Below are 55,355 nucleotides of genomic sequence, written 5' to 3' on the forward strand. Positions count from 1 at the left end.
GAAGCTGAGCAGCTCATAAGTGAATTTTCTAGACTTATAGATAAATGCGAGCAGTACCGCCAAGATGACAAGGATACAATGAAAAACTACTATGATGCCAAGACTAGTGTTGAGGCCTTGGTCGACATCATAGATGACGTCTACGATGATAAGAAGGAGGCTCAGGCCGGGGTAGGAAACTACATAGGCCAGCTCTTTTCGGCGAAGCTTGAGAGCACACTAAAGTGTAGCGGCAATAGTATCTCTGATAAGGTGGACAATCTCCTTGTCCGGTGGCAACAGGCTATCCCCTCTGCTTTAATAGGAAAGTCTAACATAAACGGGTCGTGCATTAATCCTGGCGAGTTTAACGGTTTTGATTCCAGGGCAGCATTTGTCAGTGGTTTAGCCGGCCTTGGTAGCTTGGGTGCAATGGCCCTCTATGTCTCAACCATAGCGAGCAACCTCGGTGCGTACATTCTCGTCGCCAAGGTGGCGGGTATTCTCGTCTCTCTTGGACTCGTGGGATCAGTTACGACAGTGACCTCTTTCGTAGCAGCTATTGGGGGCCCCATTACTATTGGCATCGCCCTTGCCGCCCTCATCGGGCTTGCCGTCTACAGCCTGTTTGGTGGCTCCTGGCAAAAGGTCTTGGCTAAAAAGGTTTCCACTGCGATCCGTAAGAGCAACGCGTGGGAGGATATGGAGAGCTCGGTTAATAAATTTTGGGATAGCACTAAGGTTGCAATTGCCGCCGGAGTCAAAGAATTGCGGACTCAAACCGAGGTTCACATTAATGAACTCATGGATGATGCCAAGACCGAGTACAATGTGGAATCCCTAGATTCTTGCATTGAATTCTTGCATACTATAGGCAGTAGCCTTGCGAAAGACTGCTCGTCAAAGACGGTTGGCTGAACTACACAGGGCAGGCGGCAATTTCGTCGCCTGCCTCCTCCTTTTTAAGATGACGACGGGGGATCTGCTGTGACGGATCGCTACACTTCGGACAAGCACATCAACGCTGGCGTCAGCAATTTAAAAAGAGAGATCTGGTTTGTGGGAAAATGGAAAATTATTCGAGATCCTACCATTCTTTAAGGAATTTCTTTCATCGTCTTTTCAAAGCGCACTCGTTTCACAAAGGACGTGGCAATTGTTTTTCCGGAAGTTAGATGTGGCATGTATTTGAGTTTTGCCAGACAAAAACTCAAGCGTAATAACATGTGAGTATTGTATGAGCATTTTTGACTTCTTCGATCACTGCAAAGAGATTATTGACGACTGCATAGACTGGTTTGACAGCCCAAGTGACAGCAAAGGTAGTATTCAAGTTGACAGGTCGACGAAAATTTCTGCAAATAAAGGAGTTAGAACCAGGAGGCGAAAGGCTGTCATCGTTGAGCTGCTACGTCGTCATACGCTCAATGCTTACACGAAGATTGAGTCAATAATACAAAATGACGAGCAAGAGTTGGGGAAAATACAGATAACGTCAAGTGCTGACAATGTATATTGTATACAGTTCTGCGCTGCAAGGAATGCCATCGGCCTCTTGGAGGCAATGCTCAATGAGAGTAATGAATTGGATCCGATTTTGGAAATGTCCTGCCCTGTTGATAAAAAACCAAACTCCCACGACATCATTATAAAGTTAGGATCGCTAGACATAGGTAAAATTCTTAAGAAGGCAGATCAAGATTTTGGCCCGATGGCTGGCATGGATGTGGATGATAAATATATAGAGGATGACGATCCTTTTATGCAGCGACTGAGGAGAGTATAATTGTCTGTTCTGTTGAGGGGTACTTTTTTGCGATTTGTGTCGATTTAATTTGGGGATAAAGACGATGGCGCTATGCTCGCCACCTTGAGAGCCGCGTTGGCTGTCATGCCACATGACCGTTGGCAGGCCCGCCACAGAAGTGTTGGCGGTCTGTTGGCTGATGCGCCACAGACCTACTGGTGACTGTTGGCAGGAGCCAACAAAGGCGCTGTCGCTCCCCGGATTTTATGTAAAATAATACAATATTTTCAACATGTTATGCTTTCCTGTTGGCATGGCATTCAGGAGCGCTCATGACTCATCGTTAGTCATATCAGATGCTTGAGAAAGGCGCGTTTTCGGACGTTTGATGCTCTATTCAAGTGATCCTTCGCAGACCCCCGACCTCTTGACTAAAATTCCAACGATCCCCTTTCCACTTTTTGAGACAAGATATCTATTTGTTTTTATTTGATAAATTTTAATAAATTCCGACTGTTTTAAGGGGGGGATCGCTTGAAAGGTAATCAAACGGTCGAGAGTAGGGAGCCGGTTTGCGCCTCGCGGGGCTCGGCGGAATTTTTCGGGGTCGAGTTTGGCATCCATGCGAGGGAATCAGATACAATTCCAGACAAGAATTATTGGACGACACCCCACCGGAAAAAAGATTTTTGAGCGACATCCCGGCCTTACATTGGTCTTCAATTTTCCCCTCTGATTTTGACTTGATTCGCTGGCTCGCACCTATAGATGTTTTGGTCACGCACGAAGCCCCGGAAAACCATCGCCATGGCTTCCGCGAGATCGGAAATTTGGCGCGGGAAATTGGTGCGCGTCTACTGGTGCATGGGCATCACCACGAAGGGGCACGGGAAAGTAAAATCGAAGGAGAAATCCGAGTCATTGGGCTCGGACTTCGAGAGACATTTTTGATGAAATTTTAGGGCAGGCTGGAAAGTATTTTTTTGGCGAAAACCAAACTCATTTTTGCGGTTGCTGACGTTGGAAAGTATTCTGCTCAGCAGCATCCTGGCGCTGGATGGCCGCCGCGATCCTGGCCGACTCGGAGCGCAAGTATTCCGACAACGACTTGCCTCGCTTTTTAGCGCGGGCGCGGATTATGTCCATCACACTCTTCTTACATCGAAACTGGATATACTCAATACCCGCTTTCAGGTCACGGTTTCGCATCGCTATTTGCCGTTCATTCGCAGTGAAATCACCCATCGCAATTTCCTCCAAGCAAATAAGGATATCGTGACATGATACACCTATCAACCGTTACATGTCACCGTTTTGAATAGTGTTACATGGAACGGTTAGGTGTATTCTTTTGTATTACATGTAACTATATAAAATTATTAATAAAATGCATTTGTGTTCGTTTGTATTACAAAAATAAATCAAATGATTTCAGGTAATAGCGCCACGAAGTGGTGCGTAGGTGTGGGGTCCCCAGGCAATCGCCGGGGGACAAAAAATCGGATTTCGTCCTGGCGGGCGTGGCCCCAGCCCCTTCCCGCCAGACCTAGTCCTCAAACCTCAGAGGATCATTCGAAGTTTATTGAGCCAAGACGGCTCATGTTGTATGTTCTTTTCCGTATTCTCGTTCCCGGCGGAAGCGCTCTCCTCCATTGCCTGGGGCGGGGTGGCTGAACGAGACGCTTCGTTGCCTGCCCTTTCAATATTCGATCATGTGCACTCTCGCAAACCGATCCCAATCACTTTGATTCCGCCGTCAATTTTTTGCTACATCGGTCCTCGCGTGGTGATGGCTGTGAAATTGATCCATCGCGCACCGACCACCGCGCTAAATCGCCAAAAAATTGTGAATCCCTGCGCGGGTGCTCTTTGAGCCTCATGCGAGAGCAGAACTCCAGAGGAACGAGGCAAAAAGCAAATAAAAAATATAACGCCGTGATGTTGTCACTTAGTATTATTTCGATGCGGTGTGACATCAAATAACTCTTGCCAGGAGAAGCCTCTGGCTAATCGTTGTCTGTTTGAGTGCTCAACGCTTTTCAGCATCGCAGATGGAATCACCCGTGAGGATCAAATGAGCGGCAAGATGGGCGTGACGTGCTCAACGCTTTTCAGCATCGAAGATGGAATCACACGTGTGGGGGTGCGACTATACGCCTCTCCATCTGGAGTGCTCAACGCTTTTCAGCATCGAAGATGGAATCACATTTTGAACACCAGACGCTTACCATGCTTGCCGAGTGCTCAACGCTTTTCAGCATCGAAGATGGAATCACTGGCCGAAGACTCGGTGGACCTGATCGATACGAGGTGCTCAACGCTTTTCAGCATCGAAGATGGAATCACGTCTGGCCAACAGCACACCACGTCCCACATAACCGGTGCTCAACGCTTTTCAGCATTGAAGATGGAATCACGACGAAACACAGTCTGACTACAGCGGGTTTCATATGTGCTCAACGCTTTTCAGCATCGAAGATGGAATCACTCCAAAACGATTTCCTATGCGAATGGCATCACGCATGTGCTCAACGCTTTTCAGCATCGAAGATGGAATCACTTTCTCGTTGCGGGCGAGGAGGTGCGCTATATCAGGTGCTCAACGCTTTTCAGCATCGAAGATGGAATCACACGCCGCGCCGGCCGTCTCGAAGATCACCGGGACCGGTGCTCAACGCTTTTCAGCATCGAAGATGGAATCACATCGAGGTGAACCAGGAGGCCAAGCAGATCATTGTGTGCTCAACGCTTTTCAGCATCGAAGATGGAATCACAGCCGTTGGCCGTAGCGCTGTAAAAGGAGATTGTGTGCTCAACGCTTTTCAGCATCGAAGATGGAATCACCGCATAGGGGCCGCCAGCCTCGCCGGACCATTGCCAGTGCTCAACGCTTTTCAGCATCGAAGATGGAATCACACGGCGCGGCAGGAGTAGACGCCGTCGGCGGCCATGTGCTCAACGCTTTTCAGCATCGAAGATGGAATCACAGTCGATGGGCGTGCCGAGCGGCGGACGATACGAGTGCTCAACGCTTTTCAGCATCGAAGATGGAATCACCGCGTCTCGTGGTCATCCTGGCAGGACTTGAGGTGTGCTCAACGCTTTTCAGCATCGAAGATGGAATCACATTTAGTAAAAAATTGTCAAAGATCACGGGATGCCTTAACCGTCGTTTCAAGCATCCATCGCCATCGCGCATCAGGAGGAAGGGGAGAATGGTAATGGGCCAAGAAACATCGCCATCCATTTAAAATCATTCATCTTTGCTAACGACAAGCTCCCCCTTTTGCGTATTCCAGTAATATGCCCAAAAAAACAACCGAGTATCCTCGTAAATCGCCATGGCCCCTCGCCGCCAGCCCGGTGCTTGCTAAAACACCTCGAAAGTCGGTGGCGGCTCCCAACCCTCTTTACCGCCGCTTCCGCCAGCCACCACTCGCATGGCGCAAGCCGGGCAAATCTCTACGATGAGAAGATCATCCTCATCCTTCATGAGCTTCGTCAGCTCCAACCGAAGCTCTTCTTTCTGCCTATTGCTCAATCGGCATCGAAAAACCGACAGTTGGATCCGATCCCCAAACCCCTTGACAGTCTTGGCCACCTTGGCCAGACGCTTGGGGTCCCGGACATCATAGCAGACCAAATGCCATCGCTTTTCACTCAAGACAGCTCTCCTCACCGCAAGCGAAGCCGGGCAAAAAGACCAGGACTGCCCGTCCATTCCTTTTCCAATAGCCGAGCCTCCAGTTCAATGGTACGTCCGTATGTCAACGAATACTTCAAAATGGGATGCTTTCAGGTCTCAGCCTTGCGAGCCTCATAGGTCGTTATCGCCTTGCGTCGGCCTTGATCGGACAACCAGACTTTTTCCCGCGTGATGTCAAAGTCTTCCCGAACCCAATGATTGCGGTTCACCGATCCGATAAGCGGAATGTCCCACAGGAGTGATCGGAACAAATCCATGATGTCCATGGCCAAGGGGTAGGCCGCAGAACGTGGCGTATGCATGAATCCAAAGGCCGGTTCCAGGCCGGCCGCCAACAGCCCGGCCACGCAATCGCGGTACAACAAGGCGTAGCCAAAGGAGAGCAACGCGTTGAAAGGGTCCTTGGGCGGCCGGCGAGTACGGCCCGTAAAGTGCAACAATTCGCCCTTCCGGGAAGATATCAGGGCCGCCAATCCCTGAAAGTAGGTCTGGGCGGCCAGCGCCTCGTCTCCTCGCAAATGATTCACGGCCCACTCAGGCGTGTCTTGTTGATCCGCCCTCTGCCGGGACCTTTTCAGCGCCAAGGCCAGATCATGGAGATGCGCGCCGAGTCTCGTCTTGCGCTCCGGTGAGGTACGGGAGGAGCGACCCAGATAGCGCAGTTGATTGGCAATCTTGGCCTGGACAAGCCCACTGGCCAGGCGAAGACGTACCTGCGGATCACTGAGCGCCTCGTATTGACGGTGGCGCCGCTTCACCTGGCCGGCTCCGGGACTAAGCGCCCCGATGTAGGCTCCCCCATAACTCAGCCAGTGCACGTCCACGTCCCGAGCGGCGCAGTAGGCTAGGCATTGGGCCGTAATCTGGACGTTGCCATGTAAAATTAGTCCCTCCACGTCCCGGCCCGGAATCGACTTTTCCGAACCGTCCGGAGATCGACAGACAATGCGATCCCCGTCCCGGGAAAGACCGGCTCCCTGTTCGGTTACATGGATTACCCGCCGTTCAGCCGCCGGCGGAAACAGCCGAAGCGGTGTTTTGGCCCGGGCCAGGAAACGGTCCTCCTCGGGTAGGCAAGCCGGGGCCAGGGAACAATGCCGGCACTTGCCCTCGGGCACGTCCACGGGAGGACGGGCAAGCCCCTCGCGCAACTCCCGGGCCCGCCGTACGGCCCCCCCCACCTCCCGACTGGCCTCTACAGCATCCAAAGGGAAGTTCACGCTGACGTTGTCGCCATGATAACGAAGCCTGGCCTCGGCCACCGCCTCTCCAGCATGCTCGGAGGCGAGCAAGGCATAGGCCAAAACTTGCAAACGATCGGCGGGCCAGGCCTCGCCCTTGTTCGACCGCCCCTTCTTGTGCTCGACCACGACCAGGCCCCCGTCCTCCCGACGCATGCAGTCGGCCGTACCCCGCAACCCCAGCGTCTCGCTGGACATTTCCATGCGCCAAGTCTTGGGGCCTGGATCGATGGTCTCGTGCAGGCGCCGCCCCGAGACGACCTTCGCATCCGCCAGACGGATTTCCTCCACCTCCTCCAGATGGAAGAGGCGTTCGCAGTAGGCCAGGGCATGCAGCGCCATAACCCGCACCAGTGGCTGATCTTCATGCCGTTCGGCCTGAAAATGGGAGGCAAAGGGGCTACGCTCCTCTCCAGCATCCGGCGGAGCCGATCGGCCTGGAGGTTGTTGCTTGCTCATGGGTAAACCACCGGGACCCAGGCTTCGGCCGGAATGGTCGAGGACCGGGGCGACGGTCCCATGAGCAGGGACCGCGTTTGCGTCATATCCAGCCGGTGGATGGTCACGGTCAGCCGGGTGGCGAAGTCACGCGGACCATCCGACTCTTCTCCGAGGATGGGCGTCAACCACAGGGCTTGCGGCATGGCTGCCGGATCAATCTCCTCGATTCGGTCGGGCAGCAGGTTGTTGTCGCCACAAAACGGCAGGCCGTAACCTGGTCGGCCGTGTTCTAGTCCCTGCCGGATATTAGCCGGCAGGTCGGCCGGCGTATCCTTGACGGCGATGACGGCGTCCAGGCCGATGAGCAGTTCCCGCCGCACCGGGGTGACGTTGTGTTTGCGGGGCCAGCAGAGCTGGACCACTTCCGGGGCTGTATTTTTGCCGATGGGGTAATTGTGGAGTTGCTGGAACATCGAGCCTCGCTCGGGCAGGCTGACCGCTCCCAGGGCCAGGGTCAGCCTGGGCAGGCCCGGCCGAATGGTCGTGGCCACGCTTTTGCCATCATCGGCGCGCATATCGACCCCGGCCAGGTTGAGCAGTAGCCCGTAAGCTGCCGACGGCGTGATAAACCCCGCCGTGGGCCGGAAGCTCCCGGCCGTGAATTGGCGATAGGCGGCGAACTTCGCCTGCAGGCGCAGGGCCATCATGCCGGGCCGCCCGTCATCCAGGCCTTGGCCTGTTCGGCCACGACCTCCAGGAGTTGTTGTGGCGAGCGTTCCAGGGTGACTCCCTTGTCTTTGAGGGCCTTCACTTGGGCCTCAGGCATGTCCTTGACGACCTTGCCGCCCAGGTAAAATTCCTGTCCCGGGTAGTCCGCCTGGACGATGCCCTCAGTAATTTCTGGTAGGACGTGAAGGCCGTCGTCGATGTCGAAGCCGTAAGTGTCATAGCCGGCCACAAGCCTGGGGGTGAGGCGGACCACCAGACTGGCCGGAGCCATCTCGAAGTAGCTACGGGCCTGCTTGCCTGCCACGTCGTTGAGTTCGCCGATGCTTTTCAGCAGGGTCACGGTCCAGTCCGGCCTAGACTTGCAGTCGGCCAGGGCCAAGGCAAACGGATATTGGAAGGCGGTGTGGACCACTTCCCGATGAAGCAAAGCCGAGGATTCGGCGTTCCGTTTAGATTTGACCGTTTTGTCCGTGGCATCCAGCGGGGACTGGGTAAAGATGGCATCGTGCCGATAGGGCTCCAGCCCAAGGGCTAGGTTCATGCGCAGCACCGAATCACGCTTGTAGGAAAAGGCCTTGGGGTCGCGTTTTTTGTTCCTGAGTTCTTCCTCGATTTTCTTGCGATCGGTGCTTCCGGCCGCGACCAGCCAACCCATGAAGTAGTCGTCGGCAAAGACCTCGGCATCGGGATAGTCCTTGTAGGCCACTGCGGGCTGTTCCTCGTCGTGTACCCGGGAGCGATTGATTGGCAGTCCCTTGGCCCGCATGGTCTCGCGCAGGGCGTTGCGCATGGCCTCGGGGGAGATAATCGGGTATTCGTGACGGCCGATGGTCAGCTTTTGGATGACCGAACGATTAAGCTGGGATTCCCCGCCATAGTTGGACGAGGGCGCGGCATAGGTGAGCACTGTGGCGAACAGGTTCATGGCTATCTCCTCGATGCTTGACTAGTTGTCGACGTTGCCGGGGGATGGGGGCCTCATTCGTCCTCGGCCGATGAATCCACCTCGGCCCCGGCCTCCTCGGTCCGACCGCCGGGCACGTAGGAGGCCGCCGAAAGGGCTAGCATGGCCAGGGTCTTGACCGTTTCCCAGTCGTCAAGGAGGCGGCGCGAGACCAGCACGTAATCGGCTTCGGGGAGGAAGTGGGGTACGGCGCAGATGTTGCCCACGAAATATTCCACGAAATCCTGGCCGTTGCGGCCGCGTATGGCCAGGAAGGTGTCGGCGCAGATCTTTTCCTTGGCTTCGCGGTAATTCTTCGGGTAGATCACATGGCCTTGCTCGTTTGTGTTGTCCTTGAACTGGGAATAACGTAGACCGCATTTTTCCTCGACACGTTGGTTCACCCAATTGCGAATCATCTGGTAGACCTTGAGGCTGAACACGTCATCTGGTGGCATGGTTCCTCCTTTGACTGCGGCATCCTGCCTTCTGTCTTCGAAATAACGTTTAACATCGGCGCCGAAGAAGTGAATCCAGCGCGGCGTATTGGGACCGGAAATAAATACCGGGTAGGGATATTCGTTAAAGAAGCGTTGCGCATCGGCGTGCCACCGTCTTGCGACCAACAAGTTGGCAAGACGCATCTGCTTATAGACGGGATTGGCCACTTTTCCCCGAAGCTTTTCATATTGTCCGAGCAGGCCGCTTCTTGGCCGAATGCTCTCCACGGAACGGGCTTTGACACTGTTGCCCACCTTCTCCAGATGGTGAATCTCCAATCCGCAGACAAGGCTGTCGTCTAGGCTCTTGCCGATCCTGCCCTGGGCAAGCTGGAAAAGGTACTCCAGGCCGCCTTCCGCTGGCAGATCGATAAGCGCATCCTTGGGGCGCATGCCGACCGTGGCCGGGTTGAGCTTACGAAGGTAATTACGATGCTGGTCCACGAAATCGTCAATATTGGCCGGTTCGGGCAAGGCCAGAACGAAACCAGTGTGGGTTGATTCGATGGTCCCCCCCTTGGTCTTGAGAAGACGCGGCACGGAGATGGGACAGACCAGGGTCCAGAAGTGCAACAAAAGTTTGTCGTTACCACGGACACCAAAGGGCACTTGCTCGGCATTTTCGTCCTGGACGCCAAGCATGAGCGAGCAAGAAACCTTGCGTCTTTGTTGCGTCGATGTGGTTATTTCAGTCCAAAGATTGTCAAGGTCATAATGTCCACTTGTTTTGGTTTTCAAGTATTCATCACGAGTCTTCGGAATGGCGCGCAGAGTTTTCCACAGCATGTCCCGCCACAGTTTCAACCACACGCCTTCTCCGTCTGCCTCCCAAAACGACAACCAGCGAGCGCGCGGCACCGTTAAGGGATAAACAAAGACGGTTTTCGTTTTTCCCTGTTTATCAGTAACTTTTTCTTCTCGGATCGGAGTTTCCCCTTTCCATTTCGACGAAGACTTGGCCTCGATTTCGTCCACGGCGTATAGATCGTCGAACATTGCCTGCAACGCTTCACGACTCAGCCGCAGCCGGACCGTGGTCTCGGTTTGCTCCAGAATCTCGGGCATGGGCGACAATTCTCGTTCCTTCATGCTCTTGATGAACAGCAGCATTCCGGCCAAGCCGGCCTTGTGCTGGGCCGAGGGCAGCTCGAAAAGATCATAGGCAAGTTCCACCACCTCCGGCACGGCCGCCTTTGCCTTCGACCGAACCGTGTTGCCCTCGCGCTTGCTCACCATATATCCTCCTTGGGAGCCTTGAGCAGCCCCAGGCCCGCGTCATAGAGTGCCCCATCCACCCGCCAAAGCCGGTCTCGTTGAACCAGTCGATCCGGTGATAGCCAGCGCGGGGCAGGCACCATAAGTCCGTCCACGGACAGGCCACCCCGCTTCAAATGGAAATATTCCCCCACATCGTCGGTCAGGATGGCTGGAACGGTATATTCCCCAGTTTCGCGCAACGGTTCCCCGCAGGAGGCAAAGGCCCCATCCTCCAAAAAGGCGGCATAGCGCTCCCCCTCCATCTTAGCCGGACAATGGACCTCCAAAAGCTCCTCCAGTCGGGCCTGGCTAACCTCCCGGCCGTCCAGGTCAGCCACGAAGGCTCGGGCGGCCTCCATGTCTATGGATTCGTAGGGCAGCAAATCCCCGCGCGCCCAGCCATCCGGCAGGATCACCAGCACCTCTCCCAGCCCGGCCCGGAGCAAACGCCGGTTGCATCGGCCCATACGCTGGATGAGAGAGGGGATCGGGGCCAGTTCGCTGATCAACAAATCGGCGTCCAGGTCCAGGCTCATCTCACACACCTGGGTCGTGGCCGCGAAAACCGACGAGCCCGCCCGTTGAAATGCGGCGATCGTCTCCTGGTGGCGCTGCTGGCGATCCTTCAGGCGAAAGCGCGAATGGTAGCAAAGCGCCCCGGGCCGGCCCCGGGCCTCGGCCTGGCAGCGGTCCACGGTATTGGCAATCCACAGCACCCGAGAGCCCTCGATAAGGGCCACGTCAGACGCCTGCCTAGCTTCCTCGGACGTGACCACACGCACCCGATATCGCGGGGCCTTAGCCGAGGTCAGCAAGTCCGGAAAATCCTCCAGTCGGCGCGGAAACTGCGTCAGCCCGGCCGCGATGAGTCTCTCCCTCCGGTTGGGCGGTAGGCTGGCGGTCATGCACAAGACCGGAACCTCGAAGTGCTTAAGAAAAGTCAGCAACATGGAAAACAGTGAGGGATCGAAACTATGGACTTCATCCACCACAAGGACCGCGTCGACCAGAAGCGGGGTCAGACACATGGCACCGTAGCCGTGGCGCATGAATCCCAAAAATTGGTCTACTGTGGCGGCAAAGATCCGCCGGCCCCAGGCGCCCAGGGCATAAAGTCGAGGATCCAATCCGAAATCCTTACCGCGCCGGGGATCACCGGGCTCAAGGGGTTGATCGAGCAATCCTTCCAATTCATAGGCGGCCGTGCCGTGGAGCAGGGCCCCCTGGTTCTCGGACGCCCAGGCTACATAGTCCCGAAAACCTTCCGTGGCCGAGGCCCGGGTGGGGTAGAGAAAGATGGTCCGCATGGCCGGTCGTTCCCCCAAGCGGGCGGCAATCCAGCGCCAGGCCGCCAAGGTCTTGCCGCTGCCGCAGCCCGACAGCAACAAGGCCCGGTCCGGCAAGGTCGCGGCGGCGTTCTGGAAGCCGTGCCAGACAAAAGGCTGTCCGGTCCGGGCCTCGATCTGGGCCAGCCGGGGAGCGATGATCTCGGATTGGATGTCCGCATCGCATAAGGGCTGTCCCGCAAAACAGGCTGCCACGAATTCCGGGATGTCCCGGCCAGTGCGGGTCAGGCCTGAGCCGGCAGCGTCGGCCAGGATCAGGGCCAGACGAAGCAAACGGAGCAGACCATCCTTGCTAGGCTCCCTTTTCAGGGATCGGTCTAGACGGTTTAAGCGGCGAAGTATGTTGCCCGATAATTCCGAGGGGTTTGCCTCTTCCGAACCATTAAAATCCCAGCGAGCAGGAATGGACAGGGCCGCGCCCATGGGAGAAAGCGCAGCAAACAGTTCGGTCACAGTCTGCTCCACTAAAAAAAACGTTCGGGCATCCGATTGGTTATCAAAAATCGTCCTCATCTCCTCGCGGCGAAGGTGATGCCCGGCAATGGCTGCCATGAGCAGGTCGATCTCGACGTGAGGCAAGGTCCCCAGGAAGTCTCGCACCTCGGGCAGAACCAAAAGCAGGCCTGAAAGGCCTTCGTGGCGGATGACCTGGTCGACTTTGCTCTGGCCGGCCAGCATCATCTGAAACCAATTGTTGCCCTTGCCGGCGTCGTGGAGCAGGCAGGCGGCTCGGCCGGTGGCATAAAAGGCCGGGCAAAAGCTTTCCGGGAGTCCGAAGAAACGGAACATGGCCAAGGCCAGCCGGGTGGGCTGGACTGCCACGCCGAAAAGCGCTTCAAAAGCCCGGGCCACGGCCCGGCAATGGCCGACCAGGGTTTCCTCGGGCCGGGGGCAAGCAGGATCGGTCGGGGTCTTGGCCAGAAGTCGGGTCATCACCTGGGCGAGAAAGGAAGGAAAAAACCGCCACCCATTTTTTTACGCCCGCCCAACCCATGCTCCTGCAAGCGGATGGAGGACTCTGCATCCAGACCGGAGACCACCACCTCGAAGCCCACGATCTTCTTCTCCTTGATGGTCATGGTTTTTCTTGCAAGAATATGTGTCTCACCGACGACTTTGCCATCAGACAATTGTCTCGCCAACTCTTGTCGGAAACGATTTTCATCGTGACCGTTACGAGTTGTGACAAATGCTGAACGCAATACTGAGGCAGATATGAGTTGCTCTGCTGTCGCCCCGCCGACAAGCAGGTCACAACCATTAACACTAAGGGACATGCCTGCAAGAGAAAGCCATTTGCTTACATCTTGCTCTTTACATCGAAACCGAATATGTGACGATTTGTTTATAGATAAATGTCCGTCGCCTGTATATTTTCCCTTGATTGGGTGGATAAGAATATTGATATGTTCATGCAGGGTGGGCATAACCCGACAAAGAGCCCCATAGAGCGAATAGGCATGATCAACAGGAATATTCCCTCTGGTGGTAATTGAAAAAAGTAAATCAAGAGAGTTGTTGAGTTTCATCTTTGACTCTCTCCTTGTTTTGCATTGATGTATTGTTGTCATAGTCTGTGGAAAATGATGCAACCGTTCTGATTGTCATCGAGATGTGTCCTTATTTATGCTAGGAGATTCTTGGCAATACATCATTTCCCCTAGAATTGTTCTGGGAGCTCGTCTTTTCGGATGGCATGTGGAACCATATAATGAATTTCGGATTTAAAAAGGGGATAGGCTCGACAAGATATCCGGATATTGGTTTTTTTTACGCTGGGACCGGTTGATGATTTTTTGACCCGATGGAATATATATCAAGCTGCATCTGGCTGGGCAATGGGAATTTCCCGGTAGGAAAATAGATGGGATCGGGGCGCGAAAACGTCTCCAGGTCGCCATAGTGGGAGACACGGTGCAAGAGCGTGGGAGGCAATAAGCCACGTCCGAAAAATCATCAGGCAGTAGCCTGGGGACAAAAATAAAAGCATTCGGATTTTCGTCCTGGCGGATGTGGGGGAGTGTCCCAAAAACTGTGTAAACCACCCTGGTTGATGGTTTAGCAGAGATATCCCTGAAGCGGGATTGGGGAGAGATGAGATTGTAAGGAGAACCGCTGAGATACACGGTGAATTGATAGTCATCCATCCTTTCCGAGATGGGAACGGAAGAACGACGAGGCTGCTTTGCGATCTGCTGCTAATTCAGTCAGGGAGAAGGGTGCTTGATACAACGATTTTCTATGACAGGTCGTTTATAACAAAATACCACTCAGCGATTAGAATGGTATGGCACAGCGGGGATTGTTCGGAACTTGAAAGGCTGCTTTCTTGAGCTGCTCCGGCAAAATTCTTACCCTATTTCAGAATATTACTTTGAAATAGAGTGTAGCGGAAGCGAAAAAGAGGTCAAGCCACAACGCCGACGTGCTAAGCCTCGTCAACGGCGCTAGTGCAGCCGAAGCGGAGTGCAACCTATCAGGACGCCACAAGCGACCTCAAACGGCACGAAGAGCGGGCGAGGTAATGGCCAGCAGTGATTATACGTGGCAGACCCAAAATCGCTCATTTTTTGGTCTAGCCATACTAGCGTGTACGCAATGCGTACGTATAAAAACGAAGGGGTTAGGCTTTTTCGGCCTAACCCCTTGAAAGATTTGGTGCGCCCGGAAGGATTCGAACCTTCGACCTACGGATTCGTAGTCCGGCACTCTATCCAGCTGAGCTACGGGCGCACTCGAGAAGAGGATGTCTACGCGCCTCGCCCGGGACCGTCAACAAGTTTTTGGCCCCGAGCCATTTTTTTTGGTTTTTTTCCTGTCGGCGCACCGTTGCTCCCCGTCCGGCGGCGCGAAAAAGGGCCGCCCCGGTTCCCCGGGGCGGCCCTTTCTCGGCGCGGCGCGGTCGCTACTCGCTGACCACTTCCGCCTTTTCAATGATCACCGGAACAACCGGTACGTTCTCGTGGAAACCCTTGGTCATGGTCGGCACGCCCTTGATGGCGTCCACCACTTCCTGGCCGGAAACCACCTTGCCGAAGACCGCGTAGCCCCAGCCCTGCGGATTCTTGCCGGTGTGGTCCAGGAAGCCGTTGTCCGCCACGTTGATGAAAAACTGGGCCGTGGCCGAATGCGGATCGGCCGTGCGCGCCATGGCGATGGTGTAGGCCTTGTTCTTGAGCCCGTTGTCGGCCTCGTTCTGGATCGGGGCTTCGGTCGAACGTTCCTTCATGGCCTTGTCCATGCCGCCGCCCTGAATCATGAAGCCGTTGATCACCCGGTGGAACACCGTGCCGTCGTAGTGCCCGGCCTTGACGTACTTGAGGAAGTTCTCGACCGTGATCGGGGCCTTTTCCTTGTCCAGTTCGATAACGATGTCGCCTTTGCTGGTCGTCAGTTTGACCATGGGTTTTCCTCCCTCGGCCCGGACGGCGGACACGCCGCCCAGGGTTGCGGCCAGAACGCAGCAAAGCGCGACAAGCGCCCGCAGCCAGGAAATCCGGCCTATTGCCACCATAACGTCAACCTCCGGGAAAAAGTTGTTTCGCCCTAAGGGAATTTTGCACTTTCGTCGAGCGCTAAAATCCTCTGCCCGCGCGCATTGCCAATTTTCGACGAACACGTCACAGTGCCGCCCAATCAAACCTTTTTCATACCGGGATGGTGGCATGAGCGCGTCGAGCAAAGGACAAAACCGTGTCGTCGTCTACCCCGACTGGTGCAAGGGATGCGGCATCTGCATCGCATTTTGCCCGAAACACGTACTCGCGGCCGGCCCCGATGGCAAGGCCAGGGTCGTTGCCGAGGACGCTTGCGTCAATTGCGGGTTTTGCGAACCGCATTGCCCGGATTTCGCCATCGTGGTGACCCCCCGGGCCGCAAACGGCAGAAACGGCCGCGTCAACGGCAATGGCGCGCCGGCTGCCGGCACGGACGCTCCCGAAAGCCCCGGACAACCCCAGCAGCCTGCTCCCAAGGACCCCGACAAGGAGGAACGCCCGTGAGCCAGGTCCGCAAGAAACGCCGCGAGGCTTTTCTCCTCGGCAACGAGGCCGTGGTCGAAGGGGCGCTGGCCGCCGGCTGCACCTTCTACGCCGGCTACCCCATCACGCCCTCCACGGAAATCATGGAAACCATGGCCAAGCGGCTGCCCCAGCTGGCGGACGGCGTTTTCCTCCAGATGGAGGACGAGATCGCCTCCATGGGCGCGGTCATCGGTGCGTCGCTCGCCGGGCGCAAGGCCATGACCGCCACCTCCGGTCCCGGGTTTTCGCTCATGCAGGAGCAGATCGGCTACGCCGCCATGACCGAGACGCCGCTCGTGCTCGTGGACGTCATGCGCGGCGGGGCGAGCACGGGCCTGCCCACGAGCCCCGGCCAGGGCGACGTGCAGCAGGCGCGCTGGGGCGCGCACGGCGACCACCCGATCCTGGTGCTTGCGGCCTCGGACGTGCCCGAGTGCCTGGAAATGACCGTGACGGCGTTCAATTTCGCCGAGAAATACCGTACCCCCGTCATCCTGCTCCTCGACGAGATCACCGCCCACACCCGCGAGAAGATCAGCCTGCCCGAACCCGGCGATTTCGAGATCTTTTCCCGCCTCGTCCCGACCATGCCGCCGGAATGGTACAAGCCCTACGAGGAGACGCTGCGCGGCGTGCCGCCCATGCCGCCCCTCGGCAAGGGCTACCGCTTCCACGTCACCGGGCTCACACACGATTTGCAGGGCTTCCCGACCTCGCGTCCCGAGGAGGTGAAGGCCCTGGTCGAGCGGCAGTTCCGCAAGATCGACCGCTTCTTCCACGACGTCCAGCTCGTGGAGCATGTCGCCACCGACGACGCCGAGGTGCTGGTCGTGGCCTATGGCTGCGTGGCCCGCTCGGCCCGGCTCGCCGTGCGCCAGGCGCGCGAGGCCGGGGTGAAGGCCGGGCTGCTCATCCTCAAGACGCTCTTTCCCTTTCCGCGCACCCACGTGGAAAAGCTCATGCGCGCCTGCCGGCTGGTGGTGGTGCCCGAACTCAACGTCGGACAGATCTCCCGGGAGGTCAAACGCGTCAACGAGGGACACACCACCGTGCGCACGATCAACCGCATCGACGGGCTGATCATCACGCCGTCCCAGATTCTCAAGGAAATATCCTAGGGACGGGCGTCGAAGCTCCCGAGACTGGTCCGACGGGCGGCGGCACCTCCGCCCGCAGACGGAAGGAGACCCTGCGACATGGCCGAAGTCACACAGCTCATCCACCAGTATTTGCGCCACAACAAGAAGTTTCCCCTGGTCTTTTGTCCGGGGTGCGGCCACGGCATCGTGCTCGGGTCGCTCGTGCGCGGCGTCCACGCGCTGGGACTCGACAAGGACGAAGTCGTGGTCGTGGCCGGCATCGGCTGTTCGGGCCGCATCGCGGCCTACGTGGACTTCAACACCGTCCACGCCACACACGGCCGGGCGCTGACCATCGCCACGGGCATCAAGATGGCCAACCCCGAGCTCACCGTCATCGCGGTCATGGGCGACGGCGACGCCTTCTCCATCGGCGGCAACCACCTGATCCACGCCGCAAGGCGCAACATCGGCGTCACGGCGCTCGTGCTCAACAACTTCATCTACGGCATGACCGGCGGCCAGTGTTCCTCCACCACGCCCGAGGGGGCCTATTCGCACACGAGCCCCATGGGCCAGCTGGAGGCGGCCTTCGACATCGTGGAGCTGACCCGCGCGGCCGGGGCGGCGGGCGTGTCCCGGGGTACGGTCTTCCACGTCAAGGCCCTGGACGGCCTCGTCGCCGACGCTTTGGCGCGGCCGGGATTTAACCTGGTCGAGGCGCTGACCCCGTGCTTCACCCAGTACGGCCGGGGAAACGGCTTTAAAAACGCCGTGGAGATGTTCAAGTGGCTCAAGGACCGGGCCGTGCCCCTGGAGGCCTACGAGAAGCTCGAGGACAAGACCGGGCGCATTCCCATCGGCACCTTCGTCCGGCGCGACGTGCCGGGGCTCGAGGCGCGCTACGCGGCCATGCGCGAGAAACTCCGGGAAAGGAAGGGAGGCGCGGCATGAACGGGCACGACATGGTTCTTTCGCGCTACGAGATCAGGCTTTCGGGCCTGGGCGGGCAGGGCATCCTGACCATGGGCCGGTTGCTCGGCCAGGCGCTGGCCCTTTTTCACGACTATTACGTCACCCAGACCCAGAGTTACGGGCCAGAGGCCCGGGGCGGGGCCAGCCGGGCCGACCTCGTGGTCAGCTCCGAGCCCATCAGCTACCCCAAGACCGAATACCTCGACCTGCTCGTGGCCCTGTCCCAGGAGGCGGTGGGGAGCTACGCCCACTACCTCAAGCCCCGGGGGACGCTCGTCATCGACACGGAGCTCGTGCGCCAGACGCCGTCCAACGTCTTTCGCGGCCTGCCGTTTACCGCCCTGGCCCGGGACGTGGTCGGCGTGCCCCAGGCGACCAACGTGGTGGCCCTTGGCGCGGTGACGTGGCTTTTGCCCTTCGCCAAGCCCGAGGCCGTGCGCAAGAGCCTCAAGGCGTCGCTGCCGGAAAAGATCCGCGCCGCCAACATCAAGGCGTTCAACCTGGGCTATTCCGAGGCGAAAAAACGCCTGGGCGAGCCCATGGCCATCCCCGATCCGGCGCTTGGCGACGGCCAGGAGGAGGAGCGTATGGACCTGTGCAACATCATGGCCGACGACTGACGGCGCAGGCGCGCATGGCTGGCTTTTTTCGGCAAATGTGCGATAGGGGAGACCGTGGCGGGACCGGTCCCGCATGGCGTCCACCTTCGGCCAGGGAGAAGCCTCCATGCATCTGACGGAACACGCCGGCAAGGCGCTCCTCGAGCAAGCCGGCATCGCGGTCGCGCCCGGCATAGCCCTTGCGCCTGGCGGGACGGAACATGTCTCGCCGCCGTTTCCAGGGCCCTATTACCTCAAGTCGCAGGTGCTCTCCGGCGGCCGGGGCAAGGCCGGCGGCGTCGTGCGCCTGGAGTCCGCGGCGGCAATCGGTCCGGAGGCGCAGCGGCTTTTCGCCTTGCCCATCGGCGGGCAGGTTCCGCCGTTTCTGCGCCTGGAGCCGGCTGTCGCCCACGACCGCGCCCTGTACCTGTCGCTCGGCGTCTCCCGGGAGCGGGGCGGGCTGTGCCTGAGCGCGGCAGGGCAGGGTGGCGTGGACATCGAGGCCCTGGCCGGCGACCCGCGCCTGCTCGTCCTGGACGTGCCCCCGCCGTTTGCGCCGAGCCCGCGCCTGCTGCGGCGCGTGTTTTTCCACCTGGGCCTTGGACAGCCCCTGTGGGTGTCCTTCCAGGAGTGCCTCACGCGCCTGTTCGCGGCCGTGGCCGACCACGGCCTGCTGCTGGCCGAGATCAATCCCCTCGCCCTGACCCCGGACGGCCGGTTTGTGGCCCTGGACGCCAAGGTGGTCGTGGACGACAGCGCCGTCTGCCTGCAACCCGAACTGCGCCGCTTCGGCGACGACCGGTTGCTGACCGAACCCGAGCGCCGCGCCCGCTCCTACGGGCTGTCCTTCGTCAGCCTGTCCGGTCGGGTGGGACTTCTCGCCAACGGCGCGGGCTTGGCCATGGCCACCATGGACGCCCTGGAGGCGGCGGGGCTCGGCGCGGCCAATTTTCTGGATTTCGGCGGCACGGCCGACGCCGTGCGCCTGCGCGCGGCCTTTGACCTGCTTTTCGCCGACGCGCGCGTGGCGGCCTGTCTGGTCAACATGTTCGGCGGCATCCTTTCCTGCGCCGACGTGGCCCGGGCCCTGACCGAGGCCCTTGGCGACGCGCCGCCGCAACGACCGGTGGTGGTGCGCTTTGCCGGAAACGGCGCGCAGCGTGGGGCGGAGATGCTGCGCCGGCTGGGGCTTCCTGCGCTTGCCGTGGCCGAGGACATGGACCAGGCTGTCGCCATGCTTTCGGAAATGGTGCCGGTCGGGCCGCGACGCGATTTCGACGCGCCTTCCGCGCAGTCCTGCCGCGCCGCGCCGGGTGCCGCTGCCGCCGCGCAGCCGGATAGCCGCCCGCTGCCGTCGCTGCTCGACCTCGACAAGGACAGCGGTGTGCTCGTCCAGGGCCTAACCGGCCGCGCCGGCCGCCGGCACGCCCTGCTCATGCGCGCCTACGGGACGCGCGTGGTCGCCGGGGTCACGCCTTTTCGCGGCGGCCAGGACGTGGAAGGGATTCCCGTCTACGACACCGTGGCCGCTGCCGTGGCCATGCACGACATCGCCCTGTCCGTGATTTTCGTCCCCGCCGTGGGCGCGGCCGATGCCGTCCTGGAGGCGGCCGAGGCCGGCATCGCGCGCATCGTCTGCATCACCGACGGCGTGCCGCAAAAAGACATGCTCGCCGTGCGCGCGGCCCTGGCCGGCCGCGAGGTGCTGCTGCTCGGACCCAACACGCCGGGGCTGCTCGTGCCCGGGGCCATGCAGGCCGGCATCATGCCGCCAGATCCCTTCACGCCCGGGCCTGTGGCGGTCTTTTCCCGCAGCGGCACACTCACCTACGAGGTCTGCTCGCGGCTCACGGCGGCGGGCATCGGGCAGGCCGTGGCCGCGGGCATTGGCGGCGATCCCTTTGGCGGCGCGGACTTTACGGCGCTTTGCCGCATGGTGCGAAACGACGACCGGGTGCGCGCCGTGATGCTCATCGGCGAAGTAGGCGGGCGCGCCGAGGAGGATGCGGCCGCCTATCTGGAGGCGACGCAGTTCCCCAAGCCCGTGGCGGCGTTCGTGGCCGGCCTGTCCGCGCCGCCCGGCCGGGCGCTGGGGCATGCCGGCGCGCTGCTCGATCGCCCCGGCGGCATCCTCGCCAAGCTGTCCTGCCTGTCCCGGGCGGGCATCAGTGTCTGCCCGGAACTCGGCGACGTGGCCGGGGTCATGGCCGGGCTTTTGTGCGGGGGCTAAGGCTCCAGTAATCCTTTCCTTTTCCCTTCCGTTTCCGCCTTCATGGAAAGTTCCGGCGACGGCATGCCGAGGAGCTCCTCGATGTCCCGGCGTTCGGTCAGGCGCGGATCGAGCCAGGCGGCGAACGTCGCCTGCGGCACGATAAGCGGCATGCGCTCGTGGATGGCGGCCATCTGCGGCGAGGCCGGCCGGGTGAGGATGGCGGCCGTGTCGCGGACTTCGCCCGCATCCGTCACGGCGCGCTCGTAGATGCCGGCCAGGGCCATGACCGGCGCCTCGGGCAGGGTGAGGAAAAAGCGCGTCTTGCCGTCGCCCGGCTCCTTGCGCCACTCGAAAAAGCCCTGTGCCGGGATCAGGCAGCGGCGGTAGCGGATGGCGCCACGAAACGAAGGCTTTTCCAGCACGGTTTCCGCCCGGGCGTTTACCATCGGGCGCGCGGCGGCGTCCTTGCGAAACGCAGCGACGAATCCCCAGCGAAAAAGGCCGGCCATGTGCCGGCCGCTCTCCCTTGCCGTGAACACGGCCTCGATGAGCTCCCCGGGAAAGATCTCCGGCCGGGCCGGCACGTTTTGCGGCAGGTCCGGCACGCCCATGGCCTCGGCCACCAGCCGGCGCGGCACGGCCAGGGCGAATCGTCCGCACATGGCGTCTCCTTTGCGGATATTAGGGTGTGAAGAATGGACGCCTCCGGCGGCCAGGAGGGGCCGGAGGCCCCTCCTGGACCACCCCGACGGGATACTGCGAACCTCTTCGATATGCTGGCATACATGTTCCCGGGAAAACCGGATTTCCGCGATGTTCACGGATTTTTCCAATCATGGCAGCCTCGGCGCGCCCTGGCAAGGCAGGCTGCTTCGGCTGGGTCCGGGATTTGCTAGAGGGAGGCGGTAAATCTCGATCCTGGGGGAGGGGAATGCACGAACAGGCCGGATTCACGGTTTTTTTTGTGTCCTGCCCGGTGCGATTCCCTACGGGTGCGCCTCACATTGTAACAAAGTTACACAGCGCATGACCACGTTGCCGCCGCCGCCGTCTGCGGATCCTTCCAGCGAATACCAGCCCATTCCCCTGGCGCACCTCTTTCCCCATGTCCCGGGGGAGTTCGAGGTCTACCTGCGCCACGGCGACAGCCACACGCTCTTTGCCCGCGACGGCGAGGCGCTCACGCCGGATCGGCGGGGAATGCTCAAGGAATACGGCGTTTCCGTGGTCTATATCCACCGCGAGCAGCGGGGGCGCTACCGGCATTACATGCGCCGCAACCTGCCGGCGGCGCTGCTCGGGCAGGAAATGCCGCAGGCGCAGAAGGCGGCGGTCTTCTACCACGACTGCTGCGCCATCGTGCGGGAACTCCTGCGCGAGCGGTTGCCGCAGGGGCTTTCGGACATGCACGGCCGGCTGTTCGTGGCCTACGCCCGGGACTGCGTGTCCTTTTTGTGCACCGAGGCCGGGCTTGCGCGCATGGGCGCGCTCATGTCCCACGATTATGACGTTTACAGCCACGGTGTGCATGTGTTCGTGTACACCGTGTTCCTGCTCAAATCCCTGGGCCTGCCCCAACCCGCCATCATCCAGGCCGGAGTGGGGGCGTTGTTGCACGACAGCGGCAAGGAGGGCGTGGACGGGGCGATCCTGCGCAAGCCCGGTCGTCTCACCCCCGAGGAATTCCTGGCGATTCGGGAGCATCCGACCCTCGGCGAACGGCTTTGCCGGCCGCTGGCCCTGTCGCGCCTGGCCCGGGAATGCATTCTGCTGCACCACGAAAAGCTCAATGGCCGGGGCTATCCCCGCGGGCTTTCCGGCGACGCCATCCCGGTGCATGCGCGCACGGTGTCCCTGGCCGACGTCTACGACGCGCTCACGTCGCGGCGGATCTACGCCGATGCGGTGCCGCCGTTTGAGGCGCTGCGCATCATGCGCCACGAGATGGCCGGCTCCTTCGACCTGGAGCTCTACAAGCGCTTCGTCATGCTCCTTGGCGGGGCGGCGTTGCTGTAGCTAGCGGGCACTATGCCCATAACGCCCCGCTTATGAAAACGGCGACGCCTGTTTTCCGGCGCATGGCACGGCATGTTTGCGTGCAGCGGCCCTTGATGCCGGCCCCGGGATCGCGTAGCCGCAGGAAATGGAGGAACCCATGGGCAAAAGCCCGGTCAACGTCAGTCTCAACATCTCCACGCACGGCAAGCCGTTTCATTTTCTGCTGGCCGCGCTGCTGGCCCAGATCGTGGTGTCTCCGTTCGTCGCGGGGGAGGTGGCGGGCGTCGCCCAGGACCTGATTTTCTTGTGCCTGATGGGGGCCGCTTTGCGCGTGGTGCGGCAAAGCCGGCTGTTCCCCCTCATCCTGTGCCTGTCCGTCCTTTGCGCCGTAAGCGTCGTGGGCAAGTATGTCCTGGACGGCGTCGGCCCGAGCATTTTAAGCGACGCCCTGGGCGCGCCCGTGATCCTGCTGACCGCCGTGGAGGTGACGCGCTACCTGGCCCGGCAAAAGCGGGTCGATCTGGACACCGTGCTCGGCGGGTTGTGCGTCTATCTGTTCCTCGGCGCGTTGTGGTTCGTGTTCTATTCCCTGCTCAACCGGCTCATGCCGGGCTCCTTTGCCTTCACCGTGCACGGCGACCATTTGTCCCCGGAGGGCACGGACCGGCTGCTGTTCTTTTTCAGCTACATCACGCTGCTGACAACGGGCTACGGCGACATCGTGCCCCTTTCGCCCACGGCCCAGACGCTCGCCGTACTGGAGGGCATCACCGGGCAGTTCTATCTGGTGTTTTTCATGGCCCGCCTGGTCGGGCTGCACGTGGCCGGAAAGAAATAGCCGAAGCGCGGCGGCCGTGCGGCGCGTCCTACCATCCGGCGGCCGCCAGCCGGGCGGGGATGTCCCATTTTCGGCACAGCGCGGCCACCGCCGGAGGCACGAGCGCCTCCCAGGGGCCGTCCGTCGCCAGCAACCGGCGCACGTCCGTGCCGGAAATGCCCTTGTTCTCGGGGGAGACTTCCCACAACACCTCGATGCGAAGCGCAAGCGCCTCGAAGTACTCTCGTTTGCGCCGGCCCCAGGCGTCGTAGATGGTGAGGAAAAAAAGCGCGTCCAGAGGCACGTAGTAGCGGTAGAGCTCCGGAAAGTTGACCGGAAAGGGTACCACAGTGAAATCCGCCTCGGCCGAACCCGCCGCGACGAGCGCGGCGCGGACCATGGCCTGGCGTTCGAAATAGGTCAGCGGATTGGCGGCCGGCGCGGAGCGGGCGGGGTCGGCGTTTTCGTCACGGGTATGGCCGGGGTCGGGGTTGGTGACGCCGACCACGAGATGGGCGCAACGCGCTCTGCCAGCCAGGAGGTAGCGCAGGTGGTCGTTGTGCAGCACCTGGAAACGGCCGTGGATGACGCCGACGGGCGCAAGGGATGCCGGCTGCGTCACGATTCCTCCACGCGGAAGGGCCGCACCGGGCCGGGATAGCAGGCCGGCGGGTCCGGCGTGTCGCGGATGCCGACGAGGCGCGCGCGCTCCAGGCCGTTTAGGATCAGGTAAGGCAGCTGGGTGCCGCGCACGAAACCCAGGCAGCCGGTCGCGGCGCTGACCTCGTCGAAGCGTGCGACCACGTCCACGCGCTGCCCCGGGCCGTGCAGGCAAAGCGGCACGGGCTCGCCGCCGTGGATGAGCGGCCCGCTCGAGGGCGTCGAGTGGTCGGCCGTGACCGCGAAGAGCACCTCGGGATCGGCCAGCAGCGGCCCTGCGGCCCGGCCTACGGCCGCGTCCAGGGCCTCGATCACGGCCTTTTTGGCCAGGGGATCCTTGGTGTGCGCGGCTTCGTCTGGCGCTTTGGTGTGCACGTGGAGAAAGTCGTAAGCGGCGATGGCGGCGCGGGCGGTTTCCAGGCGCGCGGCGAGGTCGGCGCCGGGATCGCCCGTGTCGCGCGCGGGCAGCAGGGCGAAGCCGAGCGCCTTGGCGATGCCGGCAAAGAGCGTGCCCGAGGCGACGGACGCCGGGCGCAGGCCGAAGCGCGCGCCGAAGCGGGGCAGGGGTTTCGCCATGCCGGCGCGCTGGGTGACCAGGGCGTTTATGGGCGCAAGTCCCGCAGCCTCGCGCGCGGCGTTGATCGGATGGCCGGCAAGTACGCGCCGGGCAAAGAGCAGGTAGGCCCGAAGCGCGCGGGCGGTTCTCGCAGCCGCCGCGCCGGCTGCGGCCATGGGCTCGGGTTCGGGCAGAAAGAGGCCGTCCACCATGGGGTTGGTGTCCGTCACCTCGGGCGAGACGTCGCCAGTCATGGTCACGACGCCGAACAGCCCCTTGTCGCGGTGCAGGCGCACGGCGACGCCTTCGTGCGCAAAGGCCGCCACGGCCGCGAAAAGCGCTGCCGCCTCCTCGGGCGCGGGCTTTTCGGGCTTGTCGCGGTAAAGCCGCAGGCAGCCGTCTTCGACCACGGCGCAGCAGAAGTGGGCGAGCAGGCAGACCTCGCCGGGCGCGGGGGAGAGTCCGAGTCCCAGGGCCTCGAGGTAGCCCCGGCCGGGGAACTCCTCCGGGCTCGCCCCGAACATGGCGAAATGGGCGTTTTCGCTGGGCAGGGCCTGGCCGGGAAAGCCGGCGTGGTAGAGGCCGTTGGCCCCGGTCGCGGCGATGGCGTCGAGATGGGGCGTGGCAGCCGCCTGGAGCGGGGTCAGGCCGCCGAGCGCGGTATGGGAGCGGTCGCCCAGCCCGTCGAGCACGAGCAGCACGCAGGCGCGCGGCATCAGCGGCCGCTCCCGTTATATCGGGCGTCGTAATGGGAAAATGGCTTGCACATAGACATTACCACTTTGCCTTTTTCCCCGGGAAGTCGCAAGATTTGCCATGCGCTTCGATCTCCACGTGCATACGCGGCTTTCGCCGTGCAGCCGGCTCTCCCTGGAGGTGATCCTTGAAAACGCCCGGGGCAGGGGCCTCGACGGCGTCTGCCTGACCGACCACGACACCATGGCCGCCGCCCGGCTGGTGCGCGAAGGGGTGCAGGACAACGGGCTGTGCCTGCTCGTCGGCCTGGAATACGCGACCACGGACGGGGATCTCCTGCTGTTCGGCCCGTTCGAGGGGCTTGCGCCCGGCTTGCCCGCCCGCGAGGTCATAAGCCTCGCCGCGGCCCTGGGCGGCGCGGCCGTGGCCGCGCATCCGTTCCGGTCCTGGCGGCCGGCCGGGCCGGGCATCCTCGGGCACGAAGGGCTTTGCGCCGTGGAAGTGGAAAACGGCCGCAACACGCCCGAAGAAAACGCGGCTGCCGCGCGTTTCGCCGCGAGCCGTGGCCTTGCGCCCGTGGCCGGTTCCGATGCCCACAGCCTCGAGGAACTGGGCACGCGGCCGGTGGCGATCGAAGGCACGGTCCAATGCCGCGCCGACCTCGTCGCCGCGCTGCTGGCCGGCCGCTGCACGCCCGTCCCGCGCCTCGAAGCCCGCCGCGCATCCGACGGCTGCGGCCGGGCCATGTCTTTTTTCTAACCCGCCGGATCGCCTCCGCCACACGCTACTGCTCCACGCCGGAGGTTGCGGCCTCCTGCCGACCGAAGGCCGGCGAGGCGACGCCGCGCGATTTCCCGAGTGGCCGCGTCTTTCGGTCGGCGCTGCGCAGCCTTCGTGTCTTGCGGCACGGCAAGGCATCCGAAAAAAGTTGTATTTTATGGTTGCCAGGGTATGTTCGCTCCCTGCATGGCAACAAGGAAGAGAACCTGCCGCGACGTGCGGGGGATGAACGCGTTTGTGGCGTCTGAAGGTTCCAGCCTTGGCGGGAAGGGGCGATGAAGCCTGCTCGCATCCCGTCGTGGTGGGCGTTCCCCGTCATCCTTGCGATCGTCCTGATCGTTGTTGTTCTTGCATGGTTGGAATACAAAAGCCTGGCACGCAGCTACAAGGAGATTGTCGCAGCCGGCGCGACGATGCCGGACGCCGACGCACAGCAAAACGTGTTCCTCGATGCGTACCACAACGCCGTGGCGCTCAAGTTCCGGGATGCGCTCCAACAGGGAGCCGTCTCGGTTTTTTATTGCAACGACTCGGTCATGGGCGGCCACGGTGCTGCCGAAGCGCGCGACACCATCGCGGAGATCCTCGGCCGCCTGACGGGCTCGGACATTTATCCGGTCAGCGGGGCGGGCTACACGGCAGTGCTCTTCCGCGAGTACGCCGTCCTTGTCGCCAAGGCGAAGAAAAAGCCGCGCCTGGCGATCCTCTCCATCAATCTCCGCGGTTTTTCCGATGACTGGCTGTTCACGCCCCGCTGGGAATACGCCGCCACGACCGCCTATCTGCGCCTGTTGGCCGAGCCGCCGTCCCCGGCTGACCTGCCGTCCTGGATCGTGTCCGGGCAGGGGGATCCTGCGGCCTATTGGGCAGCCCGCACGGTCCGGCCCGCACCCTCGTACGCCGCGCTTTTTAAGGAACTCAACGCCGGCCGCGAGGCGCTGCTCGCCGCGCCGCCCCCGGGCCTGTCCCCCGAGGACCTGGACCGGCGCAGGCATTTCATCGAGAACTACATGACGCGCGTCACGCCGGAGCATCCCATGCTCGGCTATCTCCTGGACACCGCGCGCCGGCTCGAGCGGGCGGGCGTGACCGTGCTTTTCTACCTGACGCCCATCGACATCGAAGGCGGCCGGCGGCTCGTCGGGGAAGCGTTGCCCGCCAACGTCGCGGCGAACACCCGCGTCATCATGGATGTCCTGGCCCGTTCCGGAGCTTCCTGTCTGGACCTGACCACGCTGCTGCCCGGGGAGCGGTTCGTGGACCGCGAATATGCCTGCGAGCACCTCGATCTGGCGGGACGCCGCCGCGTGGCCGAGGCCTTGGCGGGCACCCTCGAATCCTTCGCTGCCGCCGCAACGCGGCCTGCCCCCCTCGGCGCGACGGCCAACTGACCTTCCGTCAATACCGGAGCGACGACGCAAAACGGCCCCTCCCCAAGGAAGGGCCGTCTTTTCATGGCGTGGGGATCCGGTGCGCGAACGCGGCACGCCGGCCGGATGCCGGCCGGGGTGTCAGAAAGACGCCAGGATGCCGACCACCGTGCCGGTCATGAGCGAGGCGAGCACCCCGGCGATGAGTGCGCGGCCGCCAAGGGCCGTGATTTCGTCCTTGCGTTCCGGGCACAGCGACGTCAGCCCGGCGAGCAGGATGCCGACACTGCCCAGGTTGGCGAAGCTGCACATGGCGTAGGTGAGGATCAGCCGCGAGTGCTGCGAGAGCGCGCCGGCCGGCAGCTTGGCCATCTCCATGAACGCGATGAATTCGTTGAGCACAACCTTCGTGCCGAGCAGGCTTCCGGCAGTGGCCGCCTCGGCCCAGGGGATGCCGAGCAGCCAGGCCACCGGGGCCATGACCACGCCGAGCATGCGTTCGAGGGTGAGCGGCGCGCCGGCCACGTCGGGCAGGACCGCGAGCAGGATGTTGGCGAGCTTGACCAGGGCGACGAAGACCAGCAGCGTGGCCAGGATGCTCCAGAAAAGGCGCAGGCCGTCGGCCGTGCCCGATACCACCGCATCCATGGCTCCGGAGGCCGAGGAATCCGGCAGTTTGCGCCCGAGCGTGGGCTCCTTGGTCTCGGGCAGCATGAGTGCCGCCACGACCAGCGCCGCCGGGGCGTGGATGACCGAGGCCGTGAGGATGTGTCCCAGGCTGTCCGGCAACACGGCCTTGAGTGCCGAGGCGTAGAGCATGAGCATGGTGCCGGCGATGCAGGACATGCCTGTGGCCATCATGGCGAACAGTTCGCTTCGGGTCATGCGCACCATGTAGGGGCGGATCAGCAGCGGCGCCTCGATCATGCCGAGGAAGATGCAGCCGCCCGCGCCGACGCCGAGCACGCCGCCGATGCCCATGGTCTTTTCGAGCACCAGCGAAAAGCCCCGCACCACGCGCGGTAAAATCTTCCAGTAATAAAGCAGGGCGGTCAGGGCCGCGATGACGATGACCAGCGGCAGGGCCTGGAAGCCCAGGATGAAGCCCGCGTCGGCGTCGGTCACGGCAAAGGGCGCGGGGCCTCCGCCAAGGTAGCCGAACACGAAGGCCGTGCCCGCGCGGGTGGCCGCGTCCATGGCGGCGACCACGGCGTTTAAGGCCATGAAGATGCCGCGCAGAAAGGGGGCCTTGAGCATGAAGGCGGCGATGGCCGCCTGCAGCCCCAGGCCCCCCAGGACCAGTCGCCAGGGAATGGTTCCCCTGCGTTCGCTCAGCGCCATGGCCGCCGCGAGCAGGGTGACGAGTCCGAGCAGGCTTTGCAGCATGGCGCGCTCCTTGCCGGTTTTCTATTTAAAACATGCTCCACAACATGCGCGTGGCCATGGCCAGAAGGAACAGGGCGAAAACCCGCTTGAGCGTGCCCACGGGCAGCGAGTGGGCGAGTTTGGCCCCGTACTTGGCCGTGTACATGCTCGTGGCCACGATGCCGATCAAAGCCGGCAGGTAGATGTAGCCGATGCTGAGCGACGGCAGATGGTCCACCCGCAACCCGTTGGCCAGGTAGCCGATGACGCCGGCGACGGCGATGGGAAAGCCGATGGCCGAGGCCGTGCCCACGGCGACGTGGATGGGAATGTTGCACCAGGTGAGGAAGGGCACGGTCATGGTGCCGCCGCCGATGCCGACGAGGTTGGAAACCAGCCCCACGATGCCGCCGGTGGCGAACATGCCGCCCGTGCCCGGCACCTGGCGCGAGGCCTTGGGCTTGATGTTGAGCAGCATCTGCACGGACACGTAATACAGGAAGATGATGAAGAAGCCCTTGAGGAACTTGGTGGACAGCTGCGCCGCCACCCAGGAACCGAGCAGGGAACCGATGATGATGCCCGGGGTGATGCTTTTGAAGATGTCCCAGCGCACGGCCCCGCGCTTGTCGTGGGCGCGGAAGCTGGCGACGGAAGTAAAGACGATGGTGGCCAGGGAGGTGCCGAGCGCCAGTTGCATGATGTGCTCATGGGGCAGGCCCTGGGCGGTGAAAAGGAAATAGAGGGCAGGGACCACGACGATGCCGCCGCCGACGCCGAGCAGGCCGGCGATGATGCCGGCAGCGCAGCCGAAGGCGAGGTAGGCGAGCCAGAACGAAAAGGAAGGCATGAAAGACTCCTTGCTGGAACGACTCCGGAACGGGCTGTTGCTGTAGCGGAAAAGGCGGCGAAAGGAAAGCGCGTCAGGCCGCGAGCAAGGTTGCTGGCAGTTTTTCCAGCAACGCGCCGTGGCGCGCAAGCAGGTCCTTGAGGGAGCTGCCGTCGCCGCCCGCGGCGAGGTCGTCGCGCAGGGCGGGCAGGATGTCGATGGCGGCGAATGCGGCCGGCAGGGGACTGTCCGCGTCGTCCAGGGCGCGCACGAGTTCGGACACGCGCACGTCCTCGTCCGGCGGCAGGGGCGCAAACCGGGCCGCGTCCGCGCCCTGGCCCTGCGTGGCCAGGCCCGCCCGGGCGAGGTCCGCGACAATGTCCGCCACGGTCGCAACCGGCAGGCCGAGGAAGGCGGCCAAAGCGTCCACGGGCGGCGAGGGGCGGCGCAGCCGGGCGTTTCTGGCCGCGAGCAGGGCCAGGAAAAGCCCCAGAACATGGCGCTGGCCGGGGCTTACTGTCGCGGCGCGGGCATCGCGCACGAAGGCGGCGTAGCCCTGGGCGGTGTGGGCGATCTGCGCGCCGAGCAGCACGATGCCCCAGCTGACGTAGAGCCACAGCAGGAGCAAGGGAATCTGGGCGAAGCTGCCGTAGATGGCGTTGTAGTCTCGGGAGCCGAACTGGAACGTGATGTACGCCCATTGCACGATCTGCCACAGGGAGCCGGCGATGATGCCGCCGATGAGCGCTTTCCCCGGTTTGACGCGCGTGTTGGGCAGGAACTGGTAAAGCATGTAAAACGCGGCCCAGATCGCGAGCACGGGCGTGACCGCGAGCAGGCCCTGGCCCATTTCGCCGAGCAGCGGGATTTGCAGGATGCGCTGCGTCAGGTGCAGGGCGCGCAGCGAGGCCATGGCGCTCACGGCCGCGAACAGCAGCGGCGGGCAGAGCACGATCAGTACGAAATAGTTGGTGAAGCGGGTTTTGAGACCGCGCCTGACCGTCACGCCCCAGGCGGCGTTGACCGCGCCCTCGATGGTGGAAACCAGGGACACGGCCGTGGAGACGAGCAAAATGGCCCCGGTCGCGCCCAGGGTCCGCATGTTGGTGTTCTGGATGTAGGTCAGGATGTGGTCGGCCACGTCCGCGCGTCCGGCGGTAAGGCGCAGCAGCCAGTCGCGCACCTGCGGCGTGTCGTAAAAGCCCAGGCCCTTGGCCAGGGCGAAGGCCACGGCCAGAAAGGGCACGATGGAAAGGACCGTGGCGTAGGACAGGGCCGAGGCCAGCGCGAGGCCCCGGTTGTCGAGAAAAGAGCGCGCCACGTGGAAAAAAGGCCCGAGCCAGGCCGGCAGGGGGCTGCCGTCGGGCACACGTCCCAGACGCGCGGCCGTGGCGACGGCTGCGACAAGGCCCGCTCCCGCCCGGGGGCCCGTGAGCGGAACGTCGTCCCGGCCCGAGGCGTCGCCCGGGCCGGGGAGGGGCTTCGAATATCGTTTAGGCGATGCCGTATCCGCTGATTTTTTTCATGTATTCGTCCACTTCCTTGGCCATGTGGTCGAAGAGCTTGCTGACGCCCTTGTCCGGCTCGGAGCCGATCTTGCTGAAGATGTTGCCGGCCTTGGCGTAGGCTTCGTCAAAGGCGGATTCGTTCAATCCGCACAGCTCCCGGGCCTCTTCCTTGGTCAGGTAGCCGGTGTGGGCGAAATAGGCGCAGATGACGGCATTGACCTTTTTGACGTGTTCCTTCTTGGGCATGCGGGACTCCTTTGATGGGATCGATGGTCGATTGCGGAATTGCTAAAGCATTTGGCCGGCCCTCGGCAACCCTTGGCTTGTAAAAAAATGCACAAATTCCGGGGGCTGCGGCCGCAGCATGATGCCTCTTATTAAATACAGCCGTATTTTCAAGTTGTTACAATTGTGGTGGCCGCTTCGCCGCAACGCGGCGCAAAGCCGCCGGCGCTGGCGCGCGTTTCCGCCGATTGCGCGAACGGCCCTCAGCGCCCGCGGCGATCGGCAAGGGGCTTGATGTCGATGACAGGCGTGCCGTCCACGGCCTCCAGGGCTTCCACCGTGAGGACGTCGCCGTCGATGGCGGCGATGCGCACCTGGTGCAGGCCGATGGGATTGGGCCGGTCCGGCGAGCGGGTGGAGAAAACGCCGGTGAGCGGCCGGTTCCTGTCGCGCCGGGGGTGGACTTCCTGGCAGTCGCGGTCGGCCAGATGGAACCAGGTGAAGAGCAGGACTTCCTGGCCGGCCTCCAGGGATTTTGCCGCCGTCCGGTAGGCCGGGTCGAGCACGACTTCGGCCCGGGGGGCGTTTTCCGTCTCGAAACGCGGCGCCGTGGCTGGATCGGTCAGGGGCGAGCGCACGACGCCAAGCACGCGCAGGGTCAGGTCCATACGAACGGTCCTCCCTCAGTTTTTTTCCGCTCCGCGGGCGACGGAGCCGAGATAGATGCCGCCAAGGGCCAGGGCCACGCCCGCCAGTTCCACGGGGCCGGTGGCCTTGCCGAAAAAGAGCACGTCCCACAGATACGACAAAGTCGGCTGCAAAAGCAAAACAAGCCCGGCCAGCGCCGGCCGCACCCCGGCGAGTCCCATGGAAATGGCCAGCCAGCCTACGGCCTGGCCCACGACGCCAAGCCCGAGAAGCGCCAGCCAGCTTTGCGCCGTGGGCAGGGCGAAGGACGCGCCCACTCCCACGACGACCGGCACGAGCAGGGCCGCGCCGGCCAGGGACAGCACGGCCATGGCGGCCATGGGCCCGGCCCGGCCGTTGTCGGTGACGGCTTTTTTGAGCGTCATGATGAACAGGGCGTAAAAAACCGAAGTGGCGAGGCCGTAGCCGATGCCCAGGCGGAATTCCGGGGGCTGGCCGGCGAAATTGCGCCCGACCACGAGGTAAAGTCCGAAAAGCGCCACGGTCATGGCGGCGAGGAACGTCGGGCGCGGGGCGCGCCGCGCGGCCACGGCAGCCGCGGCCGTGATGAGAAAGACCTGGAAGTTGCCGACAAGCGTGGCCAGCCCCGGCCCGACGTAATTGATGCTCGCGTGCCAGCACAAAAGGTCGCACACGAAAAACACGGCGCAGCCGAGCGCCGGCCAGGACATCGCGCGTTTCGCGGCGTCCAGGTTTTTCGTCGCTCCGAGCAGGACAAGCAGCGTCAGGCCGCCCACGAACAGGCGGTAGAACGCCGACACCGCCGGCGCGACGCCGGCCAGTTTGACGAAGACGGCGGAAAAGCTGATACACGCCGCCCCGAACAGCAAAAGTCCCATGATGCTCTATCCGAAGTGATCGAAGCCGGCCATGTCGAACGGCGCGCCGTTGAGGGTGAAGGCGTTTTTCGGCGAGACCATGCCGATGGCCGCCGCCCCGGGCACGGCGGCGCGCACGGCGGGCCAGCCGGCAGGGGAGACGCAGCCGAGCAGCGCGTAATCCTCGCCGCCGTGGACGGCTTCCTGCTCGGGCTTGCGGCCATGGCCGGCGGCATGGGCCGTGACCTCGGGATGGAGTTGCGTCGGCGGCAGGAACAGGTCCGCCCCGAGCCCCGCAGGCAGCAGGCGCGGCAGGTCCCGGGCCAGACCATCGGAAACGTCCATGCAGGCCGAAACCTCGGGCACGGCGGCGAGGGCCAGCCCTGCGGCCACTTGTGGCACGGGGCGCAGGTGCGCGGCCACGGCGGCGGGAAAGTGCGCAGCCCCCGCGAGGCCTTCCTTTTCCAGTACAGCCAGTCCCACCCGGGCCAGGCCGATGGGGCCGACGACGAACAGCACGTCCCCGGGCGCGGCCGCGCCGCGCCGCAGGAAACGGCCCGTGGGGCCGGCTTCGCCCCACAGGGCGATGCCGATCCCGATCTTGTCGCCCCGGCTCAAATCGCCGCCGACAAGGGGCACAGCGAATTCCCGGGCCAGCGCAGCCATGCCGGCCATGGCCTCTTCCCAATACTCCCGGTCCGCGTCGTCCGGGCTTTCCAGACAGCACGTGAACCCGAGCGGCCGGCAGCCCATGGCGGCCACGTCGCTGATGTTGACGGCCAGGGCCTTGTAGCCGACGTCGGCCGGTGAAAAATAGGCGCGCCGGAAATGCACGTCCTCCAGGAAAAGGTCCGTGGTCACGCAGACCTTGCCCGGCCAGTGGAGAATCGCCGCGTCGTCGCCGCGTGAAAGCTCGATGCCCGCACCTGTGCGCGGAAAATGGCGATCGATCAACGCCAGGAAGTCATCTTCGGATCGCAGTCGTGTCATGGTTGTGTTGTGAGAGGAGGAACCGGGGGAGGGAACCCCTTTTCAAAAAGGGGTTCCCTCCCCCGGCCCCCCACCCTCCCGAAAAACTTTAAAGGGGTATGGGGGAGGCGACGGAGCCACGGTCGGCGATTATCGACGGATCGGGCAAAAAAGCAAAGTGTTTTGCCCTGTGGTGCTACTCCCCAAGACCGGCCCCACCATCGAGGGGGGGCCGGGGGAGCATCCCCCCGGCCGCCGGAGGCCTCTTTCCAACCCTGCTCCCTTATCCGACCCTAAAACTCCGGTCCCAAAGTTCGCAGCGTGACCAGCGCAATGCGCGGGTCGCGTTCCTTGGCCCAGGCTTTGAGGGCTTCGTAGGTTTCGTTGTAGGGGTGGCCGATGGCGATGGCGCGGCCGTGTTTGAGGGCATGGCGTTCGGCGGTTTTGAGCTGGCCGAGGATGGCGCGGGCATTGCGGACGTTGTCGAGGAAGACCGCGCGCCGGTAGAGCGGCACGCCGGCCTTGCGCGCCGCCTCGGGCGCGGCGGAGGCGGCGGAGGTCACCGAATCCATGAAAAAGAGGCCCCGGGCCTTGAGCACGGGCATGACGGCCGCCATGCCGGCCGCGTCGCCGGTGAAGGCCGAACCCATGTGGTTGTTGATGCCAATGGCTTCGGGCACTTCGTCGAGGTTGTCGTTGAGCGTCGCCTGGATGCGGGCCCTGTCCATGTCGGTAAAAAGCGCGCCCGGGCCGGGGTTGACCCGTGGGTAGGAGGAGGGCTGCATGGGCTGGTGCAGGATGACCTCGATGCCGCGCGCGGCGGCCTGGGTGGCGACGGCGCGCGTGCGGGGACGCTGCGGCAGGATGGCCAGGGTCACGGGGACCGGCAGTTCCATGAGGTTGGCGGCCATGGTCGGGTTGTCGCCGATGTCGTCGATGACCACGACCATGCGCGGCCCTTTGCCGATGTCGTTCGGCAGGGGATTGACCGGGCCGGACAGGCGCGGGTCGGCCGTGTCCTGACCTGTGCCGTTTCCGTTGCCGGCCGGCGGCTGGACGAGGCCCCGCATTTCCGAGGGCGGCGTTGCCGGCGGCGGCGCGGATTCCCGGCCGGCAAGGTGTTCTTCGAAGGGCAGGTCGACCTGCTTGGAGGGGCCTTCGGTCAGGCGCGAGGCGGCGTGTTCCGGTGCGGCCGGCTTGGCTTTGGGTTTTGGCGCGGCGTGCTGGCGGACTTCGGCGGTCCGGGCGGCGTTGCCGGCTCTGCTCCAGGGCAGCGGCGGAATCGGGCCGAAGACGACCACCGCCAGTACGGCCAAACTGACCGCCAGGGCCAGACCGGCGACGACCGCGACGATGGGCCTGCCGGGGACGACAATGCGCTTGCCGCCCCCGCCCTTGGCGCGCGCCGAAGACTTACCCGCCCCTTTCTTGGCGGACTGCGTGGAACCTGTCTTCGGCTGGCGTTTTTTAGGGGGTGTAGGTTTTGATGGGGAAATACTTCACCAATTCCAAGGCAAGCTTGAGCTGATTGTCCCGGGCGAGCTGTTCGAGCAGCTTCTGCTTGGGATCGTCGGACTGTTCGGCGGCTTTCTTCCGTTTGTTCTCCAGGTGGCGGGTCAGGTCGCGCTCCCGGAACTGGTGGTTGGCCGCGAGCTTGTCACGATCGGACGCGGTGTCCTGCATGGGGACCATGAAATCGGGCTCGATACCCTCGGCCTGTATGGAGCGGCCGTTGGGGGTGTAGTAGAGCGCCGTGGTCAGCTTGATGCCCGAACCGTCGGAGAGCGGAATGACGGTCTGGACGGAGCCCTTGCCGAAGGTCTTCTCGCCCACGAGCAGGGCGCGTTTGTGGTCCTTGAGCGCGCCCGCCACGATTTCCGAGGCCGAGGCCGAGCCAGCGTTGATGAGCACCACCAGCGGCACGGACACGTCGGAGCCGTCGCCCTTGGCGGTGAACACTTTTTCCTGGTCGGCGTTCTTGCCCTTGATGGACACGATCTGGCCCGAGGGCAGGAACACGTCGGAGACGTTGACCGCCTGTTCGAGCAGGCCGCCGGGGTTGTTGCGCAGGTCGAGGATGACGCCCTTGAGCGGCTTGCCGCTCTTCTTGTAGTCGGAAAGGGCCTGCCTGAGTTCGGTGGTGGTGTTCTCATTGAAGCGCGACAGGCGCACATAGAGGTAACCGGGCTCCACCTCGTTGCTCTTGACGCTGATGATGGGGATGGTGTCGCGCACCACCTTGACCTTGAAGGGCTTCTGCTGGTCCTTGTGAATCAGCGTCAGGGAGACGGGTTTGCCCTTGGGGCCGCGGATCTTCTGCACGGCGTCGACAAGCGTCATGTCCTGGGTCGACTCGCCCTCGATTTCGAGGATTACGTCGCCGGCCTTGATGCCGGCCTTGTCGGCCGGGGTGTCGTCGATGGGAGAAATGACCGTGAGCCGGCCGTTTTCCATGCTGATTTCAATGCCGATGCCGCCGAATTCCCCGGAGGTGCTGACCTGCATCTCCTTGAATTCGTCCTTGGACAGGAAACTCGAATGGGGATCGAGCTGCTGGAGCATGCCGACGATGGCTCCGTCGATGAGTTCGTTGCGGGTGACGGGCTTGACGTAGTGGTTTTCCACCAGGTCCATGACCTGGCTGAAGCGCTTGAGCGGCGCGAACCGGTCCTCGTCGTTCTTGGCGGCCAGGGCGACGGAGCCAAGAGCCAGACACATGATCAGGGAACACGACACCTTGGTCATAAGACGCATACAATTCCTCCATGGCACGCGAAACAACCGCCACAAACGGTATCCGGCCGCGCTCCAGCTCTCGTCAAACGCCCTATCGCCTCTCGGCGAGCCACTCCGCCGGATTAAGAGCTTTTTCCCGAAAACGCAATTCGAAATAGACGCCCGGCGCCTTCGTGATGCCGCAAAGGCCCGAAACGCCAAGCGCCTCCCCGCGGCGCAGGTAGTCGCCCTCGCGCGGCGCGACCTGTCCCAGGCAGCCGTAGACCGTGTGGCGGCGGCCGCCGTGATCAAGGATGACGATGCGCCCAAACCCCCGTAGTGTCCCACAAAAAACCACTTCGCCATCCGCGGCGGCAACCACGGGCGTTCCTTCGGCCACCTTGAGCACTACGCCCTGGCGCGGCGGATTGGCCCCGGGCGCGAACGCCGCGGCCACCCGTCCCGCCGCCGGCCAATCGAGCCCGCTTTGGGGCGCGGCAAAGGCTTCCGGCTCCTCGGGCGAAGCCTCGCGCGTCGCGGGGGCGGACAGGGCGACGTCGGCGCGCGCTTCCGCGCGCTCCCGTTTCGCCTTGGCAGGCGCGTTGTCCCGCGCCGTCGGCGCAGGCCCGTCCCCACCGGCCAGGGCCTCATAGAGCAGCCGCGCCCAGACCTGCCGCCGGTCCGCCTCGGCCCAGTCCTTCTCCGCGCCGTCGGCGCCCACGGCGCGTTCCACCTGCCGCGCCCAAAGGGAAAAAAGCAGCGCGGCCAGCCGGTCCCGCCCGGCTTCGCGCGCGGTGCCCTCCCTGGTCTCCCGGGGCTGGCGCGCCGCCAGGGCGCGCGGCAGCGCCCGGGTTAGCCCCAGGCCCAAGGCGGCGGCCAGGCACAGGCCGCAGGCCACTCCCACGCGTGCCTTCACGGCAGGAACTCCCCAAGGGGGCAGGCCCCGCAACGCGGCCCGCGCGGCCGGCACCAGCCGTTGCCCACACGCACGAACTGGGCGTGCAGTTCATTGAAAAGGGCCGCGTCGGCCGGCAGCGCGTCCATGAAAAGCTCCCGCAATTCGTCGTAGCCGGCTTCCTCCGGGACCAGCCCATGCCGGGCGCAGATGCGCGCGGTGTAGGCGTCCACGACGAAGCTCGGAAATCCCAGGCCGTAGAGCAGGATGCTGTCCGCCGTCTCCGGCCCCACGCCGCGCACGGCGAGAAGCGCCTCCCGCGCGGCGGTCATGTCCCAGTTTCCGAGCGCCTCGATGTCGCCGCCGAGTTCCCGCACGACGAAGTCCAGCAGATTGCGCAGCCGCGCCGCCTTGACCCGGAAATGTCCGGCCGGGCGCAACAGTTCCTCCAGCCGCGCCGTTTCCAGGCCGCAAAGCCCGCGCGCGGAAAACGCGCCGCTGCCCTTGAGGTTGGCCACGGCCCGCGAGGCATTGGCCCAGTTGGTGTTTTGCGCCAGTATCGCGCCCACGGCCATCTCGAAGGGCGTTTCGGCCGGCCACCAGCCGCTCGGCCCCAAAGCCGCGGCCATGGCCTCGTGCATACGCAAAAAAAGTGCTTCCCGTTTCATCCCGCGCGCCGCGCCTCCCCCCGACATCCGCCGGGCGCTGCCCCGGCTTTGCAAAGCCCCCGCCCGTCGTGTAAGCCCATGCCGTTTGCTTGAGACCCTCATCCCGGAGGAGCCATGTCCGCCGTCTTCGCCTACGTCACCGCCGCCTCGACCGAGGAAGCGCAGGCCATCGGCCGCGCCCTCGTGGCGGAACGTCTTGCCGCCTGCGTCAACATCCTGCCCGGCATGCATTCCATATACCACTGGCAAGGCGCGGTGGAAACCGCCGAGGAAACGGTGCTCGTCGCCAAGACCCGCGCGGAACTGGCCGACACCCTTGCCGCCCGGGTCAAGGAACTGCACAGCTACGACGTGCCCTGTGTGGTGATTTTGCCCATCAGCGGCGGCCACCCCCCGTTCCTGCGCTGGATCGAAGACGAAACGGCCCCCGTCACCCCCTCGAACCTTTAAAGGAGACCCCCATGCGCATCCTCGTTACCGGCTCCCTGGCCTATGACCGCATCATGAGCTTTCCCGGCAGCTTCGCCGACCACATCCTGCCGGAAAAAATACATATCCTGAATGTCTGCTTCCTGGTGGAAGGGCTCGAGGAGAAATTCGGCGGCACGGCGGGCAATATCGCCTACTGTCTGAAGCTCCTGGGCGAAAATCCGACCATCGTGGCCACCGCCGGCAAGGACTTCGCCGCCTACGAGGCCTGGCTGCGCCACTGTGGCCTCTCCCTCGAGGGCATCCGCCGCATCGGCGAGGAATTCACCGCCGGGGCCTACATCACCACCGACCGCGCCGACAACCAGATCACCGGCTTCAACCCCGGAGCCATGAAGCACAGCGCACTCTACCCCGTGGACGACGCCGATCCGGCCGACACCCTCGCCATCGTCGCCCCGGGCAACCTCGAGGACATGCAGGACCACATCCGCCGCTACAAGGCCAAGGGCATCCCGGTCATCGTCGATCCCGGCCAGAACATCCCGGCGCTTTCCGGCGAACAACTCACGGAAATGCTCACCGGCGCGGCCTACCTCATCTCCAACGACTACGAGCTGCAACTGATCGAGAATTCCACCAAGCTCTCCCTGGCCGAGATCACGGCCCGCGCCGGCACGGTCATCACCACGCTCGGCGAGAAGGGCTCGGTCATCCGCCAGGGCGCAAGCGAATCCACGATCCCCCCTTGTCCCGTGGCCGAGGTGCAGGACCCCACGGGCGCGGGCGACGCCTTCCGCGCCGGCTTCATCAAAGGCCTCGTCATGGGCAAAACGCCCGTCGAGGCGGCCAAGCTCGGCTCGGTTTCCGCGGCCTACGCCGTGGAAAAACACGGCACCCAGGAACACCACTTCACCTGGGACGCCTTCGCCGCCCGCTACGCTTCGGCGTTCGGGGAGATGTAGAGAGTAAGAAGAGAAGATGCCTCCGGCGGCCGGGGGGGATCATCCCCCCCGGACCCCCTGGATGGGGGAGCGGTAAGCGGGTGACGGGCGGTCGGCGGGTGGTGCGTCACGGGTGCCAGCGGCGAAGCGCCGCAAGGAAAGTGTCAGCGCGCCTTGGATGCGTAAAGGGCGGCGACGCGGGCGGCGAGGGTGCTGGGCGTGAGGCTCTTGGAAGGGGGCGCGGATTGGGAAGAAGGCGGGAATGTCGCGTTGGAGGCAAGGGGCGGCGGAGCGGTCGCGAGCGTGAAAGGTGAGGCGAAACGATGCCCGCAGACCGGGCAGGCCATGAGCATGCCACCGATATTGCCTGGAAAACGAAGCGCCTGACCGCAGCCGGGGCAGGTGCGCACGGGTCCCTCGCTCATCGCGCCTCCGATGATTCCTTTGATGCAAAAGAAGTACCCGCAACCACCCGATCGGTTACATGAAGGATCGGAGAGGAAGGGCGGATATGGAACCCATTGCTTTCGATGATTTTATGAAGGTGGACATGCGCGTGGGCCGCATCCTGGCCGCCGAGCCGCTGCCCAAAGCCCGCGTGCCGGCCTACAAGCTCTCCATCGATTTCGGCGAACTCGGCGTCAAAAAATCGAGCGCCCGCGTCACCGATTTGTACACGGCCGAGAACCTGCCCGGCCGGTGCGTCATCGCCGTGGTCAATTTCGAGCCCAAGCGCATCGCCGGTTTTCTCTCCGAAGTGCTCGTGCTGGGGCTTGCCGGCGAAGGCGGGGTGGTGCTTCTTGAACCCGAACGCGAGGTCGCCCCGGGCCAGCGCGTTTTCTGACGGGCGTCAGGCCGGTTCAGGGGCATCGCCCGGCGCGGGCAGGTCCAGGCGCGGGGCGAGCGTTTCCGGCAACCAGACGCGCAGGAAGGAAAGCACCGCGTCGCGGCAGCCCTCGATGGAAAGATGCTCGGCGTCCACCACGCATTCCGCCCCCGGATCCTCCTCGAAGGGCACGTCCACGCCGATCACCTGCCCGAGGCCCGGAAACTCCCGGCCTGTGGTCTTGCGCAGCATGGCCTTGGCGTAAAGCCCGGCCATGACAAGCCCCTCGGGCCGGGCCGACTCGCGGGCCATGGCCGTGGCCAGGGAGCAGCGCACGTGGATTTCCGCGAAACGCGGCGAGAGCGAACGGGCGTAGTCCCGCATGGCGCGCCTGGGGGCCGAGCCGTCCATGAGCACGAGGTCGTAGGCGTCGCCGGATGCGATGTCCGCCGCCTCCTGGGCAAAACGCCGATAGGCCTCGTCGCGTTCCTTGTCCGAATACGTGGGCTTGGGGAAATATACCTTGCGCCGGGCGTCGAGCTCCAGACGTAGCGCCCGCAGACCGCTCAGGGCGAGGGTTTTCTCCACCGCCCTGGCCGTCGCGCTCTTGCCCGAACCCGGAAGCCCCGTGAACCAGACGACGCCGGTCATGGTTCGCGCAGGTAGCGGTTGAAGTCCTGGCAGTCGAAGCGTTCGTCCTCCAGCACGTTGACGAGAAAGCGTAACAGCGCCCGCCGCACCTCCGGCGGATGGCCCGGGTACCATTGCGGCGAGGCGATGACCAGCCCGCGAAAGACGAAAAACGGCGCGATCACGGAAAAAACCTCGTCATCCCCGCTCTCGCGCAGGTACGTTTCCCAGAAGGTGAGGAACAGCCGCTCGAAATCCCCGGACAGGCGCGGCTCCTTGTAGAGCCCGAAGAGCACGTAGTTGAGGCTCATGGTGGCCACGTCGTCTGCCGGCTCGCCCCATTCGCCCCGGCTGCGGTCGAGAACCGCGAAATCCCTTGTGCCCCCTTGCTCCTGCACGAGCACGTTCCAGGGATGGAAGTCCCCGTGCACTTCGCTTAAGCGGTGGGTGAACCCGCGCAGTTTCCAGCGCCAGTCGATGATGCGCTTTTCCAGGGCGCAAAAGCGCTCGGGCGGGAACAGGTCGTAGGGGTGCGGATAGGCGTCCACGAGCCCGAAAATGCATTCCGACGCGCCGATGAGGTTGCGGATGCGGCGCAGGTACAGGTCCGCATCGTCCTTTTTGGCGGCGTGCACCCGGGCCAGCCAGGAGGCGAAGGCCTTCGCCATGTCCAGGTCGTGCGGTTCGAGGCCCGTCTTCTGGATGCGTTGCAAATCGAGGTAATAGTCGTAGCCCGGGGCTTTTTCGCTGATGATGAAGAATTCCTTGGGCGCGCTGACCGGCACGAGCCGGTCGTCCTGATCGAAATAGCCCAGGGCGATGGGGCGCACATGCTTTTCCATGCGCCCGCCGGCTTCGTACTGGAACATGAGGATGGCCGCCCGGTCCCAGTAGAACTGGTGGCCGTACTTGTCGCCGCGCATGATGGAAAGCACGCCCCGGCGCACTTGTCCGTCCACCTCGAAATCGAGGCACACGGGCTTGCCGTAGCCGAACTCCTTCATGCCCTGGCCGCCGTCGGCCCCCAGGGCGCACACGCCAAGCATCCGCGCGCTCTCGCCGAACGCCTCGCGCAAATACCGCTCCACCGCCTCCGGCCGCACCACGATGGGCGTCTTTTCCTCGGTCCCTTTGCGCATATTGTGGCTCCTCTGCAAGGAAAGAAGCAGATGTGGGGGAGGGAATCCCGGTCCATGCGGCCCGCGGCGATACCCGAAAGGTATTTTCCCTCACGCCCCCTTCTTCCTCAAGAACTTTCAACGGGGGCAGGAGCAGGTTACGCTCTCTTGGAGGAAGGGAGCAAGTCGTTTCGGGGACGACGTATCCGCCGGGGGGGATAATCCCCCCCCGGCGGGGCGTGGGGCAGCGCCCATATCTGAACTTATTGTTGCACCATCTTTTCGACGGTGGGGTCGGCGGGGTAGCGGTCATCGAGGCTGATGACGTCGGTCTTGAAGTTTTGTCCGGGTTTCCAGGTGAAATCCGGCTCGCCGGGCAGCGCGGCGATGTCCAGGCGGTTTATCGTCTTGCCTTTGATGTAGGTGCGCGAGAGGAGCGTTCTGTCGTCTGCCGAGAGACGGCTGGAGGTGCCGGCGTTGGGGCCGCTGCCGAGCAGGATGTCCACCGCGCCGGGGTGCTTGTCGAGGAAGGTCTGTTCTGCGGAAAGGCCCAGGCCGCTTATGCCGATGACGACGTCGGCCTTGCCCCGCAGGTCGTGGGCCGCCTTTGCCGCCGCGTCGAGGACCGTTTCGGGCACGGGCTTTTTGATATCGGGCGAAGTCGGGAAGAAGACGAGGCCGTAGGTGGTCCCGCCTTTGTCGAGCAGCTGCGTTTGCGGCGCGTCGCCGAGCACGGTGAAGCGGGCGGGCAGGGGTGCGCCGGCATTTTTGAGATACGCGGCCTCGTTCGGATTGAGGGCTCCGGCGTCGTAGCCCATGGCATCGAACGCCTTGACGATGCCGGGCAGGGCCTTGGGATCGGGTTTGGCTTCCGGGCCGTCGGGCAGGATTTCGAAGGGGCAGGCGAGGAGCAGCATGTGGTCCGCGACCGCGGGCGCGGCGCGTTCGGTCTTGATGAAGGCGGCCCTCCGGGCCAGCCCGCCGATGAGCTTGCCGCCTCAGGAGGGGCACGGCGCGATGTTGCCGTAGGTGTTGCCGGTGAAAAAGAGGACGGCGGCCGGCTGCGCGGCCGTGGCGGAGGAAACGGCGAAGGCCAGAGCCAGGACCGCCGCGAAGACGGCGGCCAGGGCGCGTGAAAAGCATCTGGTCACGGTAAGGGCCTCATGAAAACGGGTGTGCGGGGCGGCACGCTAGAAGAGGGCTTCGATGGTCGCGTCCTGGGGGAAGGCTTCGTCCAGGGCCTGGACTTTGGCCGTGAAGTTCTCGCCGATTTTCCAGGTGAAACCACTCACGCCGGGCAAAGCGAGCAGGTCCAGGCGGTTGATGGTCTTGCCCTTGATGTAGGCGCGCGTCCACAGGGTCTTGCCGTCCTTGGAGGTGCGCGAAGGGAAGCCCGAGCCGCCGCCGCTGCCAAGCAGCACGTCCACCGCGCCGGCGCGGCTGTTGATGAAGGCTTCCTCGTCGAGGGCCCCCCAGGGGCTGACGCCGACGACCAGGGCGACCTTGCCGCGCAGTTCGGACGCGGCCTTGGCCGTGGCGTCCATGAGCTTGTCCGGCACCGGGGCGCTGATGTCCTTGGGCATGGGGAAGAGCACGATGCCCACGGCCTTGCCGCCGATGTTGAGGATCTTGGTGGACGGTGCGTCGTCGAGGACCGTCGCGCCCTTGGGCGTGGCGGCCTTGTTGTCCGCCAGGACCTTCACCTCGGCCGGGGTCAGGACGAAGACGTCGTAGCCCAGGCGCTCGTGGGCCTTGGCCACGGCCGGCAGCTTGGCCGGTTCCGGCGGCGCGGCGGAGACTTCGGGCAGGAATTCCCACGCGCCGGCGACGGTCAGCGTCTTGCCGGCGGTGGGGGCCTTTTCGCGCAGGTCCTTGAGGAAGGTGGCGCGGCGGGCGAGGCCGCCGAGTTTTTGCGGGCCGCAGGTGGGACAGGGATCGAAATAGCCGTAGGTGTTGCCGGCGAAGGCGATGGTCAGGACCGGATCGGCGGCGAAAGCCGGGGCTGCGGCCATGACCAGGGCGGCCAGGACTCCGAGGAAAAGGCGCTGTATGGACATGTCGGATTTATTTGTTGAGGTATTCCTTCAGCTCCTTGCCGGGGCGGAAGAAGGGGAGTTTTTTGGGCGCCACGGAAACGACGTCGCCGGACTTGGGGTTGCGGCCGGTGTAGCCCTTGTAGCCTTTGATCTTGAAGCTGCCGAAACCCCGGATTTCCACCCGGTCTTCGTTGATCAGGGCCTGCTTGACCGAATCGACGAAGGCGTTGACGATATCGGCGGCCTCGTCGATATGCAGGTCCTTGGTTTCGGCCAGGGTTTTGATGAGTTCGCTTTTGTTCATCGCGTGGTCCTCGGGCTGTTGACGGTTGGCCGGAGCCGCCGGAAGACGGCGGACAAGCAATCGTCCATCTATTTCATACTATTGCCGAATCAAAGCCATCCCCGTCAAGGGTTACTTGCGCGGCTGGGGAATTTTCCCGAGCACGGGCATGTTGCGCAGGGCCTCCTGGCGACTCTGGCGGATGCGGTGGAGCTTGACGGCCACGTTCAGGATGTCCTGGGCGGCCGGGCTGCGCGGGGCGTGGCGCATGAGCGGGATCTGGCGGCGCACGGCGTCGGGCAGGGCCGGGTCGCTGCGCACGCCGCCGAGCAGCTCCGGGGCGAAACCCAGGAAATGCTGGCAGGCAGCGGACAGCCGGCCGTAGGTCGCCTTGGTGTCGGCCGGGGATTCGACCTGGTTGACCAGGATGTGGAAGTCGGTGATCCCGTACTGCGTGTGCAGGACCTTGATGACGGCATAGGTGTCCGTCAGCGACGTGGGTTCGGGAGTGACGACCAGCACGCGCACATGGCTCATGACGGCCACGGAAAGGACGGTCTGGGAGATGCCCGCGCCGAGGTCGAGCATGAGGTAATCGTAGTCGGCGAAGGAGGCGTTGAGCTTCTGGAAGAGGATTTCGCGCATGTCGTCGTCCATTTCCAGGAGTTCGGGCACGCCGCTGGCTGCGGGCAGGAAATCGAAGCCGCCCGGCTCCACGGGCACCACGACTTCGGCGGCCGTGATTTCCGGCCGGAAGAGGTCCTGGAGGTTTTTTTCCGGCGACAGGCCGAGCAGGACATCCACATTGGCCAGGCCCACGTCGAAATCCATGAGCAGGGCGCGGTGGCCGGCGCGGAAGAGGGCGTAGCTGAGGTTGAGCGCCAGGTTCGACTTCCCCACGCCGCCCTTGCCGCTTAGGATGGCTACGGACAGGGACGTATTGGGATTGATGGCTTGGGACATACGCCGTCTTATCCTTTGGTTAGGCCCGTGAAAAGAAACCGTTTCTCATCGGCGCGCACGAGCGTTTTCTCCGGCGGCCCGGTCAGGTCGGCAATCGGCGCGGTCACGACCCTGTCCTTGCCGGCGGCCTTGGCCTGGTACAGGGCCGCATCGGCCATGGCGTAGAGCTTTTCCGGCGTGGTGGCCATCTTGCCCTTGGTGATGGCCAGTCCCGCCGAGATGGTGACGCGCAGGGGGGAGTCCACGCCGTCGCACACGATCTTGAGCGAGCGCGCCGCCTCCACGATGCGGCCGATGACCATTTCGGCCCGCACGAGGCCGAGCCCGGGCAGGATGAGCGCGAATTCCTCGCCGCCCACCCGGGCGGCGGTGTCGTAGGAGCGCTTTTCCGCCAACAGCAGCGAACCGATGGTCTCGAGCACCCTGTCGCCGCAGGGATGGCCGTAGGAGTCGTTGACGGCCTTGAAGTCGTCGAGGTCAAAAATCACCAGGGCCAGGGACTGGCCGGCCCTGGCGGAGCGGATGAGTTCGGCGGAGAGGATGCGGTCGAACGCGCCGCGGTTGTAGAGCTTGGTCAGCGGATCGTGCTCGGACAGGAAGACCAGTTCCTGCACGGTGGCCTGGATACGGGCCAGGAAGGGCAGGGGATCGGCCGCAAGGGGCAGGGCCAGCCAGTCGCGCAGGTCCTTGCGGTGGCAAAGCGACTCCCAGCCGGCCAGATCGAGCCCAGAACAAAGGCGCATGATGACCATGCCGTCGCCCTGGGTGGCGCAGGCGGGCTTTTCCACCTCGGCCAGCATGCGCCTGAGCGTCTCCAGCTCGGAGAGCAGCTGTTCCTGGATCGCGTCCAGGCCGGGGGGATCAGGATGCATTGCCGCCCCGCAGCAGGAAGCCGCGTATGAACTTGTCCAGCTCGCCGTCGAGCACCGCCTCCACATCCCCCACTTCGACGCTCGTGCGGTGGTCCTTGACCAGTCGGTAGGGCTGCATGGTGTAGGTCCTTATCTGGGAACCGAAGCCGATGGCGTTTTTCGCGTCGTAGCTTTCCTGTTTCTCGGCTTGGAGCTTCTTGAGCTCCAGGTCGTAAAGCCTGGCCTTGAGCACCTTCATGGCCGTTTCGCGGTTGCGGTGCTGCGATTTCTCGTTTTGGCACTGCACCACGATGTTGGTCGGCAGGTGGGTGATACGGATGGCCGAGGAGGTCTTGTTGACGTGCTGGCCGCCCGGGCCCGAGGCGCGGAAGACGTCCACGCGCAGGTCCTCTTCCTTGACGTCGATGTCGATATCCACGCCGGCGTCGGGATAGACGTCGACCGAAGCGAACGAGGTGTGGCGGCGTCCCGAGGAATCGAAGGGCGACATGCGGATCAGGCGGTGGATGCCCTTTTCCGCGGCGAGCAGGCCGTAGGCGTAGGGTCCGGAGATCTGCAGGGTGACGCTTTTGACGCCGGCCTCGTCGCCGGGGAGGAAGTCGAGCTCCTTGACGTCGAAATGCTTGCGCTCGGCCCAGCGGCGGTACATGCGCAGGAGCATCTCGGCCCAGTCCTGGGCCTCGGTGCCGCCAGCGCCGGGGTGGATCTCCAGGATGGCGTCGGCGTTGTCCTCGGGGCAAAAAAAGGCCGCGAGCTCGGCGTCGGCCAGGTTGCCGTCCAGGGCCTCGATCTGCTCGGCCAGGGCGTCGAGCACTTCGGCGCTGCCGTCTTCCTTGGCCATGGTCAGCCATTCGTCAAGGTCGGCGCGGGCGGCGTAGAGCTTTTCCCCGCTTTCGACCTTGGCGGTGAGCGCGCTTTTTTCGCGCAGGACCGGGGTCAGGCGTTCGGGCGCGTCCCAGGCTCCTGGCTTGGACAGTTCGGCCTCGATTTCGGCCAGGCGTTTACGGCTTTGCTCCAGGTCAAAGACGCCTCCAGAATTCGTCGAATTTGGTGAGAAGCTCGGCGCCTATCGTGCGCAGTTCCGCGTATTGCAGCATGGATCGTCACTCGCTTAAAGGGTTGTGCCGCGACGGGAGGGGCTGTCGCGGCGTTCGGGCAAGAGGACGCAGGCCAGGCAGAAAAGGAGGGTAAGGCCCGGCACCGCCCAGTTGAGCAGCGTAAAGAGTCGGTGGAACCAGGTCGTCTCCGATACGACGGGCACCTCCGGACATGGCAGGGTCAAGGTGGTGAAAAGCCCGCCCTGGGCCATGATGTGGCCCCGGGGATCGATCACGGCGGAAATGCCCGAGTTGGTGCCCCGGATGATGGCCCGCCCCTGCTCGACGGCCCGCAGTAGGGCCAGATCGAGATGCTGGCGCGGGGCGGCGGAATCGCCGAACCAGGAGTCATTGGTGATGTTGACCAGGATGTTCGCCCCGGCCTCCACGCGCTGTTGCGCCAATTCCGGAAAGATCGCTTCATAACAGATGAGCATGCCCAGGGCAAGGCGGCCGGACGTGAGCGGTTTTTCCGCCTTGCCCGGCCGGAAGTCGCCCACGCCCTCCACGAGCTTGTGGATAAACGGCAGGTACGCGCCCAGGGGCACGTATTCGCCGAAGGGGACGAGGTGTTCCTTGTCGTAGTAGCTTTCCTGCCCGGAAGGCGTCAGCAGGTAGGTGCGGTTGAAGAGCACGTGCCCGCCGAGGGTGCGCTCGTAGGCCGGCGCGCCGAAGACCAGGGGCGTGCCCGAGGCGGCCGCGAAGTCGATCAGCTGTTGCGCCAGGGGACCGTGGTCCTGGTAGTAAAAGGGCATGGTGGTCTCGGGCCAGACCAGGAGGTCGGTGGGGGCGTCGCGAATGGCCTGGGTCGAAAGGGCGACGTATTTTTCCACGGTTTCACGCTGGGACTGCGGGTCCCATTTGCGGCTCTGGTCCACGTTGCCCTGGACGATGGTGGCGTGGATGGAGGCGTCGCGGGCGACGGGCTGTCCGGCGCGGTTGTTGCCGACGAAGAAAAGGGCCGCGAGCAGGGCCACGCCGAGGATGCCCTGGCGCGACAGGGGGCCGCAGACGGCCGGCCAGGCGACAAGGGCGGCCAGGAGGCCGGAAAGGCCGTACGCCCCGATGAAGGCCGCGCCCTGGATGACCGCCGGCCAGGGCGCGAAGGCCGCGGCCAGGGTGAGCCAGGGAAAGCCCGTGAAAAACACGCCCCGCGCCATTTCCATGCTGGTCCAGGCCAGGGCGCAAAAGGGGCCGAAAAGCCAGGGGGACAGCCGCCTGGCCCCAAGGCGCAGGACCAGGGCCAGGGCCATGGTGAAGAGCCCGAGCACGAAACCCATGAGCACGGGCGCGGGCGCGGCGAGCACCCAGGGCAGGTTGCCGTAATCATGGATGGGCAGCGCCACCCAGTAGAGGCTCAGGCAGGCGGAGAGCGCGCCGATCCAGTAGCCGGCCTTGGCAGCCGCCCGAAACGACGGGGCGCTCGCGGCGGCGTAGGCCAGCCCTGCCGGCAGGGCCAGGACAAGCAGGGGCAGGCGGTACAGGGGATTGGCGAATCCGAGCCAGGCCCCGAGCACGGCCAGAAGGGATGCTGTCATCACGGTGGTTTGTCGCGGAGCCTCAGGTTTTGCGGCGGGCGCGGCGGAAGGCATGCCGCCGTGGCCCGGGATTGGTCGCTTCGTTACGCCGCCGGTTCGATGGCGATCCAGCGGATCTGCCGGCGGTCGGCCTCGCGGATGGTGAAGCGGCGGCCTTCCAGGGTGAAGGCGTCGCCCTGGCGCGGCACGCGTCCGGCCAGTTCGGTCAGGAAACCTCCGATGGTTTCCACCTGCTCCGATTCCAGCCCCAGCCCGAGGGAGGCGTTGAGGTCCTCCAGGGGATAACGGCCGGAGACGAGGTAGACGTCCTGGCCGATCTCCTGGATTTCTTCGGGCTTGCTCGGGTCGTGCTCGTCCTCGATTTCGCCGACGATCTCTTCCAGCACGTCCTCCAGGGTGATGAGCCCCGAGGTGCCGCCGTATTCGTCCAGGGCCACGGCCATGTGCTTTTTCTGGCTGCGAAATTCCAGGAGCATCTTCTTGAGGTTGATGGTCTCGGGAATGAAAAGCGGCGCGCGCATGAGGGAGCGCGGATCGGGGTATGCGCCGCAGGCCCCCACGATGTGGGCGAGCAGGTCCTTGGCGTAGACGATGCCGAGGATGTTGTCGCGGTTGCCCTCGTAGATGGGGATGCGGGAATGGCCGTGCGTCTTGATCAGTTCGCAGATGGCCGGAATGCCGTCGTCGGCCTCGGCGCAGACGATGTCCGGGCGCGGCACCATGATGTCGAACACCTGCTTTTTTTCCAGGCGCAGGATGTTGAGCAGCATGGAAGCGTCTTCCGCAATCAGCGAACCGTCGCTGCGGGCCTCCTGGATCAATTCCTCGATGGAGATGTTTTTCTGGCGGAAGAATTTCCCCAGTGCTCCCCAGAACCGACTGTCGGAATCGTCGTCCAACCCGTGCTCCTTCGGTACAGCAAATTGCCGGCGGCCCGGCCTGCGGCGGGCATCATGGCCGGGATGCGTGGCATCTTGTTGACGGTTTGACAAAAACCCGAAAATCCTACCCGAATAGTCCTGCGTCGTCCATGGCCGTCCGTGTCCTCCCTCCGGGAAGGCGCGTCATTCCCCGCGGGAACGGTACATGGCCAGATGCCGCCGGAAGGCCCAGTCGTCAAGGGAGGGCACGCCCGTGGCGGCGGGTTTCCACGACAGGGGGTCGCCCGGCGTGTCCGCGGGCACGCCGAAGCTCAGGATGCGCAGCCCGTATGCCTTTCTGCCCTCGCTGCCCGGATCGCCGTAGGCGTTTTGCAGGCGCAGGGCCAGGAAGAATTCCAGGGGCTGGTCCGCTTCGGGTTCGGCCAGCACCAGGCGCATGAGAAAGCGGCTGGCCGGCTCGAACAGCGCCTTGTTGTGCCCGTGCAGGGCGTCGCCCTCGACGTCCAGGCGCACGCCGCCGCCGGAGATGTTGCGCACCTCGACCGCCGGGGGTTCGAGCCTCGGGTCGAGGCGCAGGAGCGGTTCGCCCCAGGTGGCCGGATTGCCGAAGCGGCCCCGGGTGAGCTTGATGGCGTTTTCGTGCCACAGTTCGAGCTCGAGGATGAAGGTCCGGGGCGGTTCGATGCGCAGGAAGCCGCGCTTTTGTTCGAGCTCCAGGTGCTTGGGCCAGCCCACGGTCATGTGCACGAAGTCGTCGCTGGCCAGGCGCACGGACACGATGGTGGCCACGAAGTTGTAGAAGCTGTGGTAGTCCTTGCGCGGGTCCAGGCGCAGGCGGAAATCGCAGGCCACGAGCTTGCCCGCCCAGCTCGGCGTCGCCCGCACGAGGGAGGTCATCTCGAGCTCGATGCCCCGGGCCGGGTCCACGGAGAGAATGGTGGCGTCGGTGGAACGCGCGCCGGCGTCGTCGCGCACGAAGCTCACCCGCAGCTTGCTGCGTTGGGTGAGCGCCGTGTCGAGCAGCGCCCGAATCTCCCCGGGCCGCACGATCCAGGTGGTGGGCGGCGCGTCCGAGGAACCGATGCGGACCTTGATGAGAAAGCCGGCGGCGATGGCCGCGAACGCCAGGCCGAAGATGCCGACCATGAGGATCAGGGCCTCGGGCGAGGGGTGTCCCGACGTGGTGGAATCGAGCATCCGATTCCACCAGCCCGGATCGAAAAGGCTCCAGAAAGCCGGTATTTCGCCCAGTGCCCCGAAATTACCCATGAATCTTCACATAAGCGATGATCGTGGCGGGCACAAGGCCCGTCAGTCACACGGCGGTCTTTTTCAGGTGGATTTCCAGGCAGCCCAGGGCCGCCGGGGTCACGCCGGAGATGCGCCCGGCCTGGCCGAGGGTGGCCGGGGCGATGCGCGTGAGTTTTTCCACCACCTCGCGGGACAGGCCGGCCACCGCTTGGTAGTCCATATCCGGCGGCAGGGCCACGGCCTCGAGCCGGCCCATGCGCCCGGCAAGCTCGGCCTGGCGGCGCAGGTAGCCTTCGTATTTGACCCGGGTCTGCGCCTCCTCGGCCGTTTCCGTTGCCACGGCGTCGAGCTCCGGCCAGAAACGGCGCAGGTCGGTGAGCGTGACCTGCGGCCGGCGCAGGAGTTCGTCCAGGCGCACGCTGCGGTCCTGCGGCGCGCCGCCGAGTGTCTCCCAGACGGCCGCGTCGCAGTCGCCCGGCCGGGCGCGGCGCTGCGCCAGCCCTTCGATGACGGCGGCCAGCGCCGCCTCTTTTTCGGAAAAAAGCGCCCATTGCCGGTCGGAAACGAGGCCGAGTCCGCGTCCGAGCGGCGTCAGGCGCGCATCGGCGTTGCCCTCGCGCAAAAGCAGCCGGTGCTCGGCGCGGGAGGTGAACATGCGGTAGGGCTCGCTCGTGCCCTTGGTGACGAGGTCGTCCACGAGCACGGCCATGTAGGCCTGGTCGCGCCGGGGCAGGAAGGGCGGCAGGCCCCTGGCGGCGCAACAGACGTTGCACGCGGCCCAGAGCCCCTGCGCGGCCGCTTCCTCGTAGCCCGAGGTGCCGTTGATCTGCCCGGCCAAGTACAGCCCGGGCAGGGCCTTGGTCTCGAGCGTCGGCAAAAGCTGGACCGGGTCGGCGTAGTCGTATTCGATGGCGTAGCCCGGGCGCACGATTTTGGCCCGTTCGAGCCCCGGGATCGTGGCGATCATGGCCTTTTGCGTCTCGATGGGCAGGCTCGTGGAAATGCCGTTGGGATAGATTTCGGGGTTGTCGAGGCCCTCGGGCTCGAGGAACACGTGATGGCGGTCGCGCTCGGGAAAGCGCGCCACCTTGTCCTCCACCGACGGGCAGTAGCGCGCCCCGGTGCCTTCGATCACGCCCGTGAAAAGCGGCGAGCGGTCGAAACCGGCGCGGATGGCCTCGTGGGTGCGCGCGTTGGTGTAGGTCAGATGGCAGGGCACCTGCGGCAGCACGGGGCCGGGGCCGTGGAAGCTGAAGGGGGGCGGCGGCGTGTCGCCCGGCTGGGGCGTGGTCAGGGAAAAATCGATGCTCTTGGCGAGCAGGCGCGGCGTGGTGCCGGTCTTGAGCCGGCCAAGGACCAGCCCGTGCCGGCGCAGGCTCGCCGAGAGGCCCTCGGCCGCCGGGTCGCCGAGCCGGCCGCCGCGCCGCTTGGTCAGCCCGATGTGGATGAGCCCGGAGAGGAACGTGCCCGTGGTCAAAAGGACGGCGCGGGCGGGGAAGATCTCCCCGGAGCCCGTGGCCACGCCGCTTGCCCGGCCGTTTTCCGCGAGCACCTCCTCCACCGTGTCCTGGCGCACGTCGAGGTTTTCCTGGGCGAAGACGGCGCGCTTCACGACCGCCATGTAGGCGTCGCGATCGATTTGCGCGCGCGTGGCGCGAACGGCCGGGCCCTTGCGGGTGTTGAGCGTGCGGAACTGGATGCCGGCGGCGTCGGCCCAAAGGCCCATCATGCCGCCGAGGGCGTCGATCTCGCGCACCATGTGCCCCTTGGCCAGGCCGCCGATGGCCGGGTTGCAGGACAAATGCCCGATGCGGTCCACGTTTTGCGTGACAAGCAGCGTGGAGAGCCCGAGCCTCGCGGCCGCCATGGCCGCCTCGCACCCCGCATGCCCCGCGCCGACGACGATGAGGTCATACATGAAGAAGATGCCTCCGGCGGCCGGGGGGGATAATCCCCCCCGAACCCCCTTGAAGGGGGGGGGAATGGGAGAAAATGGGGTGCATGAAGAGTATGGGGAGAAAAAGGTTAGAGGATATTGGGGCGGCGGCCGACGCAGCAGAGCCAGCCGTGGTCGGGTTCCTCGTGGACGGCGACGTCGTCGAAGCCGGCGGCGGTGAAGAGGTCACGGCACTGCGCGGCGGTGAGGTACGTCATGGGAACGAGTTCCAGATATTTCCGGTTGCGGGCGTCGAAGCGCGGCGTGTCGTAGATTTCGGCCAACAGCAGGAACCGGCCGCCCGGGCGCAGCACGCGCAGCACCTCGCGGAAATCCGAGGCGAGGTCAGGCCAGAAATAGTGCGTTTCCACGGCCGTGACGAGGTGGAAGGTCGCGTCGCGAAAGGGCAGGGCGGAAACCGAGCCGCGGCGCACGTCCATGCGTCCCGTGGCGATGACCGCCGCGGTGTGGCGCCGGGACATGGCCACGCTTTTTCCCGAGGCGTCGATGCCGCAGATGCGCCCGCGCGGGGACAGCGCGGCCAGGCGCGCGAGCGTGCGTCCGCCGCCGCAGCCGATGTCGAGCACGTCGGCGTCCGGGGCGACGTCCACATGGGAAAGGCCCCAGGTGGTCATGTCGAAATGGCTGCGGTTCATGCGCCGGCCGATGTATTCGCCGAGGATTCCCCCGGGCCGCCGGCACTGCCCCATCAACAACTTCTTCCACACGCGCTTCAAATACATCATGCCCTTCGTCCACTCATGGCTTGGCCTCATTTCCCCCTTTCGGGGTGGTCCAGGAGGGGCCCTCGGCCCCTCCTGGCCGCCGGAGGCATTCTTCCCTCTTTACTCCCTCTCCTTACTCCCCCACCAACACATGCGCCATGACCTTGGCGTCGCCGATGGTTTTGGCGATGCTCGAGCGTTCGTTGGGCTGGTGGGCGTTGTGTTCGAGGGTGGCCCAGACCACGGCCGGGTAGCCGCGCCGGCGCAGGTAGGCGGCGACCGTGCCGCCGCCGATGCCCATGGGGCGCGGCTTGGCCCCGGGGTAGACGGCGCGGATGCCGGCCATGACCTTTCGCACGATGGGGGTGTCCTCGGGCGTGGTCGGCGCGGCCTGCTCCTGTTGCACCACGGCGTAGTCGATGGTCACGCCGCAGGCGGCTTCGACCTCGCGGCCGAATCCCTGGATCGCCGCGACGACGTCATCCAGGGAGTATTCGGGCAGCACGCGGCAATCGACGTAGAAGACGTCGCGGCCGGGAATGGTGTTGATGTTGTCCACGTTGGCTTCCTTCTTCGTCGGCTCGAAGGTGGAGTTGGCCGGCTGGAAGAGGGGATTTTTCGCCGGGAAGCGTTCGTGGAGCTTGGGGATTTTCAGTACGAACAGCGAGGCGGCGGCCAGGGAGTTGACGCCGGCCTCGGGTGTGGAGGCGTGGCATTGGCGGCCGTTGACGGTGATTTTGTACCAGAGCATGCTTTTTTCGGCCACTTCCACCATTTCGCTCGTGGGCAGGCCGAAATCGGGCACGAGGAACAGGTCGTCCTTGGAGAAAAGCCCGTCGTGGTGCGCGGCCACGTAGTCCAGGCCGTATTTGCTGCCGGTTTCCTCGTCGGCGACGAAGAGCATGCCGTAATTGATGGGCGGCGTGACGCCTTCCTCGAGCAGGGCCTTGCCGAGGAGGATGGAGCTGACCACGGCCTGCTGGTTGTCCTCCACGCCCCGGCCGTAGACGAGGTCGCCGTCGACGACGAGCGCGTACGGGTCGGAGCGCCACAGGGCGGGATCGCCCGGGGGCACGATGTCGAGGTGGGAGATGATCCAGAAGGTGCGGGACGTGTCCGCGCCGGGGATGACCACGGCGAGATTTGGCCTGTGACCGCAGGGCACGCGGGGATCGGGGGCGTTTATTTCGCGGGCTTCGGGAAAGCCCATGCCGGCGAGCAGGGTTTTGAGGCGATCGGCTTTTTCCCGTTCGCCGGGGCCGCCGTTGTCCGGTCCCAGGGCGGGAATGGCGGTCAGTTCGCGTTGCAGGTCGATGACCATATCGCGTTTACGGTCGAGGCAGGCAAGCAGGGCGTCTCGCATAGGGGCTCCGGTCAGGGGTTGCGGAAGCGGGTTGGCGTTTGGCGGACCTTCCCCTCATAGCGCCTGGAGCGGACGATGGCAAACCGTCCGCACGCAACGCAAAAAGCCGG

General features: G+C 63.9%; 54 protein-coding genes, 1 tRNA gene, 1 pseudogene and 1 CRISPR repeat array (1 of these 57 only partly in view). Of the genes and pseudogenes, 16 read left to right on the plus strand and 40 right to left on the minus strand.

Annotation, left to right across the window (positions count from 1 at the left end; all coding sequences use genetic code 11):
- From Q368_RS0114505 to Q368_RS25805, 3 genes are all read left to right on the plus strand, one after another.
- Positions 1 to 897 carry the 3' end of a dynamin family protein gene (locus tag Q368_RS0114505; protein WP_211249781.1) on the plus strand. The gene continues 1,437 nt to the left of window position 1, outside the view, so the window shows 897 of its 2,334 coding nt (coding positions 1,438–2,334); its start codon lies beyond the left edge, outside the window; its stop codon occupies positions 895 to 897.
- A gap of 319 nt (positions 898 to 1,216) precedes the next feature.
- A complete protein-coding gene (locus Q368_RS25800) occupies positions 1,217 to 1,765 on the plus strand; it encodes a hypothetical protein (protein WP_156955749.1) in 549 nt (182 codons plus the stop codon).
- A gap of 650 nt (positions 1,766 to 2,415) precedes the next feature.
- Positions 2,416 to 2,688 carry a metallophosphoesterase family protein gene (locus Q368_RS25805; RefSeq protein WP_156955750.1) on the plus strand — a complete coding sequence of 91 codons (273 nt, stop codon included), beginning with the start codon at positions 2,416 to 2,418 and terminating at the stop codon, positions 2,686 to 2,688.
- A 37-nt stretch (positions 2,689 to 2,725) separates the two neighbouring features.
- Here the strand turns inward: Q368_RS25805 and Q368_RS0114515 are convergent, their stop codons facing one another.
- The 9 genes and pseudogenes from Q368_RS0114515 to cas6 all read right to left on the minus strand — a co-directional run bounded on the left by Q368_RS0114515 (position 2,726) and on the right by cas6 (position 13,418).
- Positions 2,726 to 2,971, minus strand: a complete 246-nt coding sequence (locus tag Q368_RS0114515; protein ID WP_029459780.1) for a plasmid mobilization protein — start codon at positions 2,969 to 2,971, stop codon at positions 2,726 to 2,728.
- Between the two features lie 780 nt (positions 2,972 to 3,751).
- A CRISPR array of direct repeats spans positions 3,752 to 4,853; the repeat unit is 36 nt; unit sequence GTGCTCAACGCTTTTCAGCATCGAAGATGGAATCAC.
- Between the two features lie 243 nt (positions 4,854 to 5,096).
- Complete coding sequence (gene cas2 / locus Q368_RS0114520; RefSeq protein WP_029459781.1) at positions 5,097 to 5,390, minus strand: CRISPR-associated endonuclease Cas2; 294 nt, start codon at positions 5,388 to 5,390, stop codon at positions 5,097 to 5,099.
- 131 nt (positions 5,391 to 5,521) lie between these two features.
- Positions 5,522 to 7,132: a CRISPR-associated endonuclease Cas1 gene (gene cas1, locus Q368_RS23245; protein WP_211249782.1), complete on the minus strand. Its 1,611-nt coding sequence runs from the start codon at positions 7,130 to 7,132 to the stop codon at positions 5,522 to 5,524.
- Entirely contained in the window at positions 7,129 to 7,689 is a 561-nt protein-coding gene (locus tag Q368_RS0114530) for a hypothetical protein (protein ID WP_245611357.1), read from the minus strand. The genes cas1 and Q368_RS0114530 overlap by 4 nt, the downstream gene beginning before the upstream one ends.
- An 18-nt stretch (positions 7,690 to 7,707) precedes the next feature.
- Positions 7,708 to 7,821 (minus strand): annotated as a pseudogene (gene cas5 / locus Q368_RS27435) (CRISPR-associated protein Cas5); the annotation flags it as partial.
- On the minus strand, positions 7,818 to 8,768 hold the full coding sequence (locus Q368_RS0114535; RefSeq protein ID WP_029459783.1) for a CRISPR-associated protein Cas8: 951 nt from the start codon (positions 8,766 to 8,768) through the stop codon (positions 7,818 to 7,820). The gene Q368_RS0114535 and the pseudogene cas5, both read right to left, overlap by 4 nt.
- A 53-nt stretch (positions 8,769 to 8,821) precedes the next feature.
- Complete coding sequence (cmx8, locus tag Q368_RS0114540) at positions 8,822 to 10,522, minus strand: type I-MYXAN CRISPR-associated protein Cmx8 (protein ID WP_029459784.1); 1,701 nt, start codon at positions 10,520 to 10,522, stop codon at positions 8,822 to 8,824.
- The gene (locus tag Q368_RS0114545; RefSeq protein ID WP_084158820.1) at positions 10,516 to 12,822 is read right to left on the minus strand and encodes a CRISPR-associated helicase/endonuclease Cas3; all 2,307 of its coding nucleotides are present in this window, start codon (positions 12,820 to 12,822) and stop codon (positions 10,516 to 10,518) included. Before Q368_RS0114545 ends, cmx8 begins: the two co-directional genes overlap by 7 nt.
- Complete coding sequence (cas6, locus tag Q368_RS24790) at positions 12,822 to 13,418, minus strand: type I-MYXAN CRISPR-associated protein Cas6/Cmx6 (RefSeq protein ID WP_162179653.1); 597 nt, start codon at positions 13,416 to 13,418, stop codon at positions 12,822 to 12,824. The genes Q368_RS0114545 and cas6 overlap by 1 nt, the downstream gene beginning before the upstream one ends.
- Before the next feature lie 555 nt (positions 13,419 to 13,973).
- Here cas6 and Q368_RS24795 point away from each other — a divergent pair.
- Entirely contained in the window at positions 13,974 to 14,222 is a 249-nt protein-coding gene (locus tag Q368_RS24795) for a Fic family protein (RefSeq protein ID WP_162179654.1), read from the plus strand.
- Between the two features lie 323 nt (positions 14,223 to 14,545).
- On the opposite strand, the gene Q368_RS0114560 is transcribed toward Q368_RS24795, so the two are convergent.
- Together Q368_RS0114560 and Q368_RS0114565 are read right to left on the minus strand one after the other, a co-directional pair.
- Positions 14,546 to 14,622 (minus strand) — tRNA-Arg (locus Q368_RS0114560).
- A gap of 172 nt (positions 14,623 to 14,794) precedes the next feature.
- Positions 14,795 to 15,403, minus strand: coding sequence for a peptidylprolyl isomerase (locus tag Q368_RS0114565; protein ID WP_029459786.1), 609 nt, complete (start codon positions 15,401 to 15,403; stop codon positions 14,795 to 14,797).
- A 151-nt stretch (positions 15,404 to 15,554) separates the two neighbouring features.
- Between Q368_RS0114565 and Q368_RS0114570 the strand changes: the two genes are divergently transcribed.
- The 5 genes from Q368_RS0114570 (at position 15,555) to Q368_RS0114590 (ending at position 20,794) form a co-directional block, all read left to right on the plus strand.
- Complete coding sequence (locus Q368_RS0114570; RefSeq protein WP_029459787.1) at positions 15,555 to 15,890, plus strand: 4Fe-4S dicluster domain-containing protein; 336 nt, start codon at positions 15,555 to 15,557, stop codon at positions 15,888 to 15,890.
- The gene (locus tag Q368_RS0114575; protein ID WP_029459788.1) at positions 15,887 to 17,029 is read left to right on the plus strand and encodes a 2-oxoacid:acceptor oxidoreductase subunit alpha; all 1,143 of its coding nucleotides are present in this window, start codon (positions 15,887 to 15,889) and stop codon (positions 17,027 to 17,029) included. The genes Q368_RS0114570 and Q368_RS0114575 overlap by 4 nt, the downstream gene beginning before the upstream one ends.
- A 78-nt stretch (positions 17,030 to 17,107) precedes the next feature.
- Positions 17,108 to 17,944, plus strand: a complete 837-nt coding sequence (locus Q368_RS0114580; protein ID WP_029459789.1) for a 2-oxoacid:ferredoxin oxidoreductase subunit beta — start codon at positions 17,108 to 17,110, stop codon at positions 17,942 to 17,944.
- Positions 17,941 to 18,585, plus strand: coding sequence for a 2-oxoacid:acceptor oxidoreductase family protein (locus Q368_RS0114585; protein WP_029459790.1), 645 nt, complete (start codon positions 17,941 to 17,943; stop codon positions 18,583 to 18,585). The genes Q368_RS0114580 and Q368_RS0114585 overlap by 4 nt, the downstream gene beginning before the upstream one ends.
- A gap of 106 nt (positions 18,586 to 18,691) precedes the next feature.
- A complete protein-coding gene (locus Q368_RS0114590) occupies positions 18,692 to 20,794 on the plus strand; it encodes an ATP-grasp domain-containing protein (protein ID WP_029459791.1) in 2,103 nt (700 codons plus the stop codon).
- Here Q368_RS0114590 and Q368_RS0114595 read toward each other — a convergent pair.
- Positions 20,791 to 21,438 carry an SOS response-associated peptidase gene (locus Q368_RS0114595; protein ID WP_052360184.1) on the minus strand — a complete coding sequence of 216 codons (648 nt, stop codon included), beginning with the start codon at positions 21,436 to 21,438 and terminating at the stop codon, positions 20,791 to 20,793. The genes Q368_RS0114590 and Q368_RS0114595 overlap by 4 nt on opposite strands.
- Before the next feature lie 364 nt (positions 21,439 to 21,802).
- Here Q368_RS0114595 and Q368_RS0114600 point away from each other — a divergent pair, with 364 nt between their 5' ends.
- Positions 21,803 to 22,792 (plus strand): HD-GYP domain-containing protein, encoded by a 990-nt coding sequence (locus Q368_RS0114600; protein ID WP_029459793.1) that lies wholly within the window; start codon positions 21,803 to 21,805, stop codon positions 22,790 to 22,792.
- A 139-nt stretch (positions 22,793 to 22,931) separates the two neighbouring features.
- On the plus strand, positions 22,932 to 23,612 hold the full coding sequence (locus tag Q368_RS0114605; RefSeq protein ID WP_029459794.1) for a potassium channel family protein: 681 nt from the start codon (positions 22,932 to 22,934) through the stop codon (positions 23,610 to 23,612).
- Positions 23,613 to 23,640: 28 nt separating this feature from the next.
- On the opposite strand, the gene Q368_RS0114610 is transcribed toward Q368_RS0114605, so the two are convergent.
- Together Q368_RS0114610 and Q368_RS0114615 are read right to left on the minus strand one after the other, a co-directional pair.
- Positions 23,641 to 24,213, minus strand: coding sequence for a nicotinate-nucleotide adenylyltransferase (locus Q368_RS0114610; protein WP_029459795.1), 573 nt, complete (start codon positions 24,211 to 24,213; stop codon positions 23,641 to 23,643).
- A complete protein-coding gene (locus Q368_RS0114615; protein ID WP_029459796.1) occupies positions 24,210 to 25,523 on the minus strand; it encodes a BPG-independent phosphoglycerate mutase family protein in 1,314 nt (437 codons plus the stop codon). The genes Q368_RS0114610 and Q368_RS0114615 overlap by 4 nt, the downstream gene beginning before the upstream one ends.
- Before the next feature lie 100 nt (positions 25,524 to 25,623).
- Between Q368_RS0114615 and Q368_RS0114620 the strand changes: the two genes are divergently transcribed.
- Together Q368_RS0114620 and Q368_RS0114625 are read left to right on the plus strand one after the other, a co-directional pair.
- A complete protein-coding gene (locus Q368_RS0114620) occupies positions 25,624 to 26,262 on the plus strand; it encodes a PHP domain-containing protein (protein WP_084158823.1) in 639 nt (212 codons plus the stop codon).
- 296 nt (positions 26,263 to 26,558) lie between these two features.
- Positions 26,559 to 27,674 carry a hypothetical protein gene (locus tag Q368_RS0114625; RefSeq protein ID WP_211249783.1) on the plus strand — a complete coding sequence of 372 codons (1,116 nt, stop codon included), beginning with the start codon at positions 26,559 to 26,561 and terminating at the stop codon, positions 27,672 to 27,674.
- A 120-nt stretch (positions 27,675 to 27,794) separates the two neighbouring features.
- Here Q368_RS0114625 and Q368_RS0114630 read toward each other — a convergent pair whose 3' ends face one another.
- The 11 genes from Q368_RS0114630 to Q368_RS0114680 form a co-directional block, all read right to left on the minus strand.
- Entirely contained in the window at positions 27,795 to 29,039 is a 1,245-nt protein-coding gene (locus Q368_RS0114630; protein WP_029459799.1) for a NupC/NupG family nucleoside CNT transporter, read from the minus strand.
- Between the two features lie 25 nt (positions 29,040 to 29,064).
- Positions 29,065 to 29,868, minus strand: a complete 804-nt coding sequence (locus Q368_RS0114635) for a sulfite exporter TauE/SafE family protein (RefSeq protein ID WP_029459800.1) — start codon at positions 29,866 to 29,868, stop codon at positions 29,065 to 29,067.
- A gap of 73 nt (positions 29,869 to 29,941) precedes the next feature.
- Positions 29,942 to 31,216, minus strand: a complete 1,275-nt coding sequence (locus Q368_RS0114640) for a YihY/virulence factor BrkB family protein (protein ID WP_245611358.1) — start codon at positions 31,214 to 31,216, stop codon at positions 29,942 to 29,944.
- 124 nt (positions 31,217 to 31,340) lie between these two features.
- Positions 31,341 to 31,601, minus strand: a complete 261-nt coding sequence (locus tag Q368_RS0114645) for a hypothetical protein (RefSeq protein ID WP_029459802.1) — start codon at positions 31,599 to 31,601, stop codon at positions 31,341 to 31,343.
- Positions 31,602 to 31,843: 242 nt separating this feature from the next.
- Complete coding sequence (gene tsaA / locus Q368_RS0114650; protein ID WP_029459803.1) at positions 31,844 to 32,248, minus strand: tRNA (N6-threonylcarbamoyladenosine(37)-N6)-methyltransferase TrmO; 405 nt, start codon at positions 32,246 to 32,248, stop codon at positions 31,844 to 31,846.
- A gap of 15 nt (positions 32,249 to 32,263) precedes the next feature.
- Entirely contained in the window at positions 32,264 to 33,127 is an 864-nt protein-coding gene (locus Q368_RS0114655; RefSeq protein WP_029459804.1) for a DMT family transporter, read from the minus strand.
- A 6-nt stretch (positions 33,128 to 33,133) separates the two neighbouring features.
- Complete coding sequence (gene thiL, locus Q368_RS0114660) at positions 33,134 to 34,096, minus strand: thiamine-phosphate kinase (RefSeq protein ID WP_029459805.1); 963 nt, start codon at positions 34,094 to 34,096, stop codon at positions 33,134 to 33,136.
- A gap of 272 nt (positions 34,097 to 34,368) precedes the next feature.
- On the minus strand, positions 34,369 to 35,391 hold the full coding sequence (locus Q368_RS0114665) for a divergent polysaccharide deacetylase family protein (RefSeq protein WP_245611359.1): 1,023 nt from the start codon (positions 35,389 to 35,391) through the stop codon (positions 34,369 to 34,371).
- A 151-nt stretch (positions 35,392 to 35,542) separates the two neighbouring features.
- Complete coding sequence (locus Q368_RS0114670; protein ID WP_029459807.1) at positions 35,543 to 36,829, minus strand: S41 family peptidase; 1,287 nt, start codon at positions 36,827 to 36,829, stop codon at positions 35,543 to 35,545.
- 73 nt (positions 36,830 to 36,902) lie between these two features.
- Positions 36,903 to 37,706, minus strand: coding sequence for a murein hydrolase activator EnvC family protein (locus Q368_RS0114675; protein ID WP_245611360.1), 804 nt, complete (start codon positions 37,704 to 37,706; stop codon positions 36,903 to 36,905).
- Positions 37,703 to 38,353, minus strand: coding sequence for an endonuclease III domain-containing protein (locus Q368_RS0114680; protein WP_029459809.1), 651 nt, complete (start codon positions 38,351 to 38,353; stop codon positions 37,703 to 37,705). Before Q368_RS0114680 ends, Q368_RS0114675 begins: the two co-directional genes overlap by 4 nt.
- A gap of 114 nt (positions 38,354 to 38,467) precedes the next feature.
- On the opposite strand from Q368_RS0114680, the gene cutA reads away from it, so the two are divergent.
- Together cutA and Q368_RS0114690 are read left to right on the plus strand one after the other, a co-directional pair.
- Positions 38,468 to 38,803, plus strand: a complete 336-nt coding sequence (gene cutA, locus Q368_RS0114685) for a divalent-cation tolerance protein CutA (RefSeq protein ID WP_029459810.1) — start codon at positions 38,468 to 38,470, stop codon at positions 38,801 to 38,803.
- Between the two features lie 11 nt (positions 38,804 to 38,814).
- Positions 38,815 to 39,747 (plus strand): carbohydrate kinase family protein, encoded by a 933-nt coding sequence (locus Q368_RS0114690; protein WP_029459811.1) that lies wholly within the window; start codon positions 38,815 to 38,817, stop codon positions 39,745 to 39,747.
- Positions 39,748 to 39,890: 143 nt separating this feature from the next.
- Here Q368_RS0114690 and Q368_RS0114695 read toward each other — a convergent pair whose 3' ends face one another.
- Positions 39,891 to 40,151, minus strand: a complete 261-nt coding sequence (locus tag Q368_RS0114695) for a hypothetical protein (RefSeq protein ID WP_029459812.1) — start codon at positions 40,149 to 40,151, stop codon at positions 39,891 to 39,893.
- Positions 40,152 to 40,237: 86 nt separating this feature from the next.
- Between Q368_RS0114695 and Q368_RS0114700 the strand changes: the two genes are divergently transcribed.
- Positions 40,238 to 40,570, plus strand: coding sequence for a tRNA-binding protein (locus Q368_RS0114700; RefSeq protein WP_029459813.1), 333 nt, complete (start codon positions 40,238 to 40,240; stop codon positions 40,568 to 40,570).
- Between the two features lie 6 nt (positions 40,571 to 40,576).
- Here Q368_RS0114700 and Q368_RS0114705 read toward each other — a convergent pair whose 3' ends face one another.
- The 14 genes from Q368_RS0114705 to Q368_RS0114775 all read right to left on the minus strand — a co-directional run bounded on the left by Q368_RS0114705 (position 40,577) and on the right by Q368_RS0114775 (position 55,245).
- The gene (locus tag Q368_RS0114705) at positions 40,577 to 41,203 is read right to left on the minus strand and encodes an adenylyl-sulfate kinase (RefSeq protein WP_052360185.1); all 627 of its coding nucleotides are present in this window, start codon (positions 41,201 to 41,203) and stop codon (positions 40,577 to 40,579) included.
- Positions 41,200 to 42,321 carry a phosphotransferase family protein gene (locus Q368_RS0114710; protein ID WP_029459815.1) on the minus strand — a complete coding sequence of 374 codons (1,122 nt, stop codon included), beginning with the start codon at positions 42,319 to 42,321 and terminating at the stop codon, positions 41,200 to 41,202. The genes Q368_RS0114705 and Q368_RS0114710 overlap by 4 nt, the downstream gene beginning before the upstream one ends.
- Positions 42,322 to 42,563: 242 nt before the next feature.
- Positions 42,564 to 43,451 carry a UshA-like (seleno)protein family 2 gene (locus Q368_RS0114715; protein WP_420705148.1) on the minus strand — a complete coding sequence of 296 codons (888 nt, stop codon included), beginning with the start codon at positions 43,449 to 43,451 and terminating at the stop codon, positions 42,564 to 42,566.
- A gap of 39 nt (positions 43,452 to 43,490) precedes the next feature.
- Entirely contained in the window at positions 43,491 to 44,357 is an 867-nt protein-coding gene (locus tag Q368_RS0114725) for a UshA-like (seleno)protein family 2 (protein ID WP_029459817.1), read from the minus strand.
- Between the two features lie 7 nt (positions 44,358 to 44,364).
- Positions 44,365 to 44,640: an HU family DNA-binding protein gene (locus Q368_RS0114730; RefSeq protein WP_029459818.1), complete on the minus strand. Its 276-nt coding sequence runs from the start codon at positions 44,638 to 44,640 to the stop codon at positions 44,365 to 44,367.
- A gap of 111 nt (positions 44,641 to 44,751) precedes the next feature.
- Entirely contained in the window at positions 44,752 to 45,582 is an 831-nt protein-coding gene (locus tag Q368_RS0114735; protein ID WP_029459819.1) for a MinD/ParA family protein, read from the minus strand.
- A gap of 8 nt (positions 45,583 to 45,590) precedes the next feature.
- Positions 45,591 to 46,454: a GGDEF domain-containing protein gene (locus Q368_RS0114740; protein ID WP_029459820.1), complete on the minus strand. Its 864-nt coding sequence runs from the start codon at positions 46,452 to 46,454 to the stop codon at positions 45,591 to 45,593.
- A protein-coding gene (prfB, locus tag Q368_RS0114745; protein ID WP_156955751.1) for a peptide chain release factor 2 occupies positions 46,444 to 47,551 on the minus strand; the annotation gives its coding sequence in 2 pieces (ribosomal slippage) (positions 46,444 to 47,475 and positions 47,477 to 47,551; 1,107 coding nt in all). Before prfB ends, Q368_RS0114740 begins: the two co-directional genes overlap by 11 nt.
- Positions 47,552 to 47,565: 14 nt before the next feature.
- Positions 47,566 to 49,089, minus strand: a complete 1,524-nt coding sequence (lnt, locus tag Q368_RS0114750) for an apolipoprotein N-acyltransferase (RefSeq protein WP_043786081.1) — start codon at positions 49,087 to 49,089, stop codon at positions 47,566 to 47,568.
- Positions 49,090 to 49,172: 83 nt separating this feature from the next.
- Entirely contained in the window at positions 49,173 to 49,988 is an 816-nt protein-coding gene (locus Q368_RS0114755) for a hemolysin family protein (RefSeq protein WP_029459823.1), read from the minus strand.
- A 165-nt stretch (positions 49,989 to 50,153) separates the two neighbouring features.
- Positions 50,154 to 51,239 (minus strand): PilZ domain-containing protein, encoded by a 1,086-nt coding sequence (locus Q368_RS0114760; RefSeq protein ID WP_029459824.1) that lies wholly within the window; start codon positions 51,237 to 51,239, stop codon positions 50,154 to 50,156.
- A gap of 46 nt (positions 51,240 to 51,285) precedes the next feature.
- On the minus strand, positions 51,286 to 53,139 hold the full coding sequence (gene mnmG, locus Q368_RS0114765; protein ID WP_029459825.1) for a tRNA uridine-5-carboxymethylaminomethyl(34) synthesis enzyme MnmG: 1,854 nt from the start codon (positions 53,137 to 53,139) through the stop codon (positions 51,286 to 51,288).
- A gap of 107 nt (positions 53,140 to 53,246) precedes the next feature.
- Positions 53,247 to 53,903, minus strand: a complete 657-nt coding sequence (locus tag Q368_RS0114770) for a class I SAM-dependent methyltransferase (protein WP_245611362.1) — start codon at positions 53,901 to 53,903, stop codon at positions 53,247 to 53,249.
- A gap of 112 nt (positions 53,904 to 54,015) precedes the next feature.
- Entirely contained in the window at positions 54,016 to 55,245 is a 1,230-nt protein-coding gene (locus Q368_RS0114775) for a M20 family metallo-hydrolase (RefSeq protein WP_029459827.1), read from the minus strand.
- Between the last annotated feature and the right edge of the window lie 110 nt (positions 55,246 to 55,355).

Origin of the sequence: Solidesulfovibrio alcoholivorans DSM 5433, from assembly GCF_000702665.1 — a bacterium.
Classification (GTDB): Bacteria; Desulfobacterota; Desulfovibrionia; order Desulfovibrionales; family Desulfovibrionaceae; genus Solidesulfovibrio; species Solidesulfovibrio alcoholivorans.

What these genes read in the sequence shown, in the direction of transcription:
- Q368_RS25800 (WP_156955749.1), top strand. Translation starts at nt 1,217, where the DNA reads ATGAGCATTTTTGACTTCTTCGATCACTGCAAAGAGATTATTGACGAC.
- Q368_RS0114515 (WP_029459780.1), bottom strand. Translation starts at nt 2,971, where the DNA reads ATGGGTGATTTCACTGCGAATGAACGGCAAATAGCGATGCGAAACCGT.
- cas1 (WP_211249782.1), bottom strand. Translation starts at nt 7,132, where the DNA reads ATGAGCAAGCAACAACCTCCAGGCCGATCGGCTCCGCCGGATGCTGGA.
- Q368_RS0114530 (WP_245611357.1), bottom strand. Translation starts at nt 7,689, where the DNA reads ATGCGCGCCGATGATGGCAAAAGCGTGGCCACGACCATTCGGCCGGGC.
- Q368_RS0114535 (WP_029459783.1), bottom strand. Translation starts at nt 8,768, where the DNA reads ATGAACCTGTTCGCCACAGTGCTCACCTATGCCGCGCCCTCGTCCAAC.
- cmx8 (WP_029459784.1), bottom strand. Translation starts at nt 10,522, where the DNA reads ATGGTGAGCAAGCGCGAGGGCAACACGGTTCGGTCGAAGGCAAAGGCG.
- Q368_RS0114545 (WP_084158820.1), bottom strand. Translation starts at nt 12,822, where the DNA reads ATGACCCGACTTCTGGCCAAGACCCCGACCGATCCTGCTTGCCCCCGG.
- cas6 (WP_162179653.1), bottom strand. Translation starts at nt 13,418, where the DNA reads ATGAAACTCAACAACTCTCTTGATTTACTTTTTTCAATTACCACCAGA.
- Q368_RS0114565 (WP_029459786.1), bottom strand. Translation starts at nt 15,403, where the DNA reads ATGGTGGCAATAGGCCGGATTTCCTGGCTGCGGGCGCTTGTCGCGCTT.
- Q368_RS0114570 (WP_029459787.1), top strand. Translation starts at nt 15,555, where the DNA reads ATGAGCGCGTCGAGCAAAGGACAAAACCGTGTCGTCGTCTACCCCGAC.
- Q368_RS0114580 (WP_029459789.1), top strand. Translation starts at nt 17,108, where the DNA reads ATGGCCGAAGTCACACAGCTCATCCACCAGTATTTGCGCCACAACAAG.
- Q368_RS0114585 (WP_029459790.1), top strand. Translation starts at nt 17,941, where the DNA reads ATGAACGGGCACGACATGGTTCTTTCGCGCTACGAGATCAGGCTTTCG.
- Q368_RS0114590 (WP_029459791.1), top strand. Translation starts at nt 18,692, where the DNA reads ATGCATCTGACGGAACACGCCGGCAAGGCGCTCCTCGAGCAAGCCGGC.
- Q368_RS0114595 (WP_052360184.1), bottom strand. Translation starts at nt 21,438, where the DNA reads ATGTGCGGACGATTCGCCCTGGCCGTGCCGCGCCGGCTGGTGGCCGAG.
- Q368_RS0114600 (WP_029459793.1), top strand. Translation starts at nt 21,803, where the DNA reads ATGACCACGTTGCCGCCGCCGCCGTCTGCGGATCCTTCCAGCGAATAC.
- Q368_RS0114605 (WP_029459794.1), top strand. Translation starts at nt 22,932, where the DNA reads ATGGGCAAAAGCCCGGTCAACGTCAGTCTCAACATCTCCACGCACGGC.
- Q368_RS0114615 (WP_029459796.1), bottom strand. Translation starts at nt 25,523, where the DNA reads ATGCCGCGCGCCTGCGTGCTGCTCGTGCTCGACGGGCTGGGCGACCGC.
- Q368_RS0114620 (WP_084158823.1), top strand. Translation starts at nt 25,624, where the DNA reads ATGCGCTTCGATCTCCACGTGCATACGCGGCTTTCGCCGTGCAGCCGG.
- Q368_RS0114625 (WP_211249783.1), top strand. Translation starts at nt 26,559, where the DNA reads ATGAAGCCTGCTCGCATCCCGTCGTGGTGGGCGTTCCCCGTCATCCTT.
- Q368_RS0114630 (WP_029459799.1), bottom strand. Translation starts at nt 29,039, where the DNA reads ATGCTGCAAAGCCTGCTCGGACTCGTCACCCTGCTCGCGGCGGCCATG.
- Q368_RS0114635 (WP_029459800.1), bottom strand. Translation starts at nt 29,868, where the DNA reads ATGCCTTCCTTTTCGTTCTGGCTCGCCTACCTCGCCTTCGGCTGCGCT.
- Q368_RS0114645 (WP_029459802.1), bottom strand. Translation starts at nt 31,601, where the DNA reads ATGCCCAAGAAGGAACACGTCAAAAAGGTCAATGCCGTCATCTGCGCC.
- tsaA (WP_029459803.1), bottom strand. Translation starts at nt 32,248, where the DNA reads ATGGACCTGACCCTGCGCGTGCTTGGCGTCGTGCGCTCGCCCCTGACC.
- Q368_RS0114655 (WP_029459804.1), bottom strand. Translation starts at nt 33,127, where the DNA reads ATGGGACTTTTGCTGTTCGGGGCGGCGTGTATCAGCTTTTCCGCCGTC.
- thiL (WP_029459805.1), bottom strand. Translation starts at nt 34,096, where the DNA reads ATGACACGACTGCGATCCGAAGATGACTTCCTGGCGTTGATCGATCGC.
- Q368_RS0114670 (WP_029459807.1), bottom strand. Translation starts at nt 36,829, where the DNA reads ATGCGTCTTATGACCAAGGTGTCGTGTTCCCTGATCATGTGTCTGGCT.
- Q368_RS0114680 (WP_029459809.1), bottom strand. Translation starts at nt 38,353, where the DNA reads ATGAAACGGGAAGCACTTTTTTTGCGTATGCACGAGGCCATGGCCGCG.
- cutA (WP_029459810.1), top strand. Translation starts at nt 38,468, where the DNA reads ATGTCCGCCGTCTTCGCCTACGTCACCGCCGCCTCGACCGAGGAAGCG.
- Q368_RS0114690 (WP_029459811.1), top strand. Translation starts at nt 38,815, where the DNA reads ATGCGCATCCTCGTTACCGGCTCCCTGGCCTATGACCGCATCATGAGC.
- Q368_RS0114695 (WP_029459812.1), bottom strand. Translation starts at nt 40,151, where the DNA reads ATGAGCGAGGGACCCGTGCGCACCTGCCCCGGCTGCGGTCAGGCGCTT.
- Q368_RS0114700 (WP_029459813.1), top strand. Translation starts at nt 40,238, where the DNA reads ATGGAACCCATTGCTTTCGATGATTTTATGAAGGTGGACATGCGCGTG.
- Q368_RS0114705 (WP_052360185.1), bottom strand. Translation starts at nt 41,203, where the DNA reads ATGACCGGCGTCGTCTGGTTCACGGGGCTTCCGGGTTCGGGCAAGAGC.
- Q368_RS0114710 (WP_029459815.1), bottom strand. Translation starts at nt 42,321, where the DNA reads ATGCGCAAAGGGACCGAGGAAAAGACGCCCATCGTGGTGCGGCCGGAG.
- Q368_RS0114725 (WP_029459817.1), bottom strand. Translation starts at nt 44,357, where the DNA reads ATGTCCATACAGCGCCTTTTCCTCGGAGTCCTGGCCGCCCTGGTCATG.
- Q368_RS0114730 (WP_029459818.1), bottom strand. Translation starts at nt 44,640, where the DNA reads ATGAACAAAAGCGAACTCATCAAAACCCTGGCCGAAACCAAGGACCTG.
- Q368_RS0114735 (WP_029459819.1), bottom strand. Translation starts at nt 45,582, where the DNA reads ATGTCCCAAGCCATCAATCCCAATACGTCCCTGTCCGTAGCCATCCTA.
- Q368_RS0114740 (WP_029459820.1), bottom strand. Translation starts at nt 46,454, where the DNA reads ATGCATCCTGATCCCCCCGGCCTGGACGCGATCCAGGAACAGCTGCTC.
- lnt (WP_043786081.1), bottom strand. Translation starts at nt 49,089, where the DNA reads ATGACAGCATCCCTTCTGGCCGTGCTCGGGGCCTGGCTCGGATTCGCC.
- Q368_RS0114760 (WP_029459824.1), bottom strand. Translation starts at nt 51,239, where the DNA reads ATGGGTAATTTCGGGGCACTGGGCGAAATACCGGCTTTCTGGAGCCTT.
- mnmG (WP_029459825.1), bottom strand. Translation starts at nt 53,139, where the DNA reads ATGTATGACCTCATCGTCGTCGGCGCGGGGCATGCGGGGTGCGAGGCG.
- Q368_RS0114770 (WP_245611362.1), bottom strand. Translation starts at nt 53,903, where the DNA reads ATGATGTATTTGAAGCGCGTGTGGAAGAAGTTGTTGATGGGGCAGTGC.
- Q368_RS0114775 (WP_029459827.1), bottom strand. Translation starts at nt 55,245, where the DNA reads ATGCGAGACGCCCTGCTTGCCTGCCTCGACCGTAAACGCGATATGGTC.